Below are 55,660 nucleotides of genomic sequence, written 5' to 3' on the forward strand. Positions count from 1 at the left end.
GTTCGCCGACCTGGTGCTGGCCATCGTCCGCCGCACGTGGCGGGGGCAGTCGCCGTTCGCCGCGGACCGGGGCCATCTGCACCACCGGCTGCTCGAGATCGGCCACTCGCACAGCCGCGCGGTGCTGATCATGTACTTCTGGTCGGCCCTGATCGCGTTCGGCGCCGTGGCGTACTCGGTCAACTCGGCCAGCATGTGGTTCGTGCTGGCGATCGTGGGGCTGAGCGCGGTGGGGCTGGTCCTGCTGCTGCTGCCGCGGTTCACCCCGAGGGTTCCGCGCTGGGCGGAGCGCTTCGTTCCGCCGCGCTACCGCCGCAGGCGCCGGGGCGCCGCGGCCGCTCGGGAGCTGGCCCGCGAGACCTCCGCCACGGCGCCGGGGCCCGAGGCGGAGGCCGAGCCGGGACGCGAACCGGCGGGGCGGATTCCGGCGGGTATCAACGGGGCCACCGCGATCGGCGACCGCTCCCGGTTCACCCAGCAGCGGAAGATCAGCAGTTCCCGATAGCCCGCGGTCAAGGTGGGGTCAAGGTGCGATATTGCCCTTAACCCTCCCGTGTGACGTGCAGCACAGCAGACAGGTAAAGACCTCATCAAATAGTTTGTGATACCGTTCACGAAAACCCGGTGCCAGAGCCGAAGGGCCGTAGTGCGACTGTCCTTCGTCGCGAGGTTCCTTTCACCCCCGGGGATACGCTCGTCTACGACGAACCGTTGCTTCCGACTCTTGCCGGAGAACCCTTCATGCAGTCCAACGACGCCCGAACGCTTCTGCAGTGTGCCGTGCCCACCGCAGTCGTCGGTGCCGCCGCCACCGCTGTCGGCGCCGTGCTCGCCGGTGGCAAGGGTGCGTTGGGGGCCGCGTTCGGAGCGATTCTGGTGACCGCGCTGATGACGATCGACCTGATCGTCCTGGTGCGGACCGCCAAGAAGCTTCCGCAGATCTTCCAGATGATGGGTCTCGCGCTCTACGCGGTGCAGTTCCTGCTGCTGGCGGTGGTGCTCGGCATCTTCAAGGACACCACCCTGTTCAACACCAGGGCGTTCGCCTTCTCGCTGCTCGCCGCGACGCTGACGTGGATCACCGCGCAGACCCGCGCGCACATGAAGGCCAAGATTTTCTACGTGCAGCCGGAAGCGGAAGACGAACGGAACCCGGCGGGGGAGAAGAAGGCTTCTCCCGCCGGGTCCCCATCGTGAACTGTAGGGCCGGTATAAGGGCACGACCGCTCACCTGCTATCGTCCGGTGCCATCTGAGGCACAGCGGGCGCAGGTGGCTGAACCCCCGGATTCGACGGGACGGAATCGGCGGCCCATGCAGCTGCTGCCCACCGACCACACCGGACTTGCGCCGACAAGCCGCCCCCACATTCGTAAGACCAGTCCAGTGCCGTTCCGCGGTGATGCGCCGCGCCGACACAACGAGGTTGCCGTACCCATGCGCCACGCTGAAGGAGCTCGCGGTGAGTCCTGACCAGACGCTCGCCTTCGAGACCGATTGCCACATCTTCGACGGGTGCGGCTTCCCGGCCCCAGGGCTTCACTCGTTCACATTCGAGCCGATCGCCACCATCGGCGGCTTCGAGTTCACCAAGCCGGTCCTCCTGGCGCTGCTGGGCACCGTGGTCGTCATGGTCTTCTTCTGGGCCGCCTTCGGCAAGGCCAAGGTCGTCCCCGGCAAGCTCCAGCTGATCGGCGAGGCGGGCTACGACTTCGTACGCCGCGGCGTCGTCTACGAGGCTCTGGGCAAGAAGGAGGGCGACAAGTACGTCCCCCTCATGGTCTCGCTGTTCTTCTTCGTCTGGATCATGAACCTCTGGTCGGTCATCCCGGTCGCCCAGTTCCCGGTGACGTCGATCATCGCCTTCCCGGCGGGGCTCGCCGCGGTCGTCTACGTCCTGTGGGTGAGCCTGACCTTCAAGAAGCACGGCTTCGTGGGCGGCTGGAAGAACATCACCGGCTACGACAAGTCGCTCGGCGCGGTGCTGCCGCTGGTGATGGTCCTGGAGACCTTCTCCAACCTCCTCATCCGGCCGTTCACCCACGCCGTCCGGCTCTTCGCCAACATGTTCGCCGGCCACATCCTGCTGCTGATCTTCACCATCGCCAGCTGGTACCTGCTGAACGGTGTCGGCATCGCCTACGCGAGCGTCTCGTTCGTGATGGTCATCCTGCTGACCGCCTTCGAGCTGTTCATCCAGGCCCTCCAGGCCTATGTGTTCGTCCTGCTGGCCTGCACCTACATCCAGGGCGCTCTCGCCGAGCACCACTGAGCGCCCCAGCCAGCCAGCCCCGTCCCAATAGGCGTCCGGTGGCCAACCCCCACCGGTCCGTGAAAGAGAAGGAAGAAACGGCATGTCCGCTCTCCAGACGACCCTCGCCGCTGTCGAGCTCAAGGGCAACCTCGGCTCGATCGGCTACGGCCTCGCGGCCATCGGCCCCGGCGTCGGCGTCGGCATCATCTTCGGTAACGGCACCCAGGCGCTGGCCCGTCAGCCCGAGGCGGCCGGCCTGATCCGCGCCAACCAGATCCTCGGCTTCGTCCTCTGTGAGGCGCTCGCCCTGATCGGTCTGGTCATGCCGTTCGTCTACCCGACCAAGTGACCGCGGCGAACGACCGGTCCACCGGACGAAAGGCAATGATGTGAACGCCTTGACATTCCTGGCGGCTGATGAGCCGGAGAACCCGCTCATCCCGCCGATCCCAGAGCTCGTCATCGGCCTCATCGCCTTCGCCATCGTCTTCGCTTTCTTCGCCAAGAAGCTCCTCCCGAACATCAACCGGGTTCTGGACGAGCGCCGTGCGGCGATCGAGGGCGGCATGGAGGAGGCCGAGGCCCGCAAGGCCGAGGCCCAGCAGGTCCTCGAGGACTACCGCGCCCAGCTCGCCGACGCCCGTCACGAGGCCGCGCGACTGCGCCAGGAGGCGCAGGAGCAGGGCGCCGCGCTCATCGCCGAGATGCGCGCGGAGGGCCAGCGGCAGCGTGAGGAGATCATCGCCGCCGGCCACGCCCAGATCGAGGCCGACCGCAAGCAGGCGGCCCAGACGCTGCGCCAGGACGTCGGCAAGCTCGCCACCGACCTGGCCGGCAAGATCGTCGGCGAGTCCCTCGAGGACGTCGCCCGGCAGGGCCGGATCATCGACCGGTTCCTCGACGAACTCGAGGCCAAGGCTGAGGCGGCGGCCGAGACGAAGGCCGAGGCCGGCCGATGAACGGAGCGAGCCGTGAGGCACTGGGCGCGGCGCGCGAGCGCTTCGACGCGCTGACGGACAACACCTCCGTCGACGCCGCGACCCTCGCCGACGAGCTGGCCGCCGTCACCGCGCTGCTCGACCGTGAGGTCTCGCTGCGCCGGGTCCTCACCGACCCGGCGCAGCCCGGCGAGGCCAAGGCCGAGCTGGCCGGGCGCCTGCTGGCCGGCCAGGTCGGCGGCGAGGTCGTCGACCTGGTCTCCGGCATGGTCCGGTCCCGCTGGTCGCGCTCGCGCGACCTGGTGGACGCGACCGAGGAGCTGGCGGCCTCCGCCGACCTCGTGGCGGCCCAGCGCGCCGGCGCCCTCGACGACGTGGAGGACGAGCTGTTCCGGTTCGGCCGGATCGTCTCCTCGTCCACCGAGCTGCGGTCCGCGCTGACCGACCGGGTCGCGACCACCTCGGCGAAGACCGCCCTGGTGCGCGAGCTGCTGGGCGGCCGGGCCAATCCGGTCACCGAACGGCTGGTCGGCCGTCTTGTCGCACAGCCGCGGGGACGTAGCCTGGAAGCGGGGCTGGAGGCCCTCTCGCGGCTGGCCGCGGCCCGCCGCGACCGCCTGGTCGTGGTGGTGACCTCGGCCGTGCCGCTCAGCGACCGGCAGAAGCAGCGCCTCGGCGCCGCCCTGGCGACGCTGTACGGCCACCAGGTGCACCTCAACCTGGACGTGGACCCGGCGGTCCTCGGCGGGATCGAGGTGCGCGTCGGCGACGAGATCATCGACGGCACCATCGCCGACCGCCTGGACGAGGCGGCCCGGCGGATGGCCGGCTGAGCCCGTCGCAGACTCGACAAGCCAACTCAACAAGCATGCAAGCGGCCCGAGTTGGGCCGTAGTCAGATACTTCGGGCCCAACAAGGAGAGCAGGGAACCCAGATGGCGGAGCTCACGATCCGGCCGGAGGAGATCCGGGACGCACTGGAGAACTTTGTCCAGGCGTACAAGCCGGACGCGGCCTCGCGCGAGGAGGTCGGTACGGTCACCGTTGCCGGCGACGGCATCGCGAAGGTCGAAGGTCTTCCCTCGGCCATGGCGAACGAGCTGCTGAAGTTCGAGGACGGCACTCTCGGCCTCGCCCTCAACCTCGAGGAGCGCGAGATCGGCGCGGTCGTCCTCGGCGAGTTCAGCGGTATCGAAGAGGGCCAGCAGGTGCAGCGCACCGGCGAGGTGCTCTCGGTCGCCGTCGGCGAGGGCTACCTCGGCCGTGTCGTCGACCCGCTGGGCAACCCGATCGACGGCCTCGGCGAGATCGAGACCGAGGGCCGCCGCGCCCTCGAGCTGCAGGCCCCCACGGTCATGCAGCGCAAGTCGGTGCACGAGCCGATGGAGACCGGCTACAAGGCCGTCGACGCGATGACCCCGATCGGCCGTGGCCAGCGTCAGCTGATCATCGGCGACCGGCAGACCGGCAAGACCGCGCTGGCCGTCGACACGATCATCAACCAGCGCGACAACTGGCGCTCGGGCGACCCGAAGAAGCAGGTCCGCTGCATCTACGTCGCCATCGGCCAGAAGGGCTCCACCATCGCCGGCGTGCGCGCCGCGCTGGAGGAGGCCGGCGCCCTGGAGTACACCACGATCGTCGCCGCCCCGGCGTCCGACCCGGCGGGCTTCAAGTACCTGGCCCCCTACACCGGCTCGGCCATCGGCCAGCACTGGATGTACCAGGGCAAGCACGTCCTGATCGTCTTCGACGACCTGTCCAAGCAGGCCGACGCCTACCGCGCCGTCTCGCTGCTGCTGCGCCGCCCGCCGGGCCGCGAGGCGTACCCCGGTGACGTCTTCTACCTGCACTCCCGGCTGCTGGAGCGCTGCGCCAAGCTCTCCGACGACATGGGCGCCGGTTCGATGACCGGTCTGCCGATCGTCGAGACCAAGGCCAACGACGTCTCGGCGTTCATCCCGACCAACGTCATCTCCATCACCGACGGCCAGTGCTTCCTGGAGTCCGACCTGTTCAACGCCGGCCAGCGCCCGGCTCTGAACGTCGGTATCTCGGTCTCCCGCGTCGGTGGCTCCGCCCAGCACCGGGCCATGCGCCAGGTGTCCGGCCGGCTCCGGGTGGACCTCGCCCAGTTCCGTGAGCTCGAGGCGTTCGCCGCCTTCGGCTCCGACCTGGACGCGGCCTCCAAGGCCTCGCTGGAGCGCGGTTCGCGCATGGTCGAGCTGCTGAAGCAGCCGCAGTACTCCCCGTTCGCCACCGAGGACCAGGTCGTCTCGATCTGGGCCGGCACCAACGGCAAGATGGACGACGTCCCGGTCGAGGACATCCGTCGCTTCGAGCGCGAGCTGCACGACTACCTGCACCGCGAGCACAAGGGCCTGATGACGAGCATCGTCGAGGGCGGCAAGATGTCCGACGACACCCTCGCCGCGCTGGGCGAGGCCGTGGACAGCTTCAAGCGCCAGTTCGAGACCTCGGACGGCAAGCTGCTGGGCGAGGGCTGAGCATGGGTGCCCAACTCCGGGTCTACAAGAGGCGGATCAAGTCCATCTCTGCGACCAAGAAGATCACCAAGGCGATGGAGATGATCGCCGCCTCGCGCGTCGTCAAGGCGCAGCGCCAGGTGGCCGCGTCGACTCCGTACGCCAGTGAGCTCACCCGGGCGGTGGGCGCGGTCGCCACCGGCTCCACCACCCAGCACCCGCTCACCACCGAGGCGGAGAACCCGACCCGGGCCGCGCTGCTGCTCATCACGAGCGACCGCGGTCTGGCCGGCGGCTACTCGGCGAACGTGATCAAGGCGGCCGAGCAGGCCACCAAGGCCCTCACCGCGCAGGGCAAGGAGGTCGACACCTACATCGTCGGCCGCAAGGGCGTCGCCTACTACGGCTTCCGTGAGTTCAAGGTCACGGAGTCGTGGACCGGCTTCACCGACAACCCGACCTACGCGGACGCCAAGAAGATCGCCGGCCCGCTGATCGAGGCCGTCCAGAAGGACACGGCCGAGGGCGGCGTGGACGAGCTGCACATCGTCTACACCGAGTTCGTCTCGATGCTGACGCAGACCCCGGTCGAGCACCGGCTGCTGCCGCTGAGCATGGAGAAGACGGCGGAGGAGACGGCGGCGAAGGACGTGATCGCGCCGCTGTACGAGTTCGAGCCGTCGGCGGAGGAGGTGCTCGACGCGCTGCTGCCGCGGTACGTCGAGTCCCGGATCTACAACGCCCTGCTCCAGGCGGCCGCGTCCAAGCACGCGGCCACCCGCCGGGCGATGAAGTCGGCGACCGACAACGCCGAAGAGCTCATCAAGTCGCTCACGCGGCTTGCCAACGCGGCCCGCCAGGCCGACATCACCCAGGAAATCAGCGAGATCGTCGGTGGCGCGAGCGCCCTGGCCGACGCCTCTGCGGGGAGTGACTGACAACTATGACCACCACTGTTGAGCCGACCGCTCCTGCCGGCGTGGCCACTGGCCGCGTCGCGCGGGTCATCGGCCCGGTCGTCGACGTGGAGTTCCCCGTCGACGCGATGCCGGAGATCTACAACGCACTGCACGTCGAGGTCATCGACCCCTCCGAGGAGGGCAAGACCAAGACGCTCACCCTCGAGGTCGCCCAGCACCTCGGCGAGGGCCTGGTGCGCGCCATCTCGATGGAGCCCACCGACGGCCTGGTCCGCCAGGCCCCGGTGACCGACACCGGCGACGGCATCACCGTCCCGGTCGGCGACATGACCAAGGGCCGGGTGTTCAACACCCTGGGCAAGATCCTCAACGAGCCCGAGGCCGAGTCCGAGGTCACCGAGCGCTGGTCCATCCACCGCAAGGCCCCGGCCTTCGACCAGCTCGAGTCCAAGACCGAGATGTTCGAGACCGGCCTGAAGGTCGTGGACCTGCTGACCCCGTACGTCAAGGGCGGCAAGATCGGTCTGTTCGGCGGCGCGGGCGTCGGCAAGACCGTCCTCATCCAGGAAATGATCGTCCGTGTGGCCAAGCTGCACGAGGGCGTTTCCGTGTTCGCCGGCGTCGGCGAGCGCACCCGTGAGGGCAACGACCTCATGGTCGAGATGGAGGAGGCCGGCGTTCTCGACAAGACCGCGCTGGTCTTCGGCCAGATGGACGAGCCCCCGGGCACCCGTCTGCGGGTCGCCCTGGCCGGTCTGACCATGGCGGAGTACTTCCGCGATGTGCAGAAGCAGGACGTGCTGTTCTTCATCGACAACATCTTCCGCTTCACCCAGGCCGGTTCCGAGGTCTCGACCCTGCTCGGCCGCATGCCCTCCGCGGTGGGCTACCAGCCGAACCTGGCCGACGAGATGGGCATCCTCCAGGAGCGCATCACCTCGACCCGCGGTCACTCGATCACCTCGATGCAGGCGATCTACGTCCCCGCGGACGACCTGACCGACCCGGCCCCGGCGACCACCTTCGCGCACCTCGACGCGACGACGGTGCTCTCCCGTCCGATCTCGGAGAAGGGCATCTACCCGGCGGTGGACCCGCTGGACTCCACCTCCCGGATCCTGGACCCGCGGTACATCTCGCAGGACCACTACGACTGCGCCACGCGGGTCAAGTCGATCCTGCAGAAGTACAAGGACCTGCAGGACATCATCAACATCCTCGGCATCGACGAGCTCGGCGAGGAGGACAAGCTCACCGTCTTCCGCGCCCGCCGCATCGAGCGCTTCCTGTCGCAGAACACCCACGCGGCGAAGCAGTTCACCGGTGTGGACGGCTCGGACGTGCCGCTGGACGAGTCGATCGCCGCGTTCAACGCGATCGCCGACGGTGAGTTCGACCACTTCCCGGAGCAGGCGTTCTTCATGTGTGGTGGTCTCGAGGACCTGAAGAAGAACGCGAAGGAGCTGGGCGTCTCCTGACGCCGGAGCTCACAGGAGAGGGGTGGGCCGCGTCCCGCCCCTCTCCTCACGCCCGTTATCCTTTGACGAAAGCCCTGTCGTACCCGGCAGGTGGAGACCCGAGGAGCCACGTTGGCTGCTGAGCTGCATGTCGAGATGGTCGCGGCGGACCGTAGTGTCTGGTCCGGCAAGGCCACCTTGGTCATCGCGCGCACCACATCCGGTGACATCGGCGTCATGCCCGGCCACCAGCCGCTGCTCGGTGTGCTGGAGTCCGGCCCGGTGACCATCCGTACGAGCGAGGGCGGGACGGTCGTCGCCGCGGTGCACGGCGGGTTCATCTCGTTCTCCGACGACAAGCTCTCGGTGCTCGCCGAGATCGCGGAGCTGTCCGACGAGATCGATGTCAAGCGGGCGGAGCGGGCGCTGGAGCGCGCCAAGGCGGAGGCGGACGCCGCCGCCGAGCGGCGCGCCGACGTCCGGCTGCGCGCGGTGGCGGGAGCGCACTGAAACCTGTCACGAACGGTCGAAACCCTCAGCCGCGGGCCGCGCGGGGACTCCCCAGCGCCGGTCCGCGGCTGAGGCGATGCAGGTGCGGTTTTTCCGGATGACGCGAGGAGGTCGGTGAAGATGGTCCTCGCTCTGCTCGTGAGCGGCGTGGTCGTCGCGCTGGTGGTGGTGGGGCTCTTCGTCTTCGGTCTGCGGCGGCGGCTGATCCAGCGCTCCGGCGGCACCTTCGACTGCTCACTGCGCTGGAACGCGCCCGGGCCCGAGGCCGAACCGGAGCCCAGCGGCAAGGGCTGGGTGTACGGGGTCGCCCGCTACAACGGTGACCGGATCGAGTGGTTCCGGGTCTTTTCCTACGCGCCCAGGCCGCGCCGGCTCCTGGAGCGCGCCTCGATCGAGGTGCTGGAGCGCCGCACGCCGAAGGGTGAGGAGGAGCTCGCGCTGCTCTCCGACGCCGTGGTGCTGGCGTGTCTGCACAGCGGTACCCGGCTGGAGCTGGCGATGAGCGAGGACGCGCTGACCGGCTTCCTCGCCTGGCTGGAGGCCGCCCCGCCCGGCCAGCGGGTCAACGTGGCCTGACGCCTGACCGACGCCTGACGCCCGACACCTGACGCCCGACACCTGACCGACGCCTGACGCCTGACGGGCGACGGCGGGCGGCCCCGGTCGCCTTCTCAGGGCCCGGCCACCCCCAACTCCTGGGCCAGCACCGCCGCCTGCACCCGGCTGCGCAGCCCCAGCTTGCCGAGCACCCTGCTGACGTGGGTCTTCACCGTGGCCTCCGCCATGGCGAGGTGGTCGGCGATCTGGGCGTTGGACAGGCCCTGGCCGAGGGCGCCCAGCACCTCGCGCTCGCGCGGGGTGAGGGAGGCGAGCTCCGCCGGTTCGGTGACGGTCGCGGTGGCGGACGGCGCGGCGCTCGGCCGGGCGAACTCGGCGATCAGGCGGCGGGTCACCGCGGGGGCGATCATGCCCTCGCCGCGGGCCACCGTCCGTACGGCCTCCAGCAGCCCGGCCGCGTCGCTGTCCTTGAGGAGGAAGCCCGCGGCCCCGGCGCGCAGCGCCCCGAAGACGTACTCGTCCAGGTCGAAGGTGGTCAGGACCAGGACGTCGGCCAGGTGGTCGGCGACGATCTCGCGGGTGGCCGACACCCCGTCCAAGCGCGGCATCTGGACATCCATCAGCACCAGGTCGGGGCGCAGCTCCCGGGCCAGGCGCACGGCCTGTTCCCCGTCGGCCGCCTCCGCGATCACCTCGATGTCGGGCGCGGACCGCAGGATGAGCACAAGACCGGCCCGTACGGCCAGCTGGTCTTCGGCGACGAGCACGCGGATCACCGGTTCGAGGCTCCTTTGCCGTCGAGGTTGCGGTCGAGGTTGCGGTCCGGGTTGCGGTCGAGGGTGCCGCCCAGGGGCAGGACCGCCCGTACGCGCCACACCGTGCCGGACGCCCCGGGGCGCGGGCCCGCCTCCAGGGTGCCGCCGAGCAGGGAGACGCGCTCGCGCATCCCGACCACGCCCATCCCCGAGCCGGGCGCCCGGGGGCGGCGGCCCGGGTGCTTGTCGTACGGGCTGGTCACGCTGACCTCCAGGGCGCCGGCCGCCGACGGGCCGCCGGCGTCGTGGGCGAGGCGCACGGTCACCTCGCCGGGGGCCGCGTGCTTGAGGGCGTTGGTCAGGGACTCCTGGACGATGCGGTACGCGGCGAGCTCGACCGGGGCGGGGAGCGGGGCGGCGCCCGGCGGGCGTTCGTCGCACAGCGCGAACTTCAGCCCGCTGACGGCGGCGTCCGAGCGGGCGCGCTCGACCAGCGAGTCGAGGGCGTCGAGGGTGGGCGCCGCGGTGGGTTCCGTCTCCCCGCCCGCGTCGCGCAGCAGCTCGATGAGGGTGCGCATCTCGGCCAGGCCCCGCACGCTGTTCTCCCGGATGACGCCGAGCGCCTGGTCGGTGGCGGCGGCGTCGCCCAGGGACAGCGCGGCGGTGGAGTGGATGGCGATGGCCGACAGATGGCCCGCGACCCGGTCGTGCAGCTCGCGGGCCATCCGGGCGCGCTCGGCCACCACCGCCTCCCGCCGGTCCAGCTCGGCCAGCAGGGCCGTCCGCTCGGCCTCGAGGCGGGCGGCCTCGGCGGCCTCCTGGTGGTTGCGCACGATCGCCCCGGTGCCGGCCGGGGCGAAGGTGAGCAGGGCGGCCATCAAGCCGATGAACAGCGACTCAGGGGTGCGCAGCAGCGCCAGCGGCACTACCGTGGCCGCCACGGTGACCATCCCGCAGCCGGAGGGCAGCCGACGGGCCAGGGGCGCCGGGCCGTAGAGGACCGCCGCGTACACCACGTCCGTGTACATCAGGACGGTGGCGATGAGCGAGCCGCCGCACAGGTCCACGGCCAGGGCGGCGGTGCCGAGCGTCAGGGCGGTCCCGGGCGCCACCCGGCGCAGCAGTTCGGCGCCCGCCATGGCGACCAGGGAGACGACCGTCCATAGGTGAGGGAGGGCCATGGGGGCCAGGTCGCCCAGGTACACCCCGCCGCTCAGTCCCAGCGCCATCAGCAGCAGCCCGCCGAGGAGTCCGCCCGAGGCGATGGCGACGTCGACGCGGTGCGGCGGCGGCAGACGGGGCGGCATGGGTCCATCACAGCACGCGCCCGCCGCGCCCGCGTCCGCTTCCGGGGGACTCCGGGCCGCGCGGCGTACATCGAAGGATGCAGTCCGGTTTCGTCGTCGCCGACGACGCGACGGTCCGGATCGTGCGGGACGGTAAGGGGGGTGGGCGTGAGAAAGGAGAACAGGCCGTGATCGTCGGACTGATCGTCGCGAGTGAGGTCGGCTTCTGGGTGGTGCTGCTCGGTGGCCTGTGCGTGCGCTACCTCCTGCGCCGACCACGGGCGGGCGCGGCGCTGCTGGCCTGCGTGCCACTGCTGGACCTGGTGCTGCTGGTCGCGACCGTGATCGACCTGCGGCGCGGCGCCGAGCCGTCGACCGCGCACGGGCTGGCCGCGGTCTACCTCGGCTTCTCCGTCGCGTACGGGCACTACATGATCAAGTGGGCGGACGGGCGCTTCGCGCACCGCTTCGCGGGTGGGCCGCCCCCGGTCAAGCCGCCCAAGTACGGGGCCGCGCGCGCCCGTCACGAGTGGCGGCTGTGGCTGATGACGCTGCTGGCCGCGGCGATCGCGGTGGCCGTGCTGCAGGTGTGCGTGTGGCTGATCGGCGACGCGGATCGCAGCGACCCGATGGTGGGGTGGCAGCGGCAGATGCTGATGGTCGTGGGCATCCACCTGCTGATCGCCGTCAGCTACACCGTCTGGCCCTCGAAGGACAAGAAGCGGGCCGAGGCGGGGGACCGGGGCCGGGCCCGGCCCCTCACCAAGCCCTGACGCCTACCGAGCCCTGACCCCGCCCGACCCGGTCAGCGGTTCTCGCCGGGCACCCACAGCACGTCGCCGACCTCCTTGTTGGCCGCCCGGGCCAGGATGAACAGCAGGTCGGAGAGGCGGTTGAGGTAGGTGGCGGTGAGCGGGTTCATGGACTCCGCGTACTCGTCGAGCGCGGCCCACGTGGAGCGCTCGGCCCGGCGTACGACGGTGCACGCCTGGTGCAGCAGGGCCGCGCCGGGCGTGCCGCCCGGGAGGATGAAGCTGCGCAGCTTCTCCAGCCCTTCGAGGAACAGGTCGCAGTCCGCCTCCAGCTTGTCGATGTAGCTCTGCTCGACGCGCAGCGGCGGGTGCGCCGGGTTCTCGACCACCGGGGTGGACAGGTCCGCGCCCACGTCGAACAGGTCGTTCTGGACGCGGACCAGCACCTTGACGATCTCCGGGGGCAGCGACCCCAGGGCGATGGCCACCCCGATCGCGGCGTTGGCCTCGTTCGCGTCGGCGTACGCGGCGATCCGCGGATCGGTCTTGGCGGTGCGGCTCATGTCGCCGAGCGACGTGGTGCCCTTGTCCCCGGTGCGCGTGTAGATGCGGGTGAGTCTGACCATGGGGCCGAGCCTACGCGCGGCGTCGGGTCCGGCGCCGCGCGTGCCGGGCGGGCCCGCAGAGATCGGGGAGACATCCCCTACGCCCCGGCCTTGCGGAACACCCGGGTGCCGACCGTCATCGAGACGGCGCACAGGGCGAGTCCGACCAGCGCGCCGACGCCGACGGTGTCCCAGCCGAAGTCCCCGACGTACGCGGCGCGCACCGCGTCCACGAGGTAGCGGAAGGGCACACAGCGCGAGACGGCGTCCAGCCAGCCGGGCGCCAGGGCCATCGGCAGCAGGATCCCGGACAGCAGCATGGCGGGCATGTTGACCGTGCTGATGACCGGGGCGAACCCCTGCGGCCCGTCGACCCGCATGGCCAGGGCGTACGACAGCGAGGCCAGCGAGATGGTGAGCAGGCCGACGAAGAGGAAGCCCACGACCACCCCGAGCACCGGGGCGCGCAGCCCGAGCGCGACCGCGACGAGCACCAGCAGCAGCGACTGGACCAGCAGCAGGACCACGTCCTTGAGCGCCCGGCCCAGCAGCAGCGCGAGCCGGCTGACGGGGGTGACCCGCATCCGCTCGATCACCCCGACCTGCTTCTCGAGCAGGATGCCGAAGCCCGCGAACGCGGCGCTGAACAGGCCGAGCTGGATGAGCAGCCCGGGGACCAGGGTCTGCCAGGAGTCGCCCTCGCCGCCGAGGGGCACGTCCCTCAGCAGCGGGCCGAAGAAGATCAGATAGAACATGGGCTGCAGCAGCCCGAAGACCACGCCGACCTTGGAGTTCAGGGCCTGGCGGAGATAGCGGCCGAAGATCAGGCCGGTGTCGGAGAACAGGTGGGACACGGCGGGGGGCTCCTGAGTCGCTAGACGGCGATCGGGGTGGCGTCGGGCTCGGCGGTGCGGCGCCCGGTGATGGCGATGAAGGCGTCCTGGAGGGTGGCCTCGGGCGACCCGCCGTACCGGGCCTTGAGCGCGGCGGCGGTGCCCTCGGCGACCACCGTGCCGCGGTCGACGACGACCAGCCGGTCGGCGAGCGCCTCCGCCTCGTCGAGGTAGTGGGTGGTCAGGAAGACGGTCATCCCCTGGCCATCCCGCAGCCGGCGGATCAGGTCCCACAGGTCGGCCCGGCTCCCGGGGTCGAGCCCGGTGGTGGGCTCGTCGAGGAAGAGCACCGCGGGCCGGTGGGTGAGGCCCATGGCGATGTCGAGGCGGCGCCGCTGACCGCCGGACAGGGCGCCGCACTTGCGGTCGAGCAGCTCGGTCAGGTCGAGGTCGGCGGCGAGTTCCTCGGCGCGGGCGGCCGCCTCGGCCTTGCCGAGCCGGTACATGCGCCCCTGGCTGACGAGTTCCTCGCGGACGGAGACGGAGGGGTCCACGCCGCCGGACTGGGCGACGTAACCGATCTTCCGGCGCACCCCCTCCGGGTCCCGGGCCAGGTCGCACCCGGCGACGGTCGCGGCCCCGCCCGTGGGGGCGAGCAGGGTGGTGAGCATGCGCAGGGTCGTGGTCTTGCCCGCGCCGTTGGGGCCGAGGAAGCCGAGGATCTCGCCCGGCCGGACGGTGAGGTCGATGCCGCGGACGGCCTCCACGGGGCCGCGCTTGGTCTGGAAGGTCCGGGCGAGCCCGGCCGTGCTGATGACTGGCATGCGCCTAGAAAAGCAGGGAGACTTAAATTTTGCAACGACCCCAAAATTTAAGAGACACCATGGAAGCTAGGATGGGGGCATGGCGGAAGGGCTCAGGGAACGCAAGAAGCGGCAGGTCAGACAGCGCATCTCGGACATGGCCACCGCGCTCTTCCTGGAGCACGGCTTCGAGGCGGTCACCATCGCCGCGGTCGCCGAGGTCGCCGATGTGTCGGTCAACACCGTCTACAACTACTTCCCCGCCAAGGAGGACCTCCTCTTCGACCGCGAGGAGGAGGTCGTCGAGCGCGCCTCACGGCTCGTACGGGAGCGCGGGGAGGGCGTGTCGGCGGTGCGGGCGGTGCTGGCCCGGCTCCGGGAGGACGTCGCGGAGCGGAACCCGTACGCCGGGATGGACCCCGGCTACGCGCGCTTCCTGCGGATCATCCAGGAGTCCCCGACGCTGATGGCCCGCGTGCTGCGGATGCAGGGCCGGATGGTCGACCGGCTCGCGGCCACCCTGCGGGAGGAGACCGGGGCCCCGCCGGACGATCCGACGCCCGAGTTCATCGCCCACCAGGTCATCGGCATGCAGAACGCCGTGGACCGCAGCATCGGACGCTGCCACACCGCGGGCAGCACCCCGGAGGAGACATCCGCGGAGGTGCTGCGGCAGATCGACGTCATGGAGTCGCTCCTCAGTGACGGCGTCCTCAACTATGCGGTGAAGAACACACCGTGACGCGCCTTACTAGGGGCTGCCACAAGGGGTGAACGGGCGTTAAGGTCCGGCCAACGGCGTCAGTTACGCAACGTACGAAAGGACGTGAAACGTGGCCAGGAAGCTCGCGGTCATCGGGGCCGGACTCATGGGATCCGGCATCGCGCAGGTCTCCGCCCAGGCGGGCTGGGACGTCGTGCTGCGTGATGTGACCGACGAGGCGCTGCGCCGCGGCACCGACGCCATCCGCGCCTCGTACGAGAAGTTCGTCGCCAAGGGCAAGCTGGAGGCCGAGGCCGCCGAGCAGGCCCTGGCGCGCATCACCACCACGACCGAGCTGGAGGCCGCCGCCGACGCGGATGTCGTCGTGGAGGCCGTCTTCGAGAAGATCGAGGTCAAGCGGGACATCTTCCGCACCCTGGACGGCCTGGTCAAGGACGACACCATCCTCGCCTCCAACACCTCGGCCATCCCGATCACCAAGATCGCGGCGGCCACCGAGCGCCCCGAGCGGGTCGTGGGCATCCACTTCTTCTCGCCCGTCCCGATGATGCGGCTGTGCGAGCTGGTGCGCGGCTACAAGACCAGCGACGAAACCCTCGCCGCCGCCCGGGAGTTCGCCGAGGGCGTCGGCAAGACCTGTATCGTCGTCAACCGCGACGTCGCGGGGTTCGTGACCACCCGCCTGATCTCCGCGCTCGTCGTCGAGGCCGCGAAGCTGTACGAGTCCGGGGTGGCCACCGCCGAGGACATCGACACCGCCTGCAAGCTGGGCTTCGGCCATGCGATGGGACCCCTCGCCACGGCCGACCTGACCGGGGTGGACATCCTGCTGCACGCCACGGAGAACATCTACACCGAGTCCCAGGACGAGAAGTTCGCGCCGCCGGAGATCATGCGCCGCATGGTCGACGCCGGCGACATCGGGCGCAAGAGCGGCGGCGGGTTCTACCACTACTGACCCGGCACGCACCCGCCCGCTTCTGCCCCTGATGCGCCTCAAACGCAATCAGGGGCAGGAGCACCCTTGCGGGTGAATTCGGTATCGGTTCGCTTACAACCGGCAACTTCACCGCATGAGAGACAGTCAGTTCGGTAGACCAGATTGCTCATGCCAGATTGCTCATGGGAGACCGGGGGCATCTCCCAGCGGTGGCTGGGGGAGCACCACGTTGGGGAGCGCATATGCACATCAGGGGCGACCACGCCGAGCTCGTCGTCGGGGGTCGACTCGACGTCCGGAGCGCGGCGGACGCCCGTACGGCCTTGCACACCGCCCTTGAATCCGGCGGCGGGGACCTCGTACTCGACCTGACCGAGCTGGACTCCTGGGACGCCACCGGGCTCGGCGTGATCATGGGGGCCCACCGGAAGGCCGGCCGGGCCGGCCGGCGGCTGGTGCTGCGCGGGGTGCCGCCCCAGATGCAGCGACTGCTGGTGGCCACCCGGCTGCACCGGATCCTGGCCATCGAAGGCGGGCTCGAAGTCGAGTCGCTGCCGCGCGTCTGAGCGCCGGGGCGAGGCGGAGGCGAGCGCCCGGGGCCGGTGTGACGCCGCCGCGCGGCCGAGCGCGGCGTACGGGGGCCGGACGGCGCCACGGGGCGGCGCGACCTCACTCCCCGTCAGTGGATACTGTGGGGAGGTCCAGGGTCCGGTGACTTCGCCGGACACCATCCCTACGGCGGGCACCGGACCGGAAGCGACGGCAAGGCGCGCGTGCGGACAGGCCGGGAGCCGGACAGCACGCCACGCACCTGGGGGGCTTTCACCATGGATCCGACGAACCGCGGGTCGGAAGAGCACGGCCGCGACACCCCGACCCCGCACCCCGCGGACGGCGGTGGCGGCACCCCGCGGTCGCCGCGCGACCCGCTCACCCCGCACCTCGGCGGCTCCGCCGCCACGCCCGTGCGCACGGTGCGGCTGGTCTCCGGGGACTTCCTGCTGACGGTCAACCCGGTCGACGGCAGCGAGATAGAGCCCTGCCCGCCCGGCGAGCGGCCCGCCCGCCCCGAGCGCCGCGGCCCCGACGAGCGCGCCGAGCTGCGCCGGGCCGCCGCCCCGCCGCTGCCCGCGGGCGCGGTGGCCCTCGAAGTGCCCATGCTGGAGCGGGAGGAGGAGCGCGAGCGGCTGGGACGGCTGCTCGCCCGCGGCCGCTCGGTGCGGGTCACCGGGCCCTCCGGCGCGGGCCGCAGCAGGCTGCTGGACGCCGTCGCCGCGGACTGCGAGAGCCTGGCGCCCGACGGGGTCGTACGCCTCTCCGGCTACCGCCGCACCCCCACCGACCTGCTCCACGAGCTGTACGCGACCGTCTACCGCGCCTCCCTCCACCGGCCCGGCCGGGCGGAGCTGCTGGAGGCCGTCGCGGAGATCGGCGCGGTCGTCGTGCTGGACGACGTCGAGTTCGGCGGCGCCGCGCTGGACGAGTTCCTGGACGCGACGCCCGAGTGCGCCTTCCTGATCTCGGCCACCCCCGCCGTCCCGGCCCCCTCCGCCGGGTCGCACCTCGAAGAGGTCTTCCTCTCCGGGCTGAGCCGCACCGGGTCCCTGGAACTGCTGGAGAGGGCCGTACGGCGGCCCCTGGAGGAGGACGAGCGGAGCTGGGCCGCGGACCTGTGGTTCGAGTCCGAGGGGCTGCCGCTGCGGTTCGTCCAGGCCGGAGCGCTGCTGCGGCAGCGCGACGCGCTGCGGGGGGAGGAGCGGCGGCCCGCCGGGACGGCCGACACCGACGCAGGCTCCGCCTCGGGCTCGGGTGCCGTCTCCGGCTCGGGTGCCGCCTCCGGCCCGGGCTCCGGCAGCGGTTCGGGCTCCGGCAGCGGTTCGGGTTCCGGGTCCGGCAGCGATTCGGCTTCCGGGTCCGCCGGGGCCGGCGCGCGGGACATCCCGCTGCCGACGCTCGCCGAGGGCTCGGCCCCGGTCGCGCTGATCGCCTCCCGGCTGAGCGCGGCGGCCCGCGACGCCCTGCGGTTCGCGGTCGCGCTCGGCGGCGAGTGCCCGCACCAGACGCACCTGCCCGCGCTGGCCGGGGACACCCACGCCGACGCGGCGCTCGGCGAGCTGATCGCCGGCGGCCTGGTCACCCCCGCCGGCCCGCACTACCGGCTCGCCGTCGGCGTGGCCGACCAGCTCGCCGCCGACGGCTACGCGGACGAGACGGCCGAGCGCGCGGCCGCCGTCGCCCGGCACTACGCCTGGTGGGCCGGCCACCCCTCGGTCGCCCCGGAGCGGGTCGCCGTCGAGGCCGACGCGATCCTCACCGCCATGGCCGCCCTGGTCGCCGAGCGGGAGCCCGGCCGCGCCGAGGCCGCCGTGCTGCTGGCCCGCAGCGCCACCCCCGCCTTCGCCGCCGCGCTGCACTGGGGCGCCTGGGAGCGCGCCCTGCGCCACGGCCAGGAGGCCGCGCGGCTGGCCGGACAGGTGGCCGAGGAGGCGTACTTCCACCACGAGCTGGGCGTCCTCGCGCTGTGCACGGGCAATCTGGAACGGGCCCGGGCCGAGCTGGAGGCGTCCATCGGGCTGCGCGGCGTGCTGGCCGACAAGCCCGGCACGGTCGCGGGCCGGCGCGCCCTCGCCCTGGTCACCGACCGCTCCGGCGGCCCCGCAGCCCCCGGCGGCCCGGGGGCTGCGGACGGTCGTCGTTCGGCGGCGGGGGAAGAGGTCTCGGACGCGCGCCACGACGAGTCGGCCTCGCCGCCCGCCGGCGGGTCCGCCGGGCGGCGGGACCCGGCCGACACGGAGATCACGGTGGTCACCCCGCGGGTCGCGACGACCGAGCCCCTCAGCCGCGTCGACGTGCTCGCCGCCGTCCGCTCCGCCGGCGCGGCCGGTGCGGCCGGTTCCGCGGGTCCGGCCGACGGCAGCGGCCGCACGGCGGGCGCGGGCGGCGTGAGGGGCGGCCGGACCCCGCTCGGCCGCCGCTTCGCGGCGCTGACCGGCGCCCGGCGCAACCTGGTCGCGGCGGGCGCGGGCGCCCTGCTCCTCGCCGTCCTCGGCACGGTGGTGACCCTCGGCGTGACGTCGGGCGACGGGGACGAGGGCTCCGCCGACACCGTCAAGCCCGGCCCGTCGTCCTCCCGGCAGGACGACGACAAGGGGCTGACCGCCGACGAGCCCACGAGCGGCGCGGGCGAGAGCAGCCGGCCGGGCCCCAGCGGCGTCCCCGGGGCGCCCACGTCCCCGTCCACGCTGGTCAGCGGTTCGCCCAGCGCCACGGAGAGCCCGACCGCCCCGTCCTCGAGCGGCGAGGCCTCACCGACGGACAAGTCGTCGTCCCCGTCCTCGTCCGGGTCCACCACCCACAGCCCGACCCGCACCCCCACCAGGCCGCCGACCAGCCCCCCGACCAAGCCCCCGACCCAGACGCCCACCAGCCCGGCGACCACCCCGCCCTCCACCGCCACCACGAGCCCCGGAGGCGACACCACGAACACGGCGAGCGGCCCGGCGACCACGGCGAGCGGCTCCGCCTCCACGTCCCCGACCACCTCCGCGTCGGCGGGCTCGTCGAAGAGCGTGCCGGCGTAGGCGGCCGACACGGCGAGAAAGCGGCGGGAGAACAGCGGGAAAACACCGCGGCGCGGCCCGGCGATGCCGGACCGCGCCGCGCGCGCGTGTGTGGATGGGGGGAGAGGGCTCTCAGAACAGCCGCAGCTTGTCGTCCTCGACGCCGCGCAGCGCGTCGTAGTCCAGGACGACACAGCCGATGCCGCGGTCCGTGGCGAGCACCCGCGCCTGCGGCTTGATCTCCTGCGCCGCGAAGATCCCCTTCACCGGGGCCAGATGCGGATCGCGGTTGAGCAGCTCCAGATAGCGGGTCAGCTGCTCGACACCGTCGATCTCCCCGCGCCGCTTGATCTCCACCGCGACGGTCGCGCCGTCCGCGTCCCGGCAGAGAATGTCCACGGGGCCAATGGCAGTGGGGTATTCACGCCGAATAAGCGTCCAGCCATCGCCAAGTGTCTCGATACGATCGGCCAGCAACTCCTGCAGATGGGCCTCGACCCCGTCCTTGATCAGACCGGGGTCCACCCCCAGTTCGTGCGAGGAGTCGTGCAGCACTTCCTCCATGGTGATGATGAGCTTCTCGCCCGCCTTGTTCACCACGGTCCACACATCGCCGTCGCCCTCCTTGAGGGTGCACGGCGGAGACATCCAGTTGAGGGGTTTGTAGGCCCTGTCGTCCGCGTGGATCGACACACTGCCGTCGGCCTTGATCAGGATCAGACGGGGTGCCGAGGGGAGGTGGGCGGTGAGCCGGCCGGCGTAGTCCACGGAGCAACGGGCGATGACGAGACGCATGGTCGGCAACGCTACTCGACGGCGGGCGGCCGACGCGATTCGTCCGGCGATGGGCCCCTTCAGTGGTGGCTGGTTGTGGACGCATTCTCCTGGTGCGCCCGCAGTGGCCGAATTACCGTTGAAGCGGGCGGTCGTCACGCGGGTACGCTCCGTCGCCGTCCGCCCATCCGTCCCTGAGACCCCCGTCACGGGGGTCGCGAGAGGAGAATCCATGTCGCTCGACGTCTCACCGGCCCTCCTTGCACAGGCCGAGCGAGGCGAGGTCGACGAAGCCGACTTCGTCGACTGCGTCCGGACCTCCCTACCGTACGCATGGGAGATGATCAGCTCTCTGGTGGCCCAGCTGAAGGTCGACGGCGGGGAGTTCGCCGACAACCAGACGCCGCCGCCGGACGAGCAGGCCCGCGGCCAGCTGCTGCGGGCGCTCGCGAGCGACGCGATACGAGGCGCGCTGCAGCGCCACTTCGGGGTACGGCTGGCCTTCCAGAACTGCCACCGGGTGGCGGTGTTCCCGTTGGACGGCTCGGCCGACGAGAGACTGGCCCGCTTCACCTCGTCCCGCGGTCAGCTGCTGAACCAGTCTCCTGAGCTGCGCGACTGCTGACCCGACCGTCCGCTGCCGCTCCACTGAGGGGGAAATGGAGGGGGAGGTGTCTTGAGCGCGGGGGTGTCCAGGCCCGGACAGTGCCTAGCTCAGGAGCGGCAGCACTTCCGCGCCCAGCCGGCGCACGTTCTCCTCCGTGGCCGCCAGGTCGCCCGAGCCCTCCACCAGGAGCGCGAAGCGGCGGATGCCGGTGCGCTCCGCCGTCGCCGCCAGCCGGTCCGCGCACAGCCGCGGCGGTCCGACCGGGTGCAGCCCGCACAGCAGCTCGGCGTAGGCCAGCGGATCGCGCATCCGGCGCGGCCGCCCGTCCACCGTCACATGCGCGTCGAGCCCCTGGCGCAGCCAGCCGGGCATGGCCTTGAGGAGGGTCTCCGCCGCCTCCGGGCGCGCGTCAGCGATCTGCACCACCCCCGCCGAGACATGCTCGGCCGCCACCGCGGCCACCTCCTCGGGGCAACGGCCCGCGGCCAGCGCCGATTTCCGCCACAGCTCGACCACCTCGGCCTTCTCGTCGTCCCCACAGTGCATCCCCAGCAGCATGGGCAACCCGCGCTCGGCGGCCAGCCGCACGCCGCGCGGTGAGGTACAGGCCACGATCACGGGCGGCCCGGACGCCGCCCGGTCGCCCAGCGCCTCGTCGGGGCGCGGCACGACGGGCACCTCGCGGAAGGCGTACCGCTCGCCGGCCGCGCCCACCCGCGCTTCGCGCAGCCAGCGCAGCAGCAGGTCCAGCGACTCGGGGAAGTCCCGCTCGTAGGCCCGCAGACCGGTGCCGAACACCTCCAGGTCCACCCACGGCCCGCCCCGGCCGACCCCCAGCGTGAAGCGCCCCCCGGAGACGAGATGGAGCAGCGCGGCCTGTTCTCCCAGCGCGACGGGGTGCGCGGTCGGCAGGACGCTCACGGCCGTGCCGACGCCTATTCTCCGGGTGCGGCCGAGCAGCAGCGCGGCGAGCGTGACCGCGGAAGGGCAGACGCCGTACGGGACGAAGTGGTGCTCGGCGAGCCACACCGCGTCCAGCCCCGCCTCCTCGGAGACGTACGCGGACCGGACCGCCCGGTGCAGCGCCTCCCCCTGCCCCTGGCCCGGGAATTGGGCGGCGAGGATGAAAGCCCCCACGCGCATTGCCATCTGCCTCCTCTTGCGGCCGACGCCGCCGACACGGGCACCCTCCCCCGCATAGGCATTAACGCCTGACACGTGCCAAGGGCACGGCTTGGCAAGAAGTTTTCATGATGATCGGAGGGCGCCTGTGGATGCGGCTTTCGGGGACCGTGACGGTAACGCGTACGCTGGTCACAGTCAGTAGCTCCCAGCGTCCTTCGAGGTGCCCCGTGTCCCCACGCCGAAACCGCCCGCGAGGCGGCGAGAATCCGAGCGGCCGCGATGACGAGGACCGCGCGGACCGCTATGGGCTGGAGACGACACAGAGCTGGCGGGGCGAGGAGTGGGTGGTCCGCCAGATCGGCGGGGGCGCCGCCGCCAAGCACTACCGCTGCCCCGGCTGCGACCAGGAGATCCCACCCGGGGTGCCGCACATCGTGGCCTGGCAGCAGTACAGCGGCGTGGACGACCGCCGCCACTGGCACAAGTCCTGCTGGAACGCGCGGGACCGCCGGAGCGCGAAGCTCCAGCGGTCCCGTAACGCGCCGAGATATTAGCCCTGCGGCCTCATGGGCCGCTTGTCACACGTCGCGCTTCTCGAGCAGCGCGTACGCGGCGACGAGCGCGGCGAAGGTGATGCCGGCCAGCACGCCCAGCTGCGACCAGCCGGTCCCGAGCTCGTCGTCGATCTGGAAGAGCGCGGCCAGCGACTGGGGCGAGGAATACTTCTGCATCTTCTCGCCCAGGGTCTGCAGGCTGCTCGACATCATCAGGAAGGCGGGGAGGATCGCCGGCAGCAGCACCACACCGAGCATCGTGGTGATCGCGCCGGCGGAGTGCCGCAGCATGCTGCCGACCGCGAGCGAGAGGAGCCCGAGCAGGGAGACATACAGCCCGGCCCCCAGGGTCGCCCCCATCATCTGCTTGCTCGTCGGCTCCTGGACGCCGGGCCCGCTGTGCATCCCCGAGCTCATCCAGGCCACCAGCGCCAGCGCGACGGTCGTGGTCACGAAGGACACCGCGAAGAAGACGAGGGCCTTCGCGGTCAGCACCCGCGAGCGCTGCGGTGAGGCGGTGAAGGTCGTGCGGATCATCCCGGTGCCGTACTCGGAGGAGACCACGAGCACGCCGAGCGTGACGATGCACAGCTGGCCGAGGAGCGTGCCGAACAGACCGGGGATGGTGGTCGGCGTGCTGGAGTAGTCGCTGTCGTTGGTGCCCCCGGCCACGAGCAGCCCGATGCCGACGACCAGCGCGACCATGACGCTCAGCGTCCAGATCGTCGAGCGCACCGACTTGATCTTGGTCCACTCGGAGGCGATGGCGTGCCCCAGGTGGGTGCGCCGGATCGGGATCGGCGAGGTGTACCCGGCGACGGGCCCGGCGGCGTACCCCTGCTGCGGCGCGCCCTGCGGGGCCTGCGCCCCCGGCTGGTGGGCCTGCGGCGCCTGCGGTGCCTGCTGGTAGTGCGCCTGCTGCTGGGGCTGCCCGGGCTGCTGGGGCGCGTGCTGCGGTGCGCCCTGAGGTGCCTGTCCGGTGTGCTGGGGCGGCTGCTGGTGGGGCGCCTGCTGGTGGGGCGCGTGCTGCGGTGCGCCCTGGGGGGCCTGTCCGGTGTGCTGGGGTGCCTGCTGGTGGGGTGCCTGCTGGTGGGGCGCGTGCTGCGGTGCGCCCTGGGGGGCCTGTCCGGGCTGCTGGGGCGGCTGCGGCGGGGCGGGCGGCTGGGTCCCCTGGGCCGGCTGCTGGTAAGGGGTGGTCATCGGGCGTCCTCGCTGTCGCGCTTGTTCATGTCGGCGGCGGCCGGCGCGGCGGCCGGAGCCGGGGGAGCGGCCGGCGGCTGCGCCGGGGCTGCGGCCTGCGGGGCGGCGGGCGCACCCTGCGGGGCGGCGGGCATGCCCTGACCGGCCTGGGGCTGCTGCGGCTGCCAGGGGGCCTGGCCGGGCGCGGGCTGACCGGGCGCGGGCTGGCCCTGGGCGGGCTGGCCGGGGGGCGCGGGCGGCGGGTTGTAGCCCGGCATGGCGCCCACGGGCGGGTAGCCGCCGGGCGCGCCGCCCGCGGTCGGCGGGGCGTAGCCGTACGGCGCGCCCTGCGGGGCCATGCCCGGCACCGCTTCCTGCAGCCCCGCCCGCTGGTCGACGGTCGAGCGGTAGTCCACGGCGCCCTGCGTCATCCGCATGTACGCCTCCTCCAGCGACGCCTGGTGCGGGGAGAGCTCCCACAGGCGGACGTCCGCCTCGTGCGCCAGGTCGCTGATCCGCGGCAGCGGCAGGCCGGTCACCCGCAGCGCGCCGTCCTGCTCCGGGAGCACCTGGCCGCCGGCCTCGCTCAGCGCGGCGGTCAGCTTCTCGCGCTGGTCCGGCTCCCCGTCCGGGGTGCGGACCCGCGCGAAGTCCGCGGAGTTGTAGGAGATGAAGTCCTTGACGCTCATGTCGGCGAGCAGTTGCCCGCGCCCGATCACGATCAGGTGATCGGCGGTCAGCGCCATCTCGCTCATCAGGTGGCTGGAGACGAAGACCGTGCGGCCCTCGGAGGCCAGCTGCTTCATCAGGTTGCGGACCCACAGGATGCCCTCCGGGTCCAGGCCGTTGACCGGCTCGTCGAAGAGCAGCACTTGCGGGTCGCCCAGCAGGGCGGCCGCGATGCCCAGGCGCTGCCCCATGCCCAGCGAGAACCCCTTGGACCGCTTCCGCGCGACGCTCTGCAGCCCGACCACGCCCAGCACCTCGTCGACCCGGCGGGCCGGGATGCCGGAGAGCTGGGCCAGGCACAGCAGGTGCTGGCGAGCGCTGCGCCCGCCGTGCACGGCCTTCGCGTCGAGGAGGGCGCCCACCTGCCGCGGGGCGTTGGGCAGCCGGCGGAAGGGGTAGCCGCCCACGGTGACATGGCCGGCGGTGGGCTCGTCGAGCCCCAGGATCATGCGCATCGTCGTCGACTTGCCGGATCCGTTCGGTCCCAGGAAGCCGGTGACGGCCCCGGGCCGCACCTGGAACGACAGGTTGTACACGGCCGTCTTGGCGCCGTAGCGCTTCGTCAGGCCGACTGCCTCGATCATTGTCCGCCCCTCGTGCGATGAATCCGGGGCGCTCGCCCCCGTGCGGGTTAGGAGGATAACCGTGTAGTCGTGGTTCCCGTTAAGCGAGAGCCGAGAGCGGATCGTGACGAGACCGCGTCCTCATGCGCGTGCCCCGCGCCGCACGAGGCGGGCGCGGGGCACGAGACGCGCTCAGCGGACGTCCGGACCGGATCGCACGGGGTGATCCGGCGGATGATCCGGCGTCACCGGCGCCGGGTATCGGCGGTGCTCGGCGTCAGCGGCTCTGCTGGGCCGGGACACCGCGCGAGATCGACTCGTCCTCGCTGGGGGAGCCGGCCGCGGCCACCGCGGCACCGGTCAGCGTGGCCAGCATCTCGCGGACGTTGGTCAGCTGGGCGTTGATGCTGTCGCGGCGGTTGGTGAGGGCCGCCAGCTCGCGCTCGGACTCGCTGCGGATGCGGTCCGCCTTGGCGTTGGCGTCCGCCACGATGTCCTCGGCCTGGCGCTGTGCGGTCTCCACCGTCTGGCGGGCGCGGCGCTCGGCGTCCGTACGCAGCTTCTCGGCCTCCAGGCGCAGCTGCTCCGCCCGGTGCTCGATCTCCGCCAGCCGCTTCTCGGCCTTGGCCTGACGGGAGGCCAGGTCGCGCTCGGACTGCTCGCGGCGCTTGGCGAGGTTCGTCTCGAAGTCCGCGGCGGCCTGGGCGGCCTTGGCGCGGGTCTCCTCGAAGAGGGAGTCCGCCTCCTCGCGCTTCTGCTGCGCGTCCTTCTGCGCGTCCTGACGCAGCGTCGCCGCCTCGCCCTTGGCCTTCTCGACGATCCGGGCGCCCTCGTCCTCCGCCTTCGCCTTGCGCTCGGCGGCGAACGCCTCCGCGTCGTTGCGCACCTGCTGGGCCGCCGACTCGGCGAGCTCGCGGTGCTGTTCGGCGGCCCGGCGGGCCTCCTCACGCAGATCCTTGGCCTCCTCCTCGGCGAGGCGGAGGATCTTCTCGACGCGGGCGCCGAGCCCCGCGTACGAGGGCTCCGCGTCGTTGATCTGGGCCTGAGCGTTCTGCGTCTCGAGGTGCAGCTCCTCGATGCGCTTTTCCAGAGAGGTGATACGGGCCAGTGCACTGTCACGGTCGGCGACGAGCTTGGTAATGCGGTCGTCCACCTGACCGCGGTCGTATCCACGCCGCACGAGCTCGAAGCCGAAGGGGGAGGAAGTGTCGCTCATGGGGTTCCTGTCGAAAGAGACCGGTGAGGTGATAGAGGGAATCCTAGGGGGCCAAACGGCGTGTCATCGAGTCAACGTCCGTTCGATCTGCACAATGTCCAGCCTTTTGAGTGGCAAGCAGACGGATGGCTTGTCACTCGTCGGGATGATACGGACACGCTGCGGGCGTGTCTCTAGCACCCCCGCACGGAACCCGCACGGAACCCGTACGGGACCCGCTCAGCCGTCCGAACGCTTGCCCGTCGCCCGGCTTCCCGCGCCGGCGCCCGTCTTGACCCCACCGCTGTCCTTCCCGCCGGACCCGCCCGACGCGGGGGCCTCGAAGGATTCCAACGCGGCCAGCACGTCCTGGACACGGGAGATCTCCGCGTTGATGTCCTCCTGACGCCGTTTGAGCAGCTCCAGCTCGCGCTTGCCGTCGTCCACGATCCGCTTGGCCTCGGCCTCCGCCTCCGCGCGCACCCGCTCCGCGTCCCGCGTCGCGTCCGCCTTCTTCTGCTCGGCCTCCTTCAGCAGCGTCTCGGCCTTCTTCACGGCGGCGATACGGACCTTGCTGGCCTCGCTGTTGGCGTCCGAGACCAGCGTCTTGGCCTTCTCCTCGGCCTTCACCAGCTGCGCGGTCGCCGCCGCGACCAGCTTGTCGACGCGCTCCCCGGTCGCCTTCATCTGCTCCGCGGACTCCCGGCGGGCCCGCTCGTGCAGCTCCTCCACCTCGGCCTCGGCCCGGGCCCGCAGCTCCTCGGCCCGCTCCCGGATGGCGGTCGCGTCGCCCCGCGCCTCGCCGAGCATCCGGTCGGAGTCCGTACGCGCCTTCTCCACCAGGCCGTTCGCCTGCGCGGTCGCCTCGCTGACGATCCGTTCGGCCTCCTTGCGGGCCGCGCCCACCATCGTGTCGGCCTGCTCCTCGGCGGCGGTCGCGGCCCGCAGCGCGGCCTCCCGCGCCTCCGCCGTCAGCCGCTCCGCCTCCGCCGTGGACTCGGTGACCAGCCGGTCGGCCTGGATCGCCGCCTCCGAGCGCCGCTTGTTGGCGTCCTCGCGCGCCTCGTCGACCGTACGCTCCGCCTCGGCCCGCGCCTCGGAGCGGATCCGCTCCGCGTCCGTCGCCGCCTCGGCCGCCACCCGCTCCGACTCCGCGCGGGTGCGCGCCGCGTGCTGCTGCGCCGACGTCACGGTCTCGGCCGCCTCGGTGCGCAGCCGCTCGGCCTCCGCGCCGGCGTCCGCCAGCAGCCGCTCGGCCTCCTTCGTCGCCTCGCCGACCAGCCGGTCGGCCTGCGCGGCGGCCTCCGAGCGGATGTTGTTGGCGTCCCCACGGGCCTGGGCCCGGGTGCGCGCCGCGTCCTGCTCGGCCGTCGCCCGCGCGTCGGACGCCTCCGTACGGAGCTGCTGCGCACGCGCGCCCGCCTCCGCGACCAGCCGCTGGGCCTCCTCCGTCGCGCCGCTGACCAGCGTGTCGGCCTGCTCGGCCGCCTCGTTGCGGAGCTTGTTGGCGCTGCGCCGGGCGTCGTCCAGGACCTCCTGGGCCTCGGTGCGCAGCCGCTCGGCCTCGCGGGTGGCCTCGGCGACCAGCCGGTCCGCCTGCTCGGCGGCGTCCGAACGGCGCCGGTTGGCCTCCTCCCGGGCCTGGCCGGTGAGCCGGTCCGCCTCCGCGATCGCCTCCGCGACCGTGCGCTCCGCCAGCGCCTTGGCGGCCTCCGACTCCTCCTGCGCCTCGCGCCGCAACCGCGCCGCGTCCTCGGCGGCCCGCTCCCGCTCGGCGTGCGCGTCCGCGCGGACCCGGTCCGCCTCGGCCTGCGCCTCGTGGCGGGTGCGCTCCGCCGCGTGCTCGGCGGCCGTACGCAGCCCGGTGATCTCCTCCTCGGCCTGCTCGTGCAGCCCCGCGACCGCGTCCCGCACCTGCTGCGCGGTCTGCTCGGCGGCCGACACCAGCTCGGCCGCGTGCCGCTCGGCCTCCTCGACCAGCCGCTGCGCCTCTTCCTGCGCCTCGGTGACCCGGTTGCGGGCGGCGGCCAGCAGCTCCTCGCTCTGCTCGTGCGCCAGGCTCCGCTCCCGCTGGGCCTCCTCGCGGGCGTCGCCCAGGGTCTGCTCGGCCTCGCGGCGGCGGCGGGCCGCCTCCTCCTGGGCGGCCGCGAGCGCCTCGGCGGCCTCGGCCCCGAGCCGCTCGGCGGCGGCGTTCGCCTCCGCCCGCACCCGGTCGGCCGTCTCCTGTGCCTCGGTGCGCAGCCGCTCGGCCTCCGCGGCGGCCTCGCCGCGCAGCCGCACCGCGACCGCCTCGCCCTCGGCGCGCATGTCCGACGCGTCCGCGACGGCCTCGTCCCGCAGCCGGTCCGCCTCCGCCTCGGCCTGCTGGCGCAGCGCGGCCAGCCGCTCGGCGGACTCGGCGCGCAGCCGCTCCGTGTCGTCCGCCGCCTCCCGGCGCAGCCGCTCCGACTCCTCGCGGGCCTCGCGTAGCGCCTGGTCGGCCGAGGCGAGCCGCTGCTCGGCCTCCCCCTGGAGCCGGGCCAGCTCGGCCTCGGCCTCCGCGCGGCGGTCGGCGGCGACCGCCTCCGCCTCCTCGCGGATCCGCCGGGCGGCGTCCGCCGCCTCCGTCCTGACCTGCTCGGCCTGCGTCTCGGCCGAGGTCACCAGCTCCTCGGCCTCGCCGCGGGCCCGCTCCAGCGCCTCGTCGGCCTGCCGGCGCAGCGCCGCGGCCCGCTCGATCGCCTCGGTCCGCACCCGCTCGCTCTCGGCGGTGGCGCCCGAGCGGGTCTCCTCCGCGTCGGCCTTCGCCTTGGCCAGCAGCTCCTCGGCGGTGCCGGCCGCCTCCTCGATCTGCTGCACCGCCTCCCGGCGGGCCTCGGCGCGGATCCGCTCGCCCTCGGTCACCGCCTCCGCGCGCAGCTGCTCGGCCTCGCCGCGCAGCCGGCGGGCCTCCTCCTGCAGCTCGACGGTCTTGGCGCGGTACTCCTTGGTGTCGTCCTTCGCCGCGCCCTTCAGCTGCTCGGCGGTGTCGTGCGCCTCGGCCCGCAGCCGGTCCGCCTCGGCCTCCGCCTTGGCCCGGATCCGCTCCGCCTCGTCGGCCGCCGCCTTCGTGGTGGCCTGCGCGTTCTCCGAGGCCCGGGTCAGCACCTCCTCGGCGCTGCGGGCCGCCTTGGCCAGCTGCGCGGCCGAGTCCTCGGCAGCCTTGGCGCGCGCGGTCTCCTCCGCCTCGGCGATCAGCCGCTCGGCCTCGGCACGGGCGTCGTCCCGCAGCTGCTCGGCCTCCGCGCGCAGCGCCTCGGCCTCCTTGGTGGCCTCGCCGACCAGCCGGGCGATCTCCGCCTTCGCGGTCCGGGTGCGCTGCTCGTTGTCCGTCTCGGCGGCCGACAGCCGCTTGGCGGCGGCCTCCTTGGCCTCCGTGACCACCTTCTCCGCCTCGGCGCGCGCCTCGCGCAGCGCGGCCTCGGCCTCCTGCATGCGCTGCTCGGCCGACCGGGTCAGCTCGGCGGCCTGCTTGCGCGCCTGGTCCGACTCGGAGGCGGTGGAGGTGCGCAGCTGCTCGGCGTGGGTGGCGGCCTCCTGCGCCTGGGCGCCGGCCGTGCTCAGCAGCCGCTCGGCCTCCGTACGGGCGCGGCGCAGGATCGCTTCGGCTTCCGCGCGGGCCGACTCGGCCTCCGCGCCCAGCCGCTCCCGGGTCTGGTCGGCCAGCCGCTGCGCCTCGGCGCGGGCGGCGGCGAGCGCCTGCTCGGCCTCGGCCCGCGACTCGTCCAGGAGCCGGCGGGCCTGCGCCTCGCTGCGGGCCCGCAACTGCTCGGCCCAGGCGACGTTCTCGTTGACGTGCGACTCGACGGTGGCGCGGCGCTCGGCGAGTTCCTGGTCGAGGCGCTGACGGCGCGCCACCGCCTCGGCGTGCAGCTCGGCTTCGAGCCGGGCCTGCCGCTCGGCCTGCTCCTGGAGCAGCCGCTGGGTCTGGGCCCGGGTCTCGCGCAGCTCGCGCTCGGCGTCGGCGCGCAGCTGGTCCGCCTGGATCTGCGCGTTCCGCAGCAACTGCTCGGCCTGGTAGCCGAGGTTGGCGCTGTCGTAGGCAGGGCGGCTCGCGAGATTGCGGCGCGCCTCGTGCAGCTTGGCGCGCAGCACCTCGACTTGGTAGCCGAGGTCGTCGGCGTGCTGGACGGCCTTCTCCCGCTCGGTCTTCAGCCGCTCCATCTCGGCCTCGAACTTCGAGAGGTGGTCGTCAGGCTCGTAGCGGTCGTAGCCCCGCACTGCGCGGTCCCATCCGTCCCCTGGTCGCGTTGGCGGCCGGCTCCGTACCTGGGGGTGCCACGTGGCACCTCGCGGTCCCGACCTGGCGTCCGGCCATGGCGGCCGGACCGGAGCTAGCCCTTCCGAAGAAATGGTGTCAGATCATCGGCGAAGCCTGGGCCGGACCCCGATCCTTTCCGATCTCGTTCCCGTACCCCGGCCGAGGTTGCACTCTACCGGCCGGGGAAGGGGAAGGTCAGTGGTCCGCTTGAGTGGTGGACGGAGGGGTGGACTCCCCGGCGGCCCCGGAGCGGTCCTCCGCGGCGTGGGGCGCCGCGGTGCGGGGCGCCGCCGTGACCAGCTCGGTGAGCACGCCGTGGCAGTCCTTGGGGTGCAGAAAGGTGATCCGTGAGTTCATGGAGCCGCGGCGCGGCTCCTCGTACAGCACGCGGACGCCCTTGTCGCGGATGGCCTCGGAGTCGGTGTCCACGTCCGCGGTGCCGAAGGCGATGTGGTGCACCCCCTCACCGTTCTTGGCCAGCCACTTCCCGACGGCCGAGTCCTCCCGGATCGGCTCCAGGAGCTGGAGGTACGAGGCCCCGCCGTCCGAGGTCTCGTTGATCTTGAGCATGGCCTCGCGGACCCCCTGCTCCTCGTTGACCTCGGTGTGGAACACCTCGAAGCCGTACGTGGCACGGTAGAACTCGACGGTCTTGTCGAGGTCGAAGCAGGCGATCCCGATGTGGTCGATTCTGGTCAGCATGTCCCCAGTGCACCCCTCACACGGGCGGTTACGCAACGTGCGCGCGATCACACCGATGGCACGGTGACCCGGCGGGTACTCCTCAGTACATTGACGATAACCCTCGTTAACTTCCCTCTTCTCTGGAGGACGCACCATGACTCGGACATCTGTGATCGTGGCCGGCGCGCGTACGCCGATGGGGCGACTGCTGGGCGGCCTGCGGTCCTTCTCCGGGGTGGACCTCGGCGGATTCGCGATCAAGGCGGCGCTGGAGCGGGCCGGTATCGGCGGCGACCAGGTGGAGTACGTGATCATGGGGCAGGTGCTCCAGGCGGGTGCCGGGCAGATCCCCGCCCGGCAGGCGGCCGTGAAGGCGGGCATTCCGATGCGGGTGCCCGCGCTGACGATCAACAAGGTCTGCCTGTCCGGGCTCGACGCCATCGCCCTGGCCGACCAGCTGATCCGGGCCGGTGAGTTCGACATCGTGGTCGCGGGCGGCCAGGAGTCCATGACCAACGCCCCCCACCTGCTGCCCAAGTCCCGCGAGGGCCACAAGTACGGCGCGATCCAGATGCTCGACGCGATGGCCCACGACGGGCTGACCGACTCGTTCGAGGGCATCGCCATGGGCGAGTCGACCGAGAAGCACAACACCCGGCTGGGCATCCAGCGGCCCGAGCAGGACGAGTTCGCCGCGCTCTCCCACCAGCGGGCCGCCGCGGCCCAGAAGAACGGGATCTTCGACGCCGAGATCACCCCGGTCGAGATCCCGCAGCGCAAGGGCGAGCCCGTCGTCATCGGCAAGGACGAGGGCATCCGCCCCGAGACCACCGTCGAGACGCTCGCCAAGCTGCGGCCCGCCTTCACCAAGGACGGGACGATCACGGCGGGCAGCTCCTCGCCGATCTCGGACGGGGCCGCCGCCGTGGTCGTGATGAGCAAGGCCAAGGCGGAGGAGCTGGGCCTGGAGTGGATCGCGGAGATCGGGGCCCACGGGAATGTGGCCGGGCCCGACAACTCCCTTCAGTCGCAGCCCTCCAACGCGATCGCCCACGCGCTGAAGAAGGAGGGCCTCGAGGTCTCGGATCTTGACCTGATCGAGATCAACGAGGCGTTCGCGGCGGTCGCGGTCCAGTCAATGAAGGATCTTGGGGTTTCCTCCGAAAAGGTGAATGTGAATGGCGGTGCGATCGCTCTCGGTCACCCGATCGGGATGTCCGGCGCCCGCATCGTGCTCCACCTCGCCCTGGAGCTGCGGCGGCGGGGCGGCGGGGTGGGCGCCGCGGCGCTGTGCGGCGGCGGCGGGCAGGGGGACGCGCTGATCATTCGGGTGCCCGGTAAGTGACCCGGTAAGTGACCCGGCAGGCAACCCGATAAGCAACGCAGAAGGGAGCGGAGCGGCGATGGCTGATGTGCCCACGCTGGTGGAGCAGGCGCGGGAGGGGCGGCCGCGCGCGGTGGCCAGGCTGATCTCGCTGATCGAGGGCGACTCACCGCAACTGCGCGAGGTCATGGCAGCGCTCGCTCCGCTGGCGGGAGGCGCGTACGTGGTCGGGGTGACCGGTTCCCCGGGCGTCGGCAAGTCCACGTCGACCTCCGCGCTGGTCACCGCGTACCGCAAGGCCGGGAAGCGGGTCGGGGTCCTCGCCGTGGACCCCTCCTCACCCTTCTCGGGCGGGGCGCTCCTCGGGGACCGGGTGCGGATGTCCGAGCACGCCTCCGACCCCGGCGTCTACATCCGCTCCATGGCCACCCGCGGGCACCTGGGCGGCCTGGCCTGGGCCGCCCCGCAGGCGATCCGGGTGCTGGACGCCGCCGGGTGCGAGGTGGTGCTGGTCGAGACCGTCGGCGTCGGGCAGTCCGAGGTCGAGATCGCCGCCCAGGCCGACACCAGCGTGGTGATGCTCGCGCCCGGCATGGGCGACGGCATCCAGGCGGCCAAGGCCGGGATCCTGGAGATCGGCGACGTGTACGTGGTCAACAAGGCCGACCGGGACGGCGCCGACGCGACGGTCCGCGAGCTGGGGCACATGCTGGGCCTCGGCGAGGCCCGCGCCCCCGGGGACTGGCGGCCGCCGATCGTGAAGACGGTCGCGGCCCGGGGCGAGGGCGTCGACGAGGTGGTCGAGGCCCTGGAGAAGCACCGGGCGTGGATGGAGGAGCGCGGGGTGCTGGCCGAGCGGCGGCTGCGGCGCGCGGCGGGCGAGGTCGAGACCATCGCCGTGACGGCCCTGCGGGCCCGGATCGGGGACCTCCACGGCGACCGGCGGCTCGGGGCGCTGGCCGAGCGGGTCCTGGCGGGGGAGCTGGACCCCTACGCGGCGGCGGACGAGCTGGTGGAGGGGGTCACCTCCGCCGGCTGAGGCCGGGTGCTGTGTGACCGGGTGCTGCGCCGGGTGGTCTGTGACCGGGTGCCGCGGCCGGGGGCTGCGGCCGGGGCTGAGGTCTGGTGCTGCGGCCGAGTCCGGAGGCCGGGGGCTGCGGCCGGGTGCTGTGTGACCGGGTGCCGCGGGCGGGTGGTCTGTGACCGAGGCCTGGGGCCGGGGGCTGCGGTCTGGTGCTCCGCCGGGGGCGCGCACCCCGGCCCGCTCCCCCCGTCCCGCGGCTACAGCCGCTCCGTGGCCTCCAGCCGTACGCGGCCTCCGACGTCGATCAGACCGTCCGGCCCCGGCGCCGTCAGGATCTGTGAGCCGCGCCCCTGCGCGATGTTCAGGGCGCGGCCGAGGTGGGCCGTCAGCAGCAGCGCCGCCGCGCCCGTCGCCTCGTCCTCGTCGATGCCGTCGCCGCGGCCGGGGAAGGCGCGGGCCCTGATGCGGCCGGCCGCCTCCTCCTCCCAGGCCCAGGCGTAGATCCACTCGCCCGGCGGCGGTACGGGCAGGGCGTCCACCTCGGCGGCCGAGCCGTGGCGCCGCAGGGTGCGCGGCGGCGCCCACTCGGGGCGCGCCTCGATCCAGTTGAACTCCCCTTCGAGCCGCGCGCCCACCACACCCGCGGGGGTGACCAGTTCGGGCACGTCGAGCAGCCAGGCCGTGCCCACGCACGGGTGCCCGGCGAACGGCAGCCGCAGCGTCGGCGTGTAGATGTCGATCGCGCCGCGCTCGGGGTCGTCGACGAACACGGTCTCGCTGAATCCCAGCTTGCGCGCCACGGCCTGACGCGCGGCCGTCCCCGGGACGGCCGCGCCGTGGCGTATGACGCCGAGCCTGTTGCCATGGCGGCCGTCGGGCCCGCAGAAGACGCGCAGCACGTCGTATTCGGTCATCCGCGCAGTACATCACGCGGGCCCGACGCCAGGTCCGGCCGCCATATCCGGCCGGCGTCAGTCGTCGTCCTCGTGGTCGTCGTCGTCCTCGTGGGCCGCGGTGACCGTGCCCGTGGTCGGGTTCACGTGCACGTCATGGGCCTTGCCCGAGCGTTCCACCTCCCAGACCTTGCCCTCCAGCTCCACCGAGGTCACCCCGGACCCGGCCCGGGCGGCCGCCTCGACGGCGTCGAACCTCGCGGTCCGCAGGAGGGTGCGGTCCACGTCGTCCTCCCCGTCCCTGTCGATCTTCTGGCTCACCCGGCCGTCGCCGTGCACCGTGACCTCGTGCCACGTGCCGTCCTTGCCGAGGACGTCCACCTCCCAGCCGGGCCGCTCGTCGTCGCGCTCGATGGAGGCCACGGCGCCCGGCACGGCCTTCAGCGCCGCCCGGCCCGCCTGGGCGAGCGAGGACGACTGCGAGGCCGCCGGGCCGCCGGCGGCCGTGGTGCGGGCCGTCGTGGTGCCGGCCGCCGTGGTCCCGGAGGCCGGGGTGCCGGAGGCCGTGGCGACCGTGGTGGCGGCGCCGGCGGTCAGGGCCGCGGCGGCGAGGGCGGCGATGACGGTGATGCGCTTCATGTGGGTTCCTCCCCGGTTGTGTTGACGTGAACCACAGTGCCGGGGGGCGGCTGAAGCCAGGCTGAAGTCACCTGAAGGGATCTTCAGGTTGTCTCTGCGAGGCTTTCCCCATGCGTTTGCTGATCGTGGAGGACGAGCGTCGGCTCGCGTTGTCGCTGGCCAAGGGGCTCATGGCGGAGGGCTTCGCCGTGGACGTGGCGCACGACGGGCGCGAGGGGCTGCACCGGGCCCAGGAGGGGGCGTACGACCTGGTCGTCCTCGACATCATGCTGCCGGGGATGAACGGCTACCGGGTGTGTGCCGCGCTGCGGGCCGCGGGGTGCGAGGTGCCGATCCTGATGCTGACGGCGAAGGACGGGGAGTACGACGAGGCCGAGGGGCTCGACACGGGCGCCGACGACTACCTGACCAAGCCGTTCTCGTACGTGGTGCTGCTCGCGCGCGTACGGGCGCTGCTGCGCCGCCGGGGGCAGGGCGCCTCGCCGGTGGTGCGGGTCGGGGACCTGGTGGTGGACCGCGGAGCCCGCCGGGTCGAGCGGGACGGGAGCGAGGCCGCGCTGACCGCCAAGGAGTTCTCCGTGCTGGAGCAGCTGGTGGTGCGGCCGGGGGAGGTCGTCTCGAAGGCGGAGATCCTCGAGCACGTGTGGGACTTCGCGTACGAGGGCGACCCCAACATCGTCGAGGTGTATGTGAGCGCGCTGCGGCGGAAGCTCGGGGCGGGCGTCATCGAGACCGTACGGGGGGCCGGATACCGGCTGGTGGGGTCCCGTGCGTAGGGCTTCGGTGCGGGCGCGGGCCGCGGTGGGGGCGACGCTCGTGGTCGCGGTGGCGCTGGTCGCGGCGGGGGTGGCGGTGCTGGGGGTGCTGCGGGCGAATCTGTCGGAGCAGGCCAGGCTGCAATCCGAGGTGCGGGCGCGCTCGGTGGCCTCGAAGGTCGCGGCCGGGGTGCGGTTCGGCGGGCTGGGGCTGGGCGAGGACCCGGTGCAGATCGTGGACCGGCAGGGCCGGGTGCGGGCGGTGAGCGACGACCTGGAGGCCGTGACGGGGGCGGGGAGCCGTTCGGTGGTGCCGGTGCGCGTCGAGGTGGAGGACGAGGACGACCCCGGGAGCGTGTCGACCGAGGAACCCCGGTTCACCGAGGGCACCGCCCGGGTGGACGGGGACGAAGCGGACTACCAGTGGGCCGCGGTGCGGGTGGTCACCCCGGCGGAGGAGTCCGTCACGGTGTACGCGGGCGCCCCGCTCGCCACCGGGACGGTCGGATCGGTGCGGGACGCGATGCTGCTCGGACTGCCCCTGCTGTTGGCGGTGGTGGCGGCGGTGACCTGGCTGGTGACCCGGCGCGCCCTGCGGCCGGTGGAGGGGATCCGCCGGGAGATGGCCGCCATAACGGCCAGTACGGACCTGACCCGGCGGGTGCCGGTGCCCGCCTCGCGGGACGAGGTGGCCCGGCTGGCCCGGACGACGAACGAGACGCTCGCGGCGCTGGAGGCGGCCGTGGAGCGGCAGCGGGCGTTCGTCGCCGACGCGTCCCACGAGCTGCGCAGCCCCATCGCCTCGCTGCGCACCCAGCTGGAGGTGGGCGCGGCCCATCCGGAGCTGCTGGACGTGGACGGCGCCGTGGCGGACGTGGTGCGGCTGCAGCGGCTGGCGGGCGATCTGCTGCTGCTGGCCCGGTTGGACGCCGGGGAGCGGCCCTCGGGGGCGCGGGTGGCGCTGGCCGAGCTGGTGCGCGAGGAGCTGGCGCAGCGGGTGGGGGACCGGGTGGCGGTGCGGTGCGAGCTGGGGCCGGTGGAGGTCGCGGGGTCGCGCGGGCAGCTGGCGCGGGTGCTGGGGAACCTGGTGGACAACGCGCAGCGGCACGCCCGCGAGGAGGTGCGCGTGACGGTGCGGGAGGAGGGCGACTGGGGGGTCGTGGAGGTCGCCGACGACGGGAGCGGGGTGCCCGAGGGGGAGCGGGAGCGGGTCTTCGAGCGGTTCGTACGGCTCGACGACGCGCGCAGCCGCGACGATGGCGGGGCCGGGCTCGGCCTCGCCATCGCGCGCGACGTGGTGCTGCGGCACGGCGGGCGCCTGGGCGTGCGGGACGCGCCGCGCGGGGGTGCGCTGTTCGAGGTGCGGTTGCCCCGGGCCGCGCGGTCCGCTCCGGTCCGGGCCGGCTGAGACCCGGTCGGTCCGGGGTGCCTAGACGCGGCCGCGCTGGGCGCGCAGGTGGTCGGCGATCGGGGTCAGGGAGTCGTGGACGGCCTCGAGGGCCTCCGGGCTGAGCAGGTCGATGAAGTGCTTGCGCACCGACTCGACGTGGTGCGGCGCGACCTTGCGCATGGTCTCCCAGCCGTCTTCGGTCAGCACCGCGTAGAGCCCGCGCCGGTCCGACTCGCAGTTCTCGCGGCGGACCAGTCCGGCGTTCTCCATCCGGGTGATCTGGTGGGAGAGGCGGCTCTTGGACTGCAGCGTGGCGGCGGCGAGGTCGCTCATGCGCATCCGGTGGCCTTCCGACTCCGAGAGGTTGACCAGGATCTCGTAGTCGTTCATCGTCAGTCCGAACGGCTGGAGGTCTCGTTCGAGCTGGTAGGTCAGCAGCCTGCTGACGTCCAGGTGAATCCGCCAGGCGCGTTGTTCCTCGTCGCTGAGCCAGCGCGTGCCGTTCTCGGTCTCCATGGGAAGTATTCTACCTGTAGAAGTTGAATTTCGAACCAATGGATGTGAGGTCACCTGTTCGACGTTACACTCCGCATGCTCGCGCTCACGAACCGGTACCCCCGGTGTGCCCCGTCTCCACCTCGGCGATGAGTTCCTCCGTCGACTGGAGCAGCACCGTCCCCGCGCCGACGAACTCGAACTGGTGCTCCTCGCCCGAGGTGCCCCCGATACCGGTGTGCGCGCGGACCCCGCCGAGGAAGCCGCGCAGATACTCGTGATCGTAGTGGTGATTGGGCGTCGGGCAGTCCGCCCAGCCGACGAGGGCCTGCGGGTCCACCCGGATCGGCGGCTCCATGAAGACCACCGGGCCGTTGGAGGCCGCGACGAACTTGCCGGTGCCGATGAGGGTCAGGAACCCCGGGACGATCGACTGCTTGAGGGACAGCGACGGCTGGAACGCCAGCAGATTGCCGGACCGGATGGTGAGGTTGCCGTCGTCGAGGTCGTAGGAGTTGACGTCGAAGGCCCGGTCCGCGAGCACCATCTTGCCCCGCCCCTCGGCCACCACCCAGTCGGCCGCGTGCAGCGGGGAGTGGAAGCTGTGCGCGATCAGGCGGTCCAGCCGGCCCAGGCCCACGCCCTGGAAGTCGATCTGCCCGTAGTAGGCGATCATCTTCCCTTTCTGGAGGAACCACTGGCCGTTCAGCTCCACGCTGAAGGCGTACGGGTTGATGTTGTCGTCGGCCGGAAGGGTGTACGCGTCGTGGATGACGGGGCCGTTCAAAGCTTCTCCTCCGATGCCTGGACATACACCGTGCCGCTGCCCGAGAGCTCCAGCTGGAACGCCTCCCCCGAGCCGCGGCCGACCATCTCGCGCCAGCCGAGCGCGGCCGAGAGCTTGTTGCGCACGTCCCCGCGGTGGGCGACATAGGCCTGCGGGTCGACGTGGACCGGGCGCCCGGGGGTGATCGGCAGCTGGATCACCCCGCCGTGCGCCATGACCGCCGCCGAGCCGTGCCCCTCCAGCGTCGTCGTGAAGAGCCCCTGGCCGGTGACCTGTCCGCGCACGATGCCCATCACCCCGCCCTGCGAGCCCATGAACATCGTGCCCTGGCGCAGCGACCCGTCGAAGGCCAGCAGCCGGTCCGCCTCGACGTAGAGCGTCTCGCCGGACAGATGGATCACCTCGACATGGTGGCCGCCGTGGCCGAACATCACCGTGCCGCTGCCCTCGACGGTCATCAGCGGGGTCGCCTCGCCCGCGACCCGGCGGCCGATCATGCCCATCACCCCGCGCTGCCCGCCGGTGATGCTGGGCGTGAACCGCACCTCGCCCCGGTAGGCCAGCATCGCGCCGCGCTGGCTGAAGAGCGTCTGGCCGGGCTGCACCTGCGCCTCGACCATCCGCGAGTTCAAGACGTTGAAGGGCATCAGAGGTCCCCACCGATCGTGTTGCGCTCGCTCGGCTGTACGTACACCAGTCCCTCGCCCTCGAAGCGGATCTGGAACGCCTCGCCCGAACTCTCGCCTATGAACGTGCGGAAGTTCACCCCGGACTGGAAGTGCTGCTTGAGCTTGCCCGTATGGGCGATGTACGCGCCCGGGTCCACCTGCAGCGGCAGCTCGGGGGTGACGCGCAGTACCACCGCCGTGCCGTCGGAGAGGACCGCCGCCTGGCCGGTGCCCTCGACGGTGGTGGTGAACAGGCCGTTGCCCTGCGCCGAACCACGCAGCCCGGTGAAGGAGGTCCCGGTGCGCAGCGCGGCGTCGACGCACAGCAGATTGCTGGCCTCCACGTACAGCGTCTCGCCGTGCAGCGACACCAGGTTGACCTCGCTCGCCCGGTCGGCGAAGTAGCAGGTGCCGTGCCCCTTGACCTCCATGATCGCCATCTGCTCGCCGGTGAGCCGCCGGGTCACCATCCCGCGCAGACCGTCCCCGCCGCCGGTTTTCTTCTTGAAGGACATCTCCCCCTCGTACGCGACCATCGAGCCGTTCTTGGCCTTCACGGAATCGCCGGTCATGTCGACGGCGAGCACCTTGCTCCCCTGGAGCCGAAACTGAGCCACGGATCCGACGTTATCGGGACCGAACGACGCGGAACAGGGACAGCCGGACCCCGGCGCGGTGATCGGGTTCGGGGCTGCGACAATGCCAGGGGAGCTTGTGCATCGCTTCACAAGCTCTCGCCCGTGTCATCCGGCCGTCCTCTCTCCTAAGGTTGCTGCTCCCGTGGACTTCAAGACCGCCACCGCCCTGCGGAGGCTCCGCCTGGTCTCCGCTCCCGAGGCCGTCTCCTTCCTGCTGCTGCTCGTCTGCTCGGTGCTCAAGCGCACGACCGACTTCAACGCCGTCCCGGTGATGGGCCTGGTGCACGGCGTCCTGTTCATCCTGTACGTGGTCTTCTGGCTGGACGCCTGGAAGCGCGCCCAGTGGGACCGCAAGACCGCCGCGCTCTACTTCGTGCTCTCGGTGCTGCCGACCGGCGGCTTCTTCGCCGAGCGCATGCTCAAGCGGGAGGCCGAGGCCAGCGTGATCGCCGCCCGCGCCCGCCGGGAAGGCGTGGTCAACGCATGATCGTCGCCTTCTCCGTGACCCCGCTCGGCGTCGGCGAGGACGTGGGGGAGTACGTCGCCGACGCGGTGCGGGTGGTGCGCGAGTCCGGCCTGCCCAACCGCACGGACGCGATGTTCACCTCCGTCGAGGGCGAGTGGGACGAGGTCATGGACGTCGTCAAGCGCGCGGTCGCGGCCGTCGAGGCACGGGCGCCGCGGGTGTCCGTGGTCCTCAAGGCGGACATCCGGCCGGGCGTGACGGACGGGCTCACCTCGAAGGTCGAGACGGTCGAGCGGCACCTGGCGGGCTGAGCCCCGCCAGGGCCGGCCGCCTTCCGGCGGCCGGCCCTACGCCACGTCCCCCTCCAGCAGCGCCGTGCCCAGCGGCGTGCGCTCGTACAGCACCCGGTGGCCGTCGCGGCGCGACGTCAGCAGGCCGGCCGAGCGCAGCACCGCCAGGTGCGCCGAGACCGACGACGGCGCCAGGCCCAGCCGCTGGGCCAGCGCCGTCGTGGAGGCGGGCTCCTCCAGGCCGCTGAGGACGGCCGCGCGGTTGGCGCCGAGGAGCCGTACGAGCGCGTCCGCCGCGCGCTCGACGGGCTCCTGCCAGAGCCTGCCCACCCCCCGCGCCGGGTAGATCACCGTCGGCTGCCACGGCGGGGCGAAGCCGCTCACCACGTCCGGCCAGACGAAGACGCTCGGCATCAGCAGCAGGCCCCGGCCGTCCAGCGGCTGCACCTCCGGGTCCTCGCCCCGGGTGCTGACCGTCAGCCGCCCCTCGGACCAGTCCACCACCGGGCGCAGATCGGCGAAGAGCCGCTCCAGACCCCCGTCGGCGAGCTGCCGGGCGCGGTAGGCCACATCGGCCTCCAGCAGGGCGCGCACCCGGGGCCAGTCCGGGGCGAGCAGCGCGTGCCAGATCCGCTCGGTCAGATCCGCGAGCCGCCGCACCGCCCGCGCCGGGTCGTCCAGCAGCGCCCGCCCGGCCGGGGACTCGGCCGCCCCCGGCGTGAAGGCCATGGACCGCACCATCTCCCGGCGGGCGGCCGCCGGCTCGGTGGCCCGCAGCCGCGCCAGCTCCTCCTCGACCGAGGGATACGGCACCTCCGGCGGCGGCCCCAGGAAGTCGGGGGTGTAGCCGCGGATCGGGATGAACAGCGCGAACAGGGAGAGGTCGAGCCCGGCCACGGCCGGGCGGACCCGGCGCAGCCACGGCAGGTGGTAGGGGTACCGCTCGGGGCGCAGCAGCGTCCGTACCGCCTCGTGGGTCTGGCCCAGCGGGGAGATGGCGAACCGGCAGCGCAGTAAGTCGTCCGTCCCGAAGCTCATGCGCAGCGGCATGTCTCCCCCCTTCGTCGGGATGCCCCTCATGGTTCGTCTTGAGGCGCGCCTCAAGGTTCGTCTCAAGGTCCGTGGTTCGCTTCAAGATTCGTCTCGGGCCGAAACACTAGAGCTTCCCAGGCCGCCGGGGCACGCTGCGGCCATGCCAACGCCTTCCGGGTCCGGGACGACGGACCCCACCTCGCCGCGCCCTGCCGCAGACGCCTCCCGACCCGAGCCCGCGGCCGAGGGCGCCGGGGTGCCCGCCCCCACGGAACCCCTCCCGGGAGGCGTCGGCTACCTCGCCGTGTTCGCGGTGCGCGAGTTCCGGGCCGTGTTCGTCGCGCATGTGATGTCGATGCTCGGCGAGGTGGTCTGCGGTATCGCGCTGTCCGTCCTGGTCTACCGGGCCACCGGCTCCCCGCTGCTGTCCGCCCTGGCCTTCGCCTTCGCCCTGCTGCCGTACGTGGTCGGCGGCACCCTGCTGTCCGCCGTGGCCGACCGCTACCCGGCCCGCCGCGTCCTCGTCGTGTGCGACCTGGCCAGCGCCGCCTGCGTGGCCACGATGGTGGTGCCGGGCGCGCCCGTCTGGCTGCTGCTGGCGCTGCGCTGCGTGCCCGCCGCGATCTCCCCCGTCTTCACCGGCACGCGGGCCGCGACGCTCAGCGACATCCTGGGGGAGGGCGATCTGTTCGTACTGGGCCGGTCGGTCATCCGGCTCAGCGCGCAGGGCGCTCAGCTCGCCGGCTTCGCCGCGGGCGGGCTGCTGCTGACCGCGGTCTCGCCGCGCGCGGTGCTCGCGATCACGGCGGCCTCGTTCGTGGGCTCGGCGCTGGTGCTGCGCCTGGGCACCCGCCGCCGCCCGGCCCGCGCGGACGGCCGGCGCGGCGCGCTGCTCGGCGACTCGCTGCGCGGCATGCGGCAGCTGTTCGCCGTGCCCCGGATCCGGATCCTGTTCCTGCTCAGCTGGGTGCCGCCCACGTTCGTGGTGATGTCGGAGGCGCTGCTGACCCCGTACTCCGACCGGCTGGGCTTCGACTCGACCGGGCTCGGGCTGCTGATGTGCGGGATGCCGGTCGGCGCGATCGTCAGCGAGACCCTGGCGGGCACGCTGCTCGGCCCGGCCGGCCGGGCCCGGCTGACCCTGGTGGTGGCGGTGGTGTGCATGCTGCCGTCCCTGGGGTACGTCTTCGAGCCCTCCTTCGGCTGGGCGCTGGCGCTCCAGGTGGCCACGGGCTTCGGCATGTCCTACGGCCTGGGGCTCGACCAGTGGTTCGTGGCGGCCGTGCCGGAGGAGCTGCGGGGACGGGCGCTGACGGTGATGGCGGCGGGGCTGATGACCGCGCAGGGCCTGGGCATGGCGGTGGCGGGCGCGGCCGCCGAGCTGGCGCCGGTGCACCTGGTGGTCGCCGGGGCGGGGGTGTGCGGCACGGTCGGCTCCCTGCTGGTGGTGGCTCGGGTGCGGCGCGGCGGGGCGGGGCCGACCGAAACGTGAGACTGGGCTGACCATGATGTGACCGGCCGGTAGGGTCGGGTACGTGCCCAAGCCGCTCAGCCTCTCCTTCGACCCCATCGCCCGCGCAGACGAACTGTGGAAGCGACGGTGGGGGTCCGTCCCCTCGATGGCCGCGATCACCTCGATCATGCGGGCCCAGCAGATCCTGCTCGGCCAGGTCGACGCGGTGGTCAAGCCGTACGGGCTGACCTTCGCCCGCTACGAGGCGCTGGTGCTGCTCACCTTCTCCCAGTCCGGCGAGCTGACGATGTCCAAGATCGGCGAGCGGCTGATGGTCCACCCCACCTCGGTGACCAACACCGTGGACCGCCTGGTCAGGTCCGGTCTGGTGGCCAAGCGCCCGAACCCGAACGACGGCCGCGGGACGCTGGCCTCGATCACCGACCGGGGCCGCGAGGTGGTCGAGTCGGCCACCCGCGACCTGATGGCGATGGACTTCGGCCTGGGCGTGTACGACGCCGAGGACTGCTCGCGCATCTTCGAGGTGCTGCGGCCGCTGCGCGTCGCCGCGGGCGACTTCGACGCCGAGTAACACGGGCGGGGGGTGGCGAAGATCGCCCCGGAACGGGCGGTTACGCTCGACGTCATGAAGCGAAGCGTATTGACGCGCTACCGGACCATGGCCTATGTCACGGGCGTCCTGCTGATCCTGCTCACGCTCGGCGTGATCGCCAAGTACCTGCTGGACGTGGACGGCGCGTCCGGCTTCGTCAGCATCGTCGGTATCGCGCACGGCTGGCTGTACGTCCTCTACCTGGTCTTCGCCTTCGACCTGGGCTCCAAGGCGAAGTGGCCCTTCGGCAAGCTGGCCTGGGTGCTGCTCGCCGGCACCGTCCCCACGGCGGTCTTCTTCGTCGAGCGCAAGGTCGTGGCCGAGATCGAGCCGCTGGTCAGCGGCGCCGAGCCGGAGCCCGCCAAGGCCTGACCGGCCCGCCCCGCCCCCACCGCTCCGCATCACAGCGCGCGCCCCGTCCGGACTCCGGACGGGGCGCGCGCCCGTTCGGAGCAGCGGGGCGGCCGGTGTGGCCCGTGTCGCGTCGACAAATAGTTTGACGTCCTAGTAAATTTGAAGCCATGGACGCCGAAGGCATTGAGGCGGGCCGCCAGCGCTGGCAGGCCCGGTACGACGCGGCGCGGAAGCGCGAGGCCGACTTCACCACGTTGTCCGGGGACCCCGTGGATCCGGTCTACGGGCCGGCCCCGGGCGACAGCGTCGCGGGCTTCGAGCGCATCGGCTGGCCCGGTGAGTTCCCCTTCACCCGAGGGCTGTACTCGACCGGCTACCGCGGCCGCGCCTGGACCATCCGCCAGTTCGCCGGGTTCGGAAACGCCGAGCAGACCAACGAGCGCTACAAGATGATCCTCAGGGCGGGCGGCGGCGGCCTGTCGGTGGCCTTCGACATGCCGACGCTGATGGGCCGCGACTCCGACGACCCGCGCTCGCTGGGCGAGGTCGGCCACTGCGGCGTCGCCATCGACTCCGCCGCCGACATGGAGATCCTCTTCAGGGACATCCCGCTCGGCGACGTCACCACCTCCATGACGATCAGCGGCCCCGCCGTCCCCGTCTTCTGCATGTACCTGGTCGCCGCCGAGCGCCAGGGCGTCGACACCTCCGTGCTGAACGGCACGCTCCAGACGGACATCTTCAAGGAGTACATCGCCCAGAAGGAGTGGCTCTTCCAGCCCGAGCCCCATCTGCGCCTGATCGGCGACCTGATGGAGCACTGCGCGCGCGGCATCCCCGCGTACAAGCCGCTGTCGGTCTCCGGCTACCACATCCGCGAGGCCGGGGCCACGGCCGCGCAGGAGCTCGCCTACACCCTCGCCGACGGCTTCGGCTACGTCGAGCTGGGGCTCTCCCGCGGTCTCGACATCGACACCTTCGCACCCGGCCTCTCCTTCTTCTTCGACGCGCACATCGATTTCTTCGAGGAGATCGCCAAGTTCCGCGCGGCCCGCCGCATCTGGGCCCGCTGGATGCGCGATGTGTACGGGGCGAAGACCGAGAAGGCGCAGTGGCTGCGCTTCCACACCCAGACCGCCGGGGTCTCGCTCACCGCCCAGCAGCCGTACAACAACGTCGTGCGCACCGCCGTGGAGGCCCTGTCCGCGGTGCTCGGCGGCACCAACTCGCTGCACACCAACGCCCTGGACGAGACGCTCGCGCTGCCCAGCGAGCAGGCCGCCGAGATCGCCCTGCGCACCCAGCAGGTGCTGATGGAGGAGACCGGCATCCTGAACGTGGCCGACCCGCTGGGCGGTTCCTGGTACGTCGAGGCGCTGACCGACCGCATCGAGGCCGACGCCGAGAGGATCTTCGAGCAGATCAAGGAGCGCGGCCGCCGGGCGGTGCCGGACGGGCAGCACCCCATCGGGCCGATCACCTCCGGCATCCTGCGCGGCATCGAGGACGGCTGGTTCACCGGCGAGATCGCCGAGTCGGCCTTCCAGTACCAGCGGGCGCTGGAGAAGGGCGACAAGAAGGTCGTCGGCGTCAACTGCCACGAGGGCTCGGTGACCGGCGACCTGGAGATCCTGCGGGTCAGCCACGAGGTCGAGCGCGAGCAGGTGCGGGTGCTCGCCGCCCGCAAGGAGGCCCGCGACGACGCGCGGGTGACCGCCGCGCTGAAGGCCATGCTGGCCGCCGCCCGCGACGGCTCCAACATGATCGAGCCGATGCTGGAGGCGGTCCGGGCGGAGGCCACCCTCGGGGAAATCTGCGGCGTGCTCCGCGAGGAGTGGGGCAGCTACACGGAGCCCGCCGGCTTCTGAGCCGCCCCGGGCCGGTCGGCCGAGGCGGGGCAGCCCCGGTCGGCCGCCGCGGCGAACCCGCTGAGCAGCAGCTCCGCGAAGTCGCGGGCCCAGGGCGCGTCGACGGCGTCGGCGCTCACCAGCGTCCGGTGCACCACCGCGCCGGCGATCACATCGAAGATCAGGTCCGCGGTGCGGGCCGCCGCGGCGGGGTCGGTCTCCCGCGGCAGCTCGCCGCGGGCCTGGGCCCGCTCGCGGCCGAGTAGTACCAGCCGCTTCTGCCGGTCGACGATCGTGGTGCGGATCCGCTCCCGCAGCGCCTCGTCGTGGGTGGCCTCGGCGACCACGGCCATGAGCGAGGTCCTGGCCTCCGGCCGCTCCAGCAGCGCGGCGAACCGCAGCACGGTCTCCTCCACGTCGGCGCGCAGCGACCCCAGGTCGGGCAGTTCGAGCTGCTCGTCGAGGAGCGCCGCCACCGCGTCCACCACCAGCTCGCTCTTGTTCGCCCAGCGGCGGTAGAGGGTGGTCTTGGCCACACCGGCCCGGGCCGCGACATCGCCCATCGTCAGCTTGGACCAGCCGAGCTCGACCAGGGCGGCCCTCGTCGCACCGAGAATGGCGCGGTCGGCCTCGGCACTGCGGGGGCGGCCGGTGCGCCGCGCTGGCGGGCTCATGCCGGTGACCCTACCCGGACGGGGCCCGGGCCCCCTGGAACTCGCGGGGTACTTCCAGTTACGCTACGACTCGTAGCGTAAGGGTGTGCGCTTTTCCATTCGCCGCGAGAAGAGGGGAGGATAGGACCATGCAGCCACGGAACATGTCCATGAGTGGAGTGGTCGACCTCGCCGCGGTGAAGGCGGCCGGAGAAGCGAAGCAGAAGGCGGAGAGGGCGCGGGCCGAGGCGGCCCGCAAGGGCACGGCGGCGCCCACCCGTCTGGTCTTCGACGTCGACGAGGCGGGTTTCCAGCAGGACGTCCTGCAGCGCTCCACCGAAGTACCGGTCGTCATCGACTTCTGGGCCGAGTGGTGCGAGCCGTGCAAGCAGCTCGGTCCGGTCCTCGAGCGGCTGGCGGGGGAGTACGCGGGCCGGTTCGTCCTGGCGAAGATCGACGTCGACGCCAACCAGATGCTCTTCCAGCAGTTCGGGGTGCAGGGCATCCCCGCCGTGTTCGCGGTCGTCGCGGGCCAGCCGGTGCCCCTCTTCCAGGGCGCGGCGCCCGAGGCGCAGGTCCGGCAGGTGCTGGACCAGCTGATCCAGGCGGCCGAGCAGCAGTTCGGCATCGTGGGCGCCCCGGTGCAGGACGCGGACGCCGAGGGCGGTCAGCCGGCCGCGCCGCAGCCGGCCACCCCGTACGACAGCGCGCTCGCGGCGGCCCATGAGGCCCTGGACGCCGGTGACCTCGGCGGCGCGGTGCAGGCGTACAAGAACGTGCTGGCCGACGACCCGGGCAACACGGAGGCGAAGCTGGGCCTGGCGCAGGCCGAGCTGCTGAGCCGGGTGCAGGGGGCGGACGCGCAGCAGGTGCGCAAGGCGGCGGCCGACCATCCGGCCGACCCGGCGGCGCAGATCGCGGCGGCGGACCTGGACCTGGTGGGGGGTCATGTGGAGGACGCCTTCGGGCGCTTGGTCGACACCGTGCGGCGCACCGCCGGGCAGGACCGCGAGACCGCGCGCCTGCACCTGCTGGAGCTCTTCGAGGTGATCGGGGCGGACGACCCCCGGGTGGTCTCGGCGCGCGGCGCGCTGGCGCGCGTACTGTTCTGACGCCTGCCACCTCAAACAGCGAAGCGGCCGCGCTTTACCAAAACTTGGTAAACGCGGTCGCTGTAACTGGCAGTAAGTAAGGGCCAGTTTTTTGTCCCGTCATGCCGCAAATCACCGCCCGTTTCCGGTCATGTGACGGCGACCCTGAGTGCCCGGCCTCTATCGGCCTGCCGCAGTACGGTTATTCGCCCGTTACTCGCTGGTAACGAACCCCTTGTGCACCCGCCCGTCGATGGACCACGATCGGCCAAGCTCGGTCCATCCTCCAAGCCCGGCAACCGGTCGGCGCGGTCGGCGCGATGGGTCCCCACCGAGCAGGCCGGCGGCAGTGGCGCCGGCCGTGGACAGGGGGGTCTCTGCCTTCCGGCAGGGCCTGTCCAGGAGGTTGCGCGAAGGCGTGGCCAGTGGTTGTCGCTCGGGGGTGATCGCCGGTGTTTCGGGTGCGGTTCGCGCCTGTGAGACGTGGGCGCTCTCCTTCCCGAGGACGTAGCACTTCTCCCATCCCAGGCTCGGGTCTCGGCCCCAGCCGGAGATGTACGTCCGAGAAGGAGGAAAGTCATGGAGTCCCAGGCTCGTGGCGGGACCAGATGGAAGCGATTCGCGGTTGTCATGGTGCCGAGCGTCGCTGCCACGGCCGCGATCGGTGTCGCCCTCGCGCAGGGTGCGCTCGCGGCCTCGTTCAGCGTGTCCGGCCAGCAGTTCAAGGTGCGGGTGGACGAGCTCGATGGCAGGGGTTTCGTCCAGTACGGCACCCTTGACACCCAGCACGGGGGCAAGCGCGTCCCCGTCGCCGTGTCGGCGTTCAAGAACGCCAAGATCTCGGGGCTGTGCCAGTCGGTGGTGGTCCCGGTTCCGCTGTTCGGTGATGTCTCGCTGAAGCTGACGGCCGGCTACGGCAAGGAGAAGGTCGAGGCGAAGAACCTCTTCATCGACCTCGACCAGCTCGATGCCGACGCCGTGTTCAAGGGCATCAACATCGGTGTGGCGGCCGGCGACACCACCAAGGGTCCCAAGAACGACACCAACAAGAAGGACCCTGGTTCGTTCGCCCAGGAGGCCGACAGGGCGCTGCTGAGCGATGTCAAGCAGACCGCATGGGCGACCAGCGCGGGCACGTTCAAGCTCTCCGGCCTTTCCATGAAGGTCAGCAAGGGCAAGAACGAGTGCTTCTGACCCGTTGAGCAGGGTGGGGGGCCGTGTCAGCTGCCCCTCACCCGGCATCGCTCAACGGCGTCGGGGCAGCAGCACCGCGCCTATCAGTACCGCATCAGAACACCGCGATCGTCCAGATCGCCGGCCCCAGGGAGCTGTTTTCATTGAGTGCCGAGTCGCCGGGGGCGCGTGACCGTATCAGCCGCCTGCGCAGGGGTTTCAGGCATTGGCGCTGGCAGCGCCCGTTCTGGGCAGGGCTTTTGACGCTCCTGGCCGGGCTGCCGATCGGGTACCTGCCGTATGCCAACGTCACCTTGGGTCAGCTGACCGTCCGGATGTCCACCACCGCCGGATCCGGCTCGCTGATCATCGGCGTCCTGCTGATCGTGCTGGGCCTGACCATGTGGTTCCAGCCCGTCGTAAGGGTCTTCGCGGGAGTCGCCACCATCCTGCTGGGCCTCGTCTCGCTCCCCGTCTCCAACTTCGGGGGCTTCCTGGTGGGCTTCCTGCTCGCGCTCTTCGGCGGCGGGATGAGCGTCGCCTGGGCGCCGGGCGAGGCGCCCGCGGCACAGCCGGCGAAGGACGCGGGGCCCGCGCCCGACGGCGGCGCGGACGGTGAGGACGGCGCGGCCGGCCCGGATGGCGCGGACGGCGGTGAGCCGGAGCCGGCCACCGCGGGGGCCGCGCCGGACCAGGAATCCAGGAATGGGAGGCACCGTGCGGGGTGAACAGGACGAGGCGGACGCCGCGGGCGCCGCGAGCCCGCGCCGGACAAGAACGGGACCGCGCCACGCGGCTCCCAAGAAGTCGATGCTCACCCGCTTCCACATGCCCGCGGGCAAGGCGATAGCCCTCGCCGCCATGCCGACGGCCGTCCTGATGGGCATGGGGCTGACCCCGCAACTCGCCCAGGCGACCTCCCCGGCCGAGGACCGGTACAAGCCGGGGCCGTGCGTCACCCAGACCGACGAGGCCGACAAGGACAGCAAGGACAGTAAGGACAGCAAGGACAGCAAGGCCGGCGACAAGGGCGACAAGAGCACCGACAAGTCCGGCGAGGCGTCCAAGGGTTCCGAGGACAAGGGCTCCGGGGACAAGGATTCCGCGGGCAAGGGCGGGGACGGTGCCGACGAGCCCGGCTCCACGCCGACCCCCTCGGCCACCTCCGACCCGGCCTCCTCGGGCGGCAAGACGGGCGACGACGCGGACGGCAAGACGCCCGAGCAGTCCACCTCCTCGCCGAGCCCCTCCGAGACCAAGAGCAAGAACCCGCTCGACCCGCTGGGCCTCGGCGACGCGATCAAGGACATCTTCACCGGGGGCGGCGACGAGGACGGCGACAAGGAGGGGACGGCCGAGCCGAGCGCCACCCCGTCCCCGTCGAGCTCGCCGACCGGATCGTCAAGCAAGCCCTCCGACCCCGTCGGCGACACCGCCGACAAGGCCGGGGACGCGGCGAAGGACACCGCCGACAAGGCGGACAAGGCCGCGGACAACGCCAAGGACAAGGCCGGCGACGCGGCGAAGGACGCCGGGGACAAGGCCGACGAGGACAAGGCCGACGGGGCCACGCCCACGGCCACCCCCACCGCCCCCTCGCCCTCCGCGTCCGGGTCGGGCGACGGCAAGGAGCCGTTCCCCTGCCCGACGTACGACGCGGAGGCGTACGAGAACGCCGAGGGCGAGCCCACCGCCGGCCTGCTGCCCGACGAGCCCTGGACGCTCAAGAGCACCCTGCTGACCCTGCACGGGCTGAACTACGAGGGCATCGTCGAGGTCAAGACGTACAGCGGACAGATCAAGAAGGTCCTCAAGTTCACCGCCGGCGGCATTGAGATCAAGGACCTGCACCAGCTGACGGTCGGCGCCGGAGGGACGACCACCCACGTGGCCGCGCGCGAGGGCTCCACCTCCACCTTCGACAACGGCCCGATCACCATGTACACCGAGGAGCTGTCGGGCAACCTCCTGGGCATCGTCCCGATCACCTTCAGCCCCAAGAGCCCGCCGCCGCTGAACCTCCCCGAGGTGTTCTTCACCGATGTGACGGTCACCCAGGCCGGGCAGTTCGGCGGCGACCTGACGATCCCCGGCATGCATCTCTACAAGACCGGGGGATGACCCCGGGACACGGACCCGTTCGGGAGCCGCACGGCCCTCCGCACCCGTGGAGGGCGACACCGGTGGGCAGCCACCCCGGTCGGGGTGGCTGCCCACCGGCGCGTGTGCCGCCCCTTCAGCGCCGCGTCAGGCGTGCTCGCCGCCCAGGTGGTGCACCCGGACCATGTTGGTGGTGCCGGGGACGCCGGGGGGCGAACCGGCCGTGATGATCATGGTGTCGCCCTCGCTGTAGCGGCCCAGCTTGGACAGCTCGGCGTCCACGAGGTCCACCATCGCGTCGGTGTGCTCCACGTACGGCACCACGAAGGACTCGACGCCCCAGCTGAGCGTCAGCTGGTTGCGGGTGGCCACGTCCGTGGTGAAGGCGAGGATCGGCTGCTGGGCGCGGTAGCGGGACAGCCGGCGGGCGGTGTCGCCGGACTTGGTGAAGGCCACCAGCGACTGGGCGCCCAGGAAGTCGGCGATCTCGCAGGCCGCGCGGGCGACCGAGCCGCCCTGCGTACGCGGCTTCTTGCCCGGGACCAGCGGCTGCAGGCCGCGCGAGAGCAGCTCCTGCTCGGCGGCCTGGACGATGCGGGACATCGTCTTGACCGTCTCCAGCGGGTACGCGCCGACGGAGGACTCCGCGGAGAGCATGACCGCGTCGGCACCGTCCAGGATCGCGTTGGCGACGTCGGACGCCTCGGCGCGGGTCGGCCGCGAGTTGGTGATCATCGACTCCATCATCTGGGTCGCGACGATCACCGGCTTGGCGTTCCGGCGGCACAGCTCGATCAGGCGCTTCTGCACCATCGGGACCTTCTCGAGCGGATACTCGACGGCCAGGTCGCCACGGGCCACCATGACACCGTCGAAGGCCGCGACGACCCCCTCCATGTTGGCGACCGCCTGCGGCTTCTCCACCTTGGCGATCACCGGCACCCGGCGGCCCACCTCGTCCATGACGCGGTGCACGTCGCGGACGTCGGCCGCGTCCCTGACGAAGGACAGCGCGACCATGTCGCACCCCATGGCCAGCGCGAACTTCAGGTCCACGATGTCCTTCTCGGACAGCGCGGGCACGTTGACCGCGGCGCCGGGCAGGTTGATCCCCTTGTGGTCGGAGATCACGCCGCCCTCGATGACGATCGTCTTGACCCGCGGGCCCTCGACCGCGGTGACCCGCAGCTCGACATTGCCGTCGTTGATCAGGATCTGGTCGCCCTTGGACACATCCCCCGGCAGCCCCTTGTAGGTGGTGCCGCAGATGGTCCGGTCGCCCGGCACGTCCTCGGTGGTGATGGTGAACTCGTCACCGCGCACCAGCTCCACCGGGCCGTCGGCGAAGGTCTCCAGCCGGATCTTCGGGCCCTGGAGGTCGGCGAGCACGCCGACGGCGTGCCCGGTCTCCTCGGAGGCCTTGCGGACGCGGTGGTACCGCTCCTCGTGCTCCGTGTGGCTTCCGTGGCTCATGTTGAATCGGGCCACGTTCATCCCGGCCTCGATCAGCGACTTCAGCTGGTCGTAGGAGTCGACGGCGGGGCCCAGAGTGCAGACGATTTTGGAACGGCGCATGAGGCGGATCCTATCGGTTTGTTTCGGAGCGGAATTTTTAAGCTATGTCAGTCGGCGCAATACCGGGGCACGACCGCCGGAAGGGCCGGAAACTAGGCGGTGACCAGGTCGTACGCCTGGCTGGCGATCTCCAGCTCCTCGTCGGTCGGCACCACGGCCACCGCGACCCGGCTGGTCTCCGTGGAGATCAGCCGCGTCGAGGAACCGCGCAGCGCGTTGCGCACCGCGTCCACCTCGATGCCGAACACGGACAGGCCGCGCAGCGCCGCCTCCCGCACCGCCGCCGAGTTCTCCCCGACGCCCGCGGTGAAGGCGATGGCGTCCACCCGCCCCAGCACCGCGGCGTACGCGCCCACATACTTCCGCAGCCGGTGGATGTAGACGTCGAAGGCCAGCTGCGCCTCCGGGTCGCCCTCGCCCATCCGGCGGCCGATCTCCCGCATGTCGTTGTCCCCGCACAGGCCCAGCAGCCCGCTGCGCTTGTTGAGCAGGGTGTCGATCTCGTCGACCGACATCCCGCCGACCCGGGCCAGGTGGAAGATCGCCGCCGGGTCCAGGTCTCCCGAGCGGGTACCCATGACCAGGCCCTCCAACGGGGTCAGCCCCATCGAGGTGTCCACGCACACCCCGCCGCGCACGGCGGAGGCGCTGGCCCCGTTGCCCAGGTGCAGCACGATCGTGTTGACCTCGGCCAGGTCCCGGCCCAGCAGCGCGGCGGTGGCGCGCGAGACATACGCGTGCGAGGTGCCGTGGAAGCCGTAGCGCCGCACCCCGTACCGGTCGGCGGTCTCCCGGTGGACGGCGTACCGCGCCGCGGACTCCGGCATCGTCGCGTGGAACGCGGTGTCGAACACCGCGACCTGCGGCAGGTCCGGGCGCAGGTCGCGGGCCACCTTGATGCCGGTGATGTTCGCCGGGTTGTGCAGCGGGGCCAGCGGCACCAGCTTCTCGATCTCCTCGACCACCTCGTCGGTGATCAGGGTCGGCTCGGTGAACCGGGTGCCGCCGTGCACCACCCGGTGGCCGACCGCCGCGAGCGCGGGCGAGTCCAGGCCGAGACCCTGCCCGGCCAGCTCCTCGGCGACCTGCTTGAGCGCGGCCGAGTGGTCGGCGACGGGGCCCTCCCCGATCCGCTCCACGATGCCGGAGGCGAGCCGGCTGCCGTCGGCCATGTCCAGCAGCTGGTACTTGACCGACGAGGAGCCGGAGTTGAGGACGAGGACTCGGGAGCCGTTCACGGAGCTGTTCACGCGGTGGGTGCTTTCTGTACGGGGGAGACGGGGGCGGGCGTCTGGGCCTGGACGGCCGTGATCGATACGGTGTTGACGATGTCCTGGACGAGTGCCCCGCGGGAGAGATCGTTCACCGGCTTGCGCAGCCCCTGCAGCACCGGGCCGACCGCGACGGCGCCCGCCGACCGCTGCACCGCCTTGTAGGTGTTGTTGCCGGTGTTCAGGTCCGGGAAGATCAGGACCGTGGCCCTGCCCGCCACCTCCGAGTCCGGCAGCTTGGTCGCCGCGACGGCCGCGTCCACCGCCGCGTCGTACTGGATCGGGCCCTCGACCAGCAGGTCCGGCCGGCGCTCGCGGACCAGCTCGGTCGCCTTGCGCACCTTGTCGACGTCCGCGCCGGAGCCGGAGGTGCCGGTGGAGTACGAGAGCATCGCGATCCGCGGCTCCACGCCGAACTGGGCTGCCGTCGTCGCCGACTGGATGGCGATGTCCGCGAGCTGCTCGGCGTTCGGGTCCGGGTTGACCGCGCAGTCGCCGTACACCAGCACCCGGTCCGCCAGGCACATGAAGAACACGGAGGAGACGATCTGGGCGCCCGGCGCGGTCTTGATGATCTCGAAGGCGGGCCGGATGGTGGCGGCCGTGGAGTGCACCGCGCCGGAGACCATGCCGTCGGCCAGGCCCTCCTGCACCATCAGCGTGCCGAAGTACGAGACATCGGCGACCACGTCGTAGGCCAGCTCCTGGGAGACGCCCTTGTGGGCGCGCAGCCGCGCGTACAGCTCGGCGAAGCGCTCGCGCAGCGGCGAGGTCTGCGGATCGATGATCTGGGCGTCGGCCAGCTGGATGCCCAGCTCGGCGGCGCGCTTGCGGATCGCGTCCTCCTCGCCCAGCAGCGTGAGGTCGCACACGTCGCGGCGCAGCAGCACATCGGCCGCGCGCAGCACCCGCTCCTCCGTGCCCTCCGGGAGGACGACCCGGCGGCGGCCCGCCCGGGACCGCTCGATCAGCTCGTGCTCGAACATCATCGGGGTGACCCGGCCGGAGCGGGCCACCGAGATCCGGGCGGTCAGCTCGGCGGTGTCCACGTGCCGCTCGAACAGGCCGAGCGCGGTCTCGGCCTTGCGCGGCGAGGCCGCGGTGAGCTTGCCCTCCAGCGCGAACAGCTCGGCCGCGGTCGGGAAGCTGCCGCCCGCCACCGCCGCCACCGGGGTGCCGGGGGCCAGCCGGGAGGCCAGCGCCAGGATGTCCGGGCCGGGCCGCGCGTCCAGGGTCAGCAGCACCCCGGCTATGGGCGGGGCGCCCGCGCTGTGCGCCGCCAGCGCCCCGACGATCAGATCGGCCCGGTCGCCGGGGGTCACCACCAGGCAGCCCTCGGTCAGCGCGGGCAGGAAGCTGGGCAGCATGGCGCCGCCGAAGACGAAGTCCCGCACGTCCCGGGACAGCCCCGCGTGGTCGCCCAGCAGCACCTCGGCGCCCAGGGTGCGCACCACCTGCGAGACGGTGGGCGCGGACAGCGAGGCGTCCTCGGGCAGCGTGTAGCACGGCACGGGCAGGCGGCCGCTCAGCCGCTCGGCGACGGCCTCCCGGTCGCCGGGGGCCACCCGGTTCACCACGACGGCGACGACGTCGCAGCCCTGCGCCTCGTAGGCGCGGTAGGCGTTGTGCGCCTCGGCGCCCACCGACTCCGCGCTCTGGTGCTGGCCGCCCACGACGGTGATCACCGAGGCGCCGAACTCGTTCGCCAGCCGCGCGTTGAGCCCCAACTCGTCGGGGAGGCTGGTCGCGGCGTAGTCGCTGCCCAGGACCAGGACGTACTCGCAAGTGCGGGCCACCTCGTGGAAGCGGCCGACCAGGTACGACACCAGCTCCTCGGTGCCCTGCTCGGCCTGGAGGGCGGCCGCCTCCTCGTAGGTGGTCCCGAAGACGCTCTCCGGCGCCTGGCTCAGCCGGTAGCGGGCCCGCAGCAGCTCGAAGAGGCGGTCGGGGTCGTCGTGGACCAGGGGACGGAACACGCCGACCCGGTCGACATGGCGGGTCAGCAGCTCCATGACCCCCAGCTCGACGACCTGGCGGCCGTCGCCGCGCTCGATCCCGGT

The 55,660-nt window shown here is 72.3% G+C and carries 55 protein-coding genes (2 of these 55 only partly in view); 32 read left to right on the forward strand and 23 right to left on the reverse strand.

Translation table 11 applies throughout. The annotated features are described in order from the left end of the window. The 11 genes from ABFY07_RS15060 to ABFY07_RS15110 form a co-directional block, all read left to right on the forward strand. Window positions 1-505 carry the 3' portion of an MraY family glycosyltransferase gene (locus ABFY07_RS15060; protein ID WP_346174990.1) on the forward strand. The gene continues 848 nt to the left of window position 1, outside the view, so only the last 505 of its 1,353 coding nucleotides appear in the window; the start codon falls outside the window, past its left edge; the stop codon is at window positions 503-505. Between the two features lie 236 nt (window positions 506-741). Further along, window positions 742-1,197: a Cg1360 family ATP-synthase-associated protein gene (locus tag ABFY07_RS15065; RefSeq protein ID WP_065964612.1), complete on the forward strand. Its 456-nt coding sequence runs from the start codon at window positions 742-744 to the stop codon at window positions 1,195-1,197. Between the two features lie 264 nt (window positions 1,198-1,461). Next, window positions 1,462-2,271: a F0F1 ATP synthase subunit A gene (atpB, locus tag ABFY07_RS15070; protein WP_065964614.1), complete on the forward strand. Its 810-nt coding sequence runs from the start codon at window positions 1,462-1,464 to the stop codon at window positions 2,269-2,271. An 82-nt stretch (window positions 2,272-2,353) separates the two neighbouring features. Continuing rightward, window positions 2,354-2,602 (forward strand): ATP synthase subunit c family protein, encoded by a 249-nt coding sequence (locus ABFY07_RS15075; RefSeq protein ID WP_014176377.1) that lies wholly within the window; start codon window positions 2,354-2,356, stop codon window positions 2,600-2,602. Between the two features lie 40 nt (window positions 2,603-2,642). After that, entirely contained in the window at window positions 2,643-3,212 is a 570-nt protein-coding gene (locus tag ABFY07_RS15080; protein ID WP_065964616.1) for a F0F1 ATP synthase subunit B, read from the forward strand. Continuing rightward, a complete protein-coding gene (locus tag ABFY07_RS15085; protein ID WP_346174991.1) occupies window positions 3,209-4,024 on the forward strand; it encodes a F0F1 ATP synthase subunit delta in 816 nt (271 codons plus the stop codon). The genes ABFY07_RS15080 and ABFY07_RS15085 overlap by 4 nt, the downstream gene beginning before the upstream one ends. 102 nt (window positions 4,025-4,126) lie before the next feature. After that, window positions 4,127-5,698, forward strand: coding sequence for a F0F1 ATP synthase subunit alpha (gene atpA / locus ABFY07_RS15090; protein WP_065964619.1), 1,572 nt, complete (start codon window positions 4,127-4,129; stop codon window positions 5,696-5,698). Between the two features lie 2 nt (window positions 5,699-5,700). Continuing rightward, complete coding sequence (locus tag ABFY07_RS15095) at window positions 5,701-6,615, forward strand: F0F1 ATP synthase subunit gamma (RefSeq protein WP_346174992.1); 915 nt, start codon at window positions 5,701-5,703, stop codon at window positions 6,613-6,615. A gap of 5 nt (window positions 6,616-6,620) precedes the next feature. Next, complete coding sequence (gene atpD, locus ABFY07_RS15100; protein WP_065964623.1) at window positions 6,621-8,075, forward strand: F0F1 ATP synthase subunit beta; 1,455 nt, start codon at window positions 6,621-6,623, stop codon at window positions 8,073-8,075. Window positions 8,076-8,186: 111 nt separating this feature from the next. Then, window positions 8,187-8,564, forward strand: coding sequence for a F0F1 ATP synthase subunit epsilon (locus tag ABFY07_RS15105; protein ID WP_065964624.1), 378 nt, complete (start codon window positions 8,187-8,189; stop codon window positions 8,562-8,564). A gap of 120 nt (window positions 8,565-8,684) precedes the next feature. Then, window positions 8,685-9,140 carry a DUF2550 domain-containing protein gene (locus ABFY07_RS15110; protein WP_065964788.1) on the forward strand — a complete coding sequence of 152 codons (456 nt, stop codon included), beginning with the start codon at window positions 8,685-8,687 and terminating at the stop codon, window positions 9,138-9,140. A 95-nt stretch (window positions 9,141-9,235) separates the two neighbouring features. Here ABFY07_RS15110 and ABFY07_RS15115 read toward each other — a convergent pair whose 3' ends face one another. Together ABFY07_RS15115 and ABFY07_RS15120 are read right to left on the reverse strand one after the other, a co-directional pair. Next, a complete protein-coding gene (locus tag ABFY07_RS15115; protein ID WP_346174993.1) occupies window positions 9,236-9,898 on the reverse strand; it encodes a response regulator in 663 nt (220 codons plus the stop codon). Beyond that, window positions 9,895-11,184: a sensor histidine kinase gene (locus tag ABFY07_RS15120; RefSeq protein WP_346174994.1), complete on the reverse strand. Its 1,290-nt coding sequence runs from the start codon at window positions 11,182-11,184 to the stop codon at window positions 9,895-9,897. The genes ABFY07_RS15115 and ABFY07_RS15120 overlap by 4 nt, the downstream gene beginning before the upstream one ends. 167 nt (window positions 11,185-11,351) lie before the next feature. Between ABFY07_RS15120 and ABFY07_RS15125 the strand changes: the two genes are divergently transcribed. Then, the gene (locus tag ABFY07_RS15125; protein ID WP_346174995.1) at window positions 11,352-11,936 is read left to right on the forward strand and encodes a hypothetical protein; all 585 of its coding nucleotides are present in this window, start codon (window positions 11,352-11,354) and stop codon (window positions 11,934-11,936) included. 32 nt (window positions 11,937-11,968) lie between these two features. Here the strand turns inward: ABFY07_RS15125 and ABFY07_RS15130 are convergent, their stop codons facing one another. The 3 genes from ABFY07_RS15130 to ABFY07_RS15140 form a co-directional block, all read right to left on the reverse strand. Beyond that, on the reverse strand, window positions 11,969-12,541 hold the full coding sequence (locus tag ABFY07_RS15130; RefSeq protein WP_346174996.1) for a cob(I)yrinic acid a,c-diamide adenosyltransferase: 573 nt from the start codon (window positions 12,539-12,541) through the stop codon (window positions 11,969-11,971). 77 nt (window positions 12,542-12,618) lie between these two features. Then, the gene (locus ABFY07_RS15135) at window positions 12,619-13,374 is read right to left on the reverse strand and encodes an ABC transporter permease (RefSeq protein ID WP_346174997.1); all 756 of its coding nucleotides are present in this window, start codon (window positions 13,372-13,374) and stop codon (window positions 12,619-12,621) included. Window positions 13,375-13,394: 20 nt separating this feature from the next. Beyond that, window positions 13,395-14,177, reverse strand: a complete 783-nt coding sequence (locus ABFY07_RS15140; RefSeq protein WP_346174998.1) for an ABC transporter ATP-binding protein — start codon at window positions 14,175-14,177, stop codon at window positions 13,395-13,397. 79 nt (window positions 14,178-14,256) lie between these two features. On the opposite strand from ABFY07_RS15140, the gene ABFY07_RS15145 reads away from it, so the two are divergent. From ABFY07_RS15145 to ABFY07_RS15160, 4 genes are all read left to right on the forward strand, one after another. After that, on the forward strand, window positions 14,257-14,898 hold the full coding sequence (locus tag ABFY07_RS15145) for a TetR/AcrR family transcriptional regulator (RefSeq protein ID WP_346174999.1): 642 nt from the start codon (window positions 14,257-14,259) through the stop codon (window positions 14,896-14,898). A gap of 91 nt (window positions 14,899-14,989) precedes the next feature. Continuing rightward, the gene (locus tag ABFY07_RS15150) at window positions 14,990-15,838 is read left to right on the forward strand and encodes a 3-hydroxyacyl-CoA dehydrogenase family protein (RefSeq protein ID WP_346175000.1); all 849 of its coding nucleotides are present in this window, start codon (window positions 14,990-14,992) and stop codon (window positions 15,836-15,838) included. A gap of 224 nt (window positions 15,839-16,062) precedes the next feature. Further along, the gene (locus tag ABFY07_RS15155; RefSeq protein ID WP_014176360.1) at window positions 16,063-16,386 is read left to right on the forward strand and encodes an STAS domain-containing protein; all 324 of its coding nucleotides are present in this window, start codon (window positions 16,063-16,065) and stop codon (window positions 16,384-16,386) included. A 261-nt stretch (window positions 16,387-16,647) separates the two neighbouring features. Further along, a complete protein-coding gene (locus ABFY07_RS15160; protein WP_346175001.1) occupies window positions 16,648-19,401 on the forward strand; it encodes an ATP-binding protein in 2,754 nt (917 codons plus the stop codon). A 111-nt stretch (window positions 19,402-19,512) separates the two neighbouring features. Here ABFY07_RS15160 and nucS read toward each other — a convergent pair whose 3' ends face one another. Beyond that, window positions 19,513-20,175 carry an endonuclease NucS gene (gene nucS / locus ABFY07_RS15165; protein WP_065964638.1) on the reverse strand — a complete coding sequence of 221 codons (663 nt, stop codon included), beginning with the start codon at window positions 20,173-20,175 and terminating at the stop codon, window positions 19,513-19,515. 211 nt (window positions 20,176-20,386) lie between these two features. Here nucS and ABFY07_RS15170 point away from each other — a divergent pair, with 211 nt between their 5' ends. After that, the gene (locus ABFY07_RS15170) at window positions 20,387-20,779 is read left to right on the forward strand and encodes an SCO5389 family protein (RefSeq protein WP_346175002.1); all 393 of its coding nucleotides are present in this window, start codon (window positions 20,387-20,389) and stop codon (window positions 20,777-20,779) included. Window positions 20,780-20,863: 84 nt separating this feature from the next. Here ABFY07_RS15170 and ABFY07_RS15175 read toward each other — a convergent pair whose 3' ends face one another. After that, window positions 20,864-21,904, reverse strand: coding sequence for an LLM class flavin-dependent oxidoreductase (locus ABFY07_RS15175; RefSeq protein WP_346175062.1), 1,041 nt, complete (start codon window positions 21,902-21,904; stop codon window positions 20,864-20,866). A gap of 209 nt (window positions 21,905-22,113) precedes the next feature. On the opposite strand from ABFY07_RS15175, the gene ABFY07_RS15180 reads away from it, so the two are divergent. Beyond that, window positions 22,114-22,440 carry an ATP/GTP-binding protein gene (locus tag ABFY07_RS15180; protein ID WP_065964645.1) on the forward strand — a complete coding sequence of 109 codons (327 nt, stop codon included), beginning with the start codon at window positions 22,114-22,116 and terminating at the stop codon, window positions 22,438-22,440. Between the two features lie 24 nt (window positions 22,441-22,464). On the opposite strand, the gene ABFY07_RS15185 is transcribed toward ABFY07_RS15180, so the two are convergent. From ABFY07_RS15185 to mce, 5 genes are all read right to left on the reverse strand, one after another. Beyond that, a complete protein-coding gene (locus ABFY07_RS15185; protein ID WP_346175003.1) occupies window positions 22,465-23,640 on the reverse strand; it encodes an ABC transporter permease in 1,176 nt (391 codons plus the stop codon). Continuing rightward, entirely contained in the window at window positions 23,637-24,932 is a 1,296-nt protein-coding gene (locus ABFY07_RS15190) for an ABC transporter ATP-binding protein (protein ID WP_346175004.1), read from the reverse strand. The genes ABFY07_RS15185 and ABFY07_RS15190 overlap by 4 nt, the downstream gene beginning before the upstream one ends. A gap of 256 nt (window positions 24,933-25,188) precedes the next feature. After that, a complete protein-coding gene (locus tag ABFY07_RS15195) occupies window positions 25,189-26,127 on the reverse strand; it encodes a coiled-coil domain-containing protein (protein ID WP_346175005.1) in 939 nt (312 codons plus the stop codon). 219 nt (window positions 26,128-26,346) lie between these two features. Beyond that, a complete protein-coding gene (scy, locus tag ABFY07_RS15200; RefSeq protein WP_346175006.1) occupies window positions 26,347-30,345 on the reverse strand; it encodes a polarized growth protein Scy in 3,999 nt (1,332 codons plus the stop codon). Between the two features lie 235 nt (window positions 30,346-30,580). Further along, entirely contained in the window at window positions 30,581-31,087 is a 507-nt protein-coding gene (mce, locus tag ABFY07_RS15205; RefSeq protein ID WP_346175007.1) for a methylmalonyl-CoA epimerase, read from the reverse strand. A gap of 136 nt (window positions 31,088-31,223) precedes the next feature. Here mce and ABFY07_RS15210 point away from each other — a divergent pair, with 136 nt between their 5' ends. Then, a complete protein-coding gene (locus tag ABFY07_RS15210; RefSeq protein ID WP_346175008.1) occupies window positions 31,224-32,414 on the forward strand; it encodes an acetyl-CoA C-acetyltransferase in 1,191 nt (396 codons plus the stop codon). Between the two features lie 58 nt (window positions 32,415-32,472). Beyond that, window positions 32,473-33,432, forward strand: coding sequence for a methylmalonyl Co-A mutase-associated GTPase MeaB (gene meaB / locus ABFY07_RS15215; RefSeq protein ID WP_065964660.1), 960 nt, complete (start codon window positions 32,473-32,475; stop codon window positions 33,430-33,432). Between the two features lie 242 nt (window positions 33,433-33,674). Here meaB and ABFY07_RS15220 read toward each other — a convergent pair whose 3' ends face one another. Together ABFY07_RS15220 and ABFY07_RS15225 are read right to left on the reverse strand one after the other, a co-directional pair. Beyond that, window positions 33,675-34,331, reverse strand: coding sequence for a PhzF family phenazine biosynthesis protein (locus tag ABFY07_RS15220; protein WP_346175009.1), 657 nt, complete (start codon window positions 34,329-34,331; stop codon window positions 33,675-33,677). A gap of 57 nt (window positions 34,332-34,388) precedes the next feature. Beyond that, window positions 34,389-34,949: a PepSY domain-containing protein gene (locus tag ABFY07_RS15225; protein WP_346175010.1), complete on the reverse strand. Its 561-nt coding sequence runs from the start codon at window positions 34,947-34,949 to the stop codon at window positions 34,389-34,391. Between the two features lie 110 nt (window positions 34,950-35,059). Between ABFY07_RS15225 and ABFY07_RS15230 the strand changes: the two genes are divergently transcribed. Further along, complete coding sequence (locus ABFY07_RS15230) at window positions 35,060-35,725, forward strand: response regulator transcription factor (protein WP_065964668.1); 666 nt, start codon at window positions 35,060-35,062, stop codon at window positions 35,723-35,725. Next, entirely contained in the window at window positions 35,718-37,112 is a 1,395-nt protein-coding gene (locus tag ABFY07_RS15235; protein WP_346175011.1) for a sensor histidine kinase, read from the forward strand. Before ABFY07_RS15230 ends, ABFY07_RS15235 begins: the two co-directional genes overlap by 8 nt. Before the next feature lie 21 nt (window positions 37,113-37,133). Here the strand turns inward: ABFY07_RS15235 and ABFY07_RS15240 are convergent, their stop codons facing one another. The 4 genes from ABFY07_RS15240 to ABFY07_RS15255 form a co-directional block, all read right to left on the reverse strand. Then, entirely contained in the window at window positions 37,134-37,610 is a 477-nt protein-coding gene (locus ABFY07_RS15240) for a MarR family winged helix-turn-helix transcriptional regulator (RefSeq protein WP_065964680.1), read from the reverse strand. A gap of 85 nt (window positions 37,611-37,695) precedes the next feature. Beyond that, window positions 37,696-38,376, reverse strand: a complete 681-nt coding sequence (locus ABFY07_RS15245; protein WP_346175012.1) for an AIM24 family protein — start codon at window positions 38,374-38,376, stop codon at window positions 37,696-37,698. Continuing rightward, window positions 38,373-39,023 (reverse strand): AIM24 family protein, encoded by a 651-nt coding sequence (locus ABFY07_RS15250; RefSeq protein ID WP_065964686.1) that lies wholly within the window; start codon window positions 39,021-39,023, stop codon window positions 38,373-38,375. The genes ABFY07_RS15245 and ABFY07_RS15250 overlap by 4 nt, the downstream gene beginning before the upstream one ends. Further along, window positions 39,023-39,661: an AIM24 family protein gene (locus ABFY07_RS15255; RefSeq protein ID WP_346175013.1), complete on the reverse strand. Its 639-nt coding sequence runs from the start codon at window positions 39,659-39,661 to the stop codon at window positions 39,023-39,025. The genes ABFY07_RS15250 and ABFY07_RS15255 overlap by 1 nt, the downstream gene beginning before the upstream one ends. Before the next feature lie 163 nt (window positions 39,662-39,824). Here ABFY07_RS15255 and ABFY07_RS15260 point away from each other — a divergent pair, with 163 nt between their 5' ends. Continuing rightward, entirely contained in the window at window positions 39,825-40,169 is a 345-nt protein-coding gene (locus tag ABFY07_RS15260; RefSeq protein ID WP_346175014.1) for a DUF3817 domain-containing protein, read from the forward strand. Continuing rightward, window positions 40,166-40,459, forward strand: coding sequence for an MTH1187 family thiamine-binding protein (locus ABFY07_RS15265; RefSeq protein WP_065964694.1), 294 nt, complete (start codon window positions 40,166-40,168; stop codon window positions 40,457-40,459). The genes ABFY07_RS15260 and ABFY07_RS15265 overlap by 4 nt, the downstream gene beginning before the upstream one ends. A 36-nt stretch (window positions 40,460-40,495) precedes the next feature. Here ABFY07_RS15265 and ABFY07_RS15270 read toward each other — a convergent pair whose 3' ends face one another. Continuing rightward, window positions 40,496-41,488: an ArsR/SmtB family transcription factor gene (locus ABFY07_RS15270; protein WP_346175015.1), complete on the reverse strand. Its 993-nt coding sequence runs from the start codon at window positions 41,486-41,488 to the stop codon at window positions 40,496-40,498. Between the two features lie 142 nt (window positions 41,489-41,630). On the opposite strand from ABFY07_RS15270, the gene ABFY07_RS15275 reads away from it, so the two are divergent. From ABFY07_RS15275 to ABFY07_RS15290, 4 genes are all read left to right on the forward strand, one after another. Further along, window positions 41,631-42,962 carry an MFS transporter gene (locus ABFY07_RS15275; protein ID WP_346175016.1) on the forward strand — a complete coding sequence of 444 codons (1,332 nt, stop codon included), beginning with the start codon at window positions 41,631-41,633 and terminating at the stop codon, window positions 42,960-42,962. Window positions 42,963-43,005: 43 nt separating this feature from the next. Next, window positions 43,006-43,515: a MarR family transcriptional regulator gene (locus ABFY07_RS15280; protein ID WP_346175017.1), complete on the forward strand. Its 510-nt coding sequence runs from the start codon at window positions 43,006-43,008 to the stop codon at window positions 43,513-43,515. Between the two features lie 54 nt (window positions 43,516-43,569). Next, on the forward strand, window positions 43,570-43,908 hold the full coding sequence (locus ABFY07_RS15285; RefSeq protein WP_065964792.1) for a DUF3817 domain-containing protein: 339 nt from the start codon (window positions 43,570-43,572) through the stop codon (window positions 43,906-43,908). Between the two features lie 149 nt (window positions 43,909-44,057). Continuing rightward, entirely contained in the window at window positions 44,058-45,758 is a 1,701-nt protein-coding gene (locus tag ABFY07_RS15290; protein WP_346175018.1) for a coenzyme B12-dependent isobutyryl-CoA mutase large subunit, read from the forward strand. Here ABFY07_RS15290 and ABFY07_RS15295 read toward each other — a convergent pair. Continuing rightward, entirely contained in the window at window positions 45,734-46,411 is a 678-nt protein-coding gene (locus ABFY07_RS15295) for a TetR/AcrR family transcriptional regulator (RefSeq protein WP_346175019.1), read from the reverse strand. The genes ABFY07_RS15290 and ABFY07_RS15295 overlap by 25 nt on opposite strands. Window positions 46,412-46,539: 128 nt before the next feature. Between ABFY07_RS15295 and ABFY07_RS15300 the strand changes: the two genes are divergently transcribed. The 4 genes from ABFY07_RS15300 to ABFY07_RS15315 all read left to right on the forward strand — a co-directional run bounded on the left by ABFY07_RS15300 (window position 46,540) and on the right by ABFY07_RS15315 (window position 50,775). Next, on the forward strand, window positions 46,540-47,502 hold the full coding sequence (locus ABFY07_RS15300; RefSeq protein ID WP_346175020.1) for a tetratricopeptide repeat protein: 963 nt from the start codon (window positions 46,540-46,542) through the stop codon (window positions 47,500-47,502). Between the two features lie 558 nt (window positions 47,503-48,060). Next, the gene (locus ABFY07_RS15305) at window positions 48,061-48,675 is read left to right on the forward strand and encodes a DUF6230 family protein (RefSeq protein WP_346175021.1); all 615 of its coding nucleotides are present in this window, start codon (window positions 48,061-48,063) and stop codon (window positions 48,673-48,675) included. A 143-nt stretch (window positions 48,676-48,818) separates the two neighbouring features. Next, window positions 48,819-49,382: a DUF6114 domain-containing protein gene (locus tag ABFY07_RS15310; protein WP_346175022.1), complete on the forward strand. Its 564-nt coding sequence runs from the start codon at window positions 48,819-48,821 to the stop codon at window positions 49,380-49,382. Beyond that, window positions 49,360-50,775: a hydrogenase expression protein HypF gene (locus tag ABFY07_RS15315; protein ID WP_346175023.1), complete on the forward strand. Its 1,416-nt coding sequence runs from the start codon at window positions 49,360-49,362 to the stop codon at window positions 50,773-50,775. Before ABFY07_RS15310 ends, ABFY07_RS15315 begins: the two co-directional genes overlap by 23 nt. Window positions 50,776-50,901: 126 nt before the next feature. Here ABFY07_RS15315 and pyk read toward each other — a convergent pair whose 3' ends face one another. The 3 genes from pyk to pta form a co-directional block, all read right to left on the reverse strand. After that, the gene (pyk, locus tag ABFY07_RS15320; RefSeq protein WP_346175024.1) at window positions 50,902-52,329 is read right to left on the reverse strand and encodes a pyruvate kinase; all 1,428 of its coding nucleotides are present in this window, start codon (window positions 52,327-52,329) and stop codon (window positions 50,902-50,904) included. A gap of 92 nt (window positions 52,330-52,421) precedes the next feature. Further along, on the reverse strand, window positions 52,422-53,567 hold the full coding sequence (locus ABFY07_RS15325; RefSeq protein ID WP_346175063.1) for an acetate kinase: 1,146 nt from the start codon (window positions 53,565-53,567) through the stop codon (window positions 52,422-52,424). Between the two features lie 8 nt (window positions 53,568-53,575). Continuing rightward, window positions 53,576-55,660: the 3' portion of a phosphate acetyltransferase gene (gene pta, locus ABFY07_RS15330; RefSeq protein ID WP_346175025.1), read on the reverse strand. The gene runs 21 nt beyond the window's last position; 2,085 of the gene's 2,106 nt are visible here — the last part of the coding sequence; its start codon lies off the right edge, out of view — the gene reads right to left on this strand; it ends in the stop codon at window positions 53,576-53,578.

This window comes from Streptomyces sparsogenes subsp. cuspidosporus (assembly GCF_039532705.1).
In the GTDB taxonomy this organism is placed as follows: domain Bacteria; phylum Actinomycetota; class Actinomycetes; order Streptomycetales; family Streptomycetaceae; genus Streptomyces; species Streptomyces sparsogenes.

Coding starts and splice junctions, on each gene's coding strand:
- ABFY07_RS15065 (WP_065964612.1), top strand. CDS start 742: ATGCAGTCCAACGACGCCCGAACGCTTCTGCAGTGTGCCGTGCCCACC.
- ABFY07_RS15075 (WP_014176377.1), top strand. CDS start 2,354: ATGTCCGCTCTCCAGACGACCCTCGCCGCTGTCGAGCTCAAGGGCAAC.
- ABFY07_RS15085 (WP_346174991.1), top strand. CDS start 3,209: ATGAACGGAGCGAGCCGTGAGGCACTGGGCGCGGCGCGCGAGCGCTTC.
- atpA (WP_065964619.1), top strand. CDS start 4,127: ATGGCGGAGCTCACGATCCGGCCGGAGGAGATCCGGGACGCACTGGAG.
- ABFY07_RS15095 (WP_346174992.1), top strand. CDS start 5,701: ATGGGTGCCCAACTCCGGGTCTACAAGAGGCGGATCAAGTCCATCTCT.
- atpD (WP_065964623.1), top strand. CDS start 6,621: ATGACCACCACTGTTGAGCCGACCGCTCCTGCCGGCGTGGCCACTGGC.
- ABFY07_RS15110 (WP_065964788.1), top strand. CDS start 8,685: ATGGTCCTCGCTCTGCTCGTGAGCGGCGTGGTCGTCGCGCTGGTGGTG.
- ABFY07_RS15120 (WP_346174994.1), bottom strand. CDS start 11,184: ATGCCGCCCCGTCTGCCGCCGCCGCACCGCGTCGACGTCGCCATCGCC.
- ABFY07_RS15130 (WP_346174996.1), bottom strand. CDS start 12,541: ATGGTCAGACTCACCCGCATCTACACGCGCACCGGGGACAAGGGCACC.
- ABFY07_RS15140 (WP_346174998.1), bottom strand. CDS start 14,177: ATGCCAGTCATCAGCACGGCCGGGCTCGCCCGGACCTTCCAGACCAAG.
- ABFY07_RS15145 (WP_346174999.1), top strand. CDS start 14,257: ATGGCGGAAGGGCTCAGGGAACGCAAGAAGCGGCAGGTCAGACAGCGC.
- ABFY07_RS15155 (WP_014176360.1), top strand. CDS start 16,063: ATGCACATCAGGGGCGACCACGCCGAGCTCGTCGTCGGGGGTCGACTC.
- ABFY07_RS15160 (WP_346175001.1), top strand. CDS start 16,648: ATGGATCCGACGAACCGCGGGTCGGAAGAGCACGGCCGCGACACCCCG.
- nucS (WP_065964638.1), bottom strand. CDS start 20,175: ATGCGTCTCGTCATCGCCCGTTGCTCCGTGGACTACGCCGGCCGGCTC.
- ABFY07_RS15170 (WP_346175002.1), top strand. CDS start 20,387: ATGTCGCTCGACGTCTCACCGGCCCTCCTTGCACAGGCCGAGCGAGGC.
- ABFY07_RS15175 (WP_346175062.1), bottom strand. CDS start 21,904: ATGCGCGTGGGGGCTTTCATCCTCGCCGCCCAATTCCCGGGCCAGGGG.
- ABFY07_RS15185 (WP_346175003.1), bottom strand. CDS start 23,640: ATGACCACCCCTTACCAGCAGCCGGCCCAGGGGACCCAGCCGCCCGCC.
- ABFY07_RS15190 (WP_346175004.1), bottom strand. CDS start 24,932: ATGATCGAGGCAGTCGGCCTGACGAAGCGCTACGGCGCCAAGACGGCC.
- ABFY07_RS15195 (WP_346175005.1), bottom strand. CDS start 26,127: ATGAGCGACACTTCCTCCCCCTTCGGCTTCGAGCTCGTGCGGCGTGGA.
- mce (WP_346175007.1), bottom strand. CDS start 31,087: ATGCTGACCAGAATCGACCACATCGGGATCGCCTGCTTCGACCTCGAC.
- ABFY07_RS15210 (WP_346175008.1), top strand. CDS start 31,224: ATGACTCGGACATCTGTGATCGTGGCCGGCGCGCGTACGCCGATGGGG.
- meaB (WP_065964660.1), top strand. CDS start 32,473: ATGGCTGATGTGCCCACGCTGGTGGAGCAGGCGCGGGAGGGGCGGCCG.
- ABFY07_RS15220 (WP_346175009.1), bottom strand. CDS start 34,331: ATGACCGAATACGACGTGCTGCGCGTCTTCTGCGGGCCCGACGGCCGC.
- ABFY07_RS15225 (WP_346175010.1), bottom strand. CDS start 34,949: ATGAAGCGCATCACCGTCATCGCCGCCCTCGCCGCCGCGGCCCTGACC.
- ABFY07_RS15230 (WP_065964668.1), top strand. CDS start 35,060: ATGCGTTTGCTGATCGTGGAGGACGAGCGTCGGCTCGCGTTGTCGCTG.
- ABFY07_RS15240 (WP_065964680.1), bottom strand. CDS start 37,610: ATGGAGACCGAGAACGGCACGCGCTGGCTCAGCGACGAGGAACAACGC.
- ABFY07_RS15250 (WP_065964686.1), bottom strand. CDS start 39,023: ATGCCCTTCAACGTCTTGAACTCGCGGATGGTCGAGGCGCAGGTGCAG.
- ABFY07_RS15265 (WP_065964694.1), top strand. CDS start 40,166: ATGATCGTCGCCTTCTCCGTGACCCCGCTCGGCGTCGGCGAGGACGTG.
- ABFY07_RS15270 (WP_346175015.1), bottom strand. CDS start 41,488: ATGCCGCTGCGCATGAGCTTCGGGACGGACGACTTACTGCGCTGCCGG.
- ABFY07_RS15275 (WP_346175016.1), top strand. CDS start 41,631: ATGCCAACGCCTTCCGGGTCCGGGACGACGGACCCCACCTCGCCGCGC.
- ABFY07_RS15285 (WP_065964792.1), top strand. CDS start 43,570: ATGAAGCGAAGCGTATTGACGCGCTACCGGACCATGGCCTATGTCACG.
- ABFY07_RS15290 (WP_346175018.1), top strand. CDS start 44,058: ATGGACGCCGAAGGCATTGAGGCGGGCCGCCAGCGCTGGCAGGCCCGG.
- ABFY07_RS15295 (WP_346175019.1), bottom strand. CDS start 46,411: ATGAGCCCGCCAGCGCGGCGCACCGGCCGCCCCCGCAGTGCCGAGGCC.
- ABFY07_RS15300 (WP_346175020.1), top strand. CDS start 46,540: ATGCAGCCACGGAACATGTCCATGAGTGGAGTGGTCGACCTCGCCGCG.
- ABFY07_RS15305 (WP_346175021.1), top strand. CDS start 48,061: ATGGAGTCCCAGGCTCGTGGCGGGACCAGATGGAAGCGATTCGCGGTT.
- ABFY07_RS15315 (WP_346175023.1), top strand. CDS start 49,360: ATGGGAGGCACCGTGCGGGGTGAACAGGACGAGGCGGACGCCGCGGGC.
- pyk (WP_346175024.1), bottom strand. CDS start 52,329: ATGCGCCGTTCCAAAATCGTCTGCACTCTGGGCCCCGCCGTCGACTCC.